Source organism: Synechococcus sp. W60.3, from assembly GCF_047502615.1.
GTDB lineage: Bacteria > Cyanobacteriota > Cyanobacteriia > Thermostichales > Thermostichaceae > Thermostichus.
Map to the genome: position 1 here is coordinate 5,381 of NZ_JANSHJ010000018.1, position 48,844 is coordinate 54,224.

The following is a 48,844-nucleotide window of genomic DNA, read 5'->3' on the forward strand; positions in this document are numbered from 1 at the left end:
ATGCACCTGATGGCGGCGCTGTTGGGTGAACCGTGTGGGCACGGCAACCGGTCGGGGCGGCGGCGCAGCAGGCACTGGAGTGGGAGGGGACACCTGCCGAGTTGGAGCAGGGGGCTGAGGGGTAGAGGACACTGCCTCTGGAGTTGCCGCTGGCCTGGGTGTGGGCTCGCTTGCGGACTCACCGATTCCCAGATCTGGGGCGGGATCATCCTCAAACACCGGTTTGCCCTCCGGATCCCGTAGCAGCCAGTCCAGCAGGGGTTCAGGAGTGGCTGAGGGATCCCGCTCGGAGCCGCCGACGCGATGGGTATCAGGTCGTTCGGGGGCAGCAGGCGGTCTTTCGCTGCCTGGGCCCGGATCCAACAGCAGACGCAGGCCCCAGAAGGTGCTCCCCGCAATGGCCACAAAAAGGGCTATCCCAGCCCAGAGGGGAAACGGCTTGGCCTCGGGCTCTGCCTGGGTACTGAGCAGGTGTGTGCCCGACTGCCCTGCATCCACCGCCGCCAGGGTGCGCTCGGAGAAGATGGGTGCGGCTGGGGGGGGCGCGAGGGAAGAGCTGGCAGCGCTCTGGGAGTGCAGGGATCCCTCCAATTGGGCGCTGAGAACCTTCATATCTTGGGGCCGCTGGCCGGGATCTTTAGCCAGACAAGCAAGCACCACTTCCTCCAGCGCCGGCGGGATCTCATGGGGCAACTGGGAGCGGTCGAAGGGCCGAGGCTGTTGGTAATTGTGGGCCTCGTACCAACCGGGAAAAGAATCGGTCTTCGGTTTTAGGGGGTGTTGACCGGTCAGCATGCGGTAGAGCACCACGCCGAACGAGTAGATATCGGAGCGGGGATCCAGTTCCTCGCCGCGCACCTGTTCGGGAGAGGCGTAGCGCACTGTGCCCAAAAAGCCGGTGGTTTGGGTGCCGAGGGCCAGGGAAACATCGCTGAGCAGCTTGGCAATGCCGAAATCCAGGATCTTGACCGTCTCCCCCAGGGTCTCATCTTTCAAGACAAAGAGATTGCTGGGCTTGATGTCGCGATGGATCACCCCCTTGATGAGGTGGCCATCTTGCTCGGTCTCCAAGTTGTGGGCGTAGTAGAGGCCAGCACACACCTGGCGGGCGATCTTCACCACCTGTTGCGGCGGCAGCAGCGGCTGCTTGAGCAGCAGTTCTCCCAAGCTGCGCCCCGTCAGGTATTCCATCACCAGATAGGGTTGGTTGTTCTCCAGGCCGTAATCCAGCACCTTGACAATGGCCGGGTGCTCCCCCAGCAGCGTGCTGATGCGAATTTCCTGCTGAAAGCGCTTGAGCAAGTGACGACGGGTGTTTTCATCGCCTGCCAAGTTCTGGTGCAACAGCTTCACCGCCACTGGGCGATTGAACAGGCGGGTATCCACAGCCTTGAACACCTGCCCCATGCCCCCTGCCGCAATGCTCTGAACCAGTTGATAGCGCTGACCGATCACTTTTCCAGGAGCAAGCTGGTTCATAAGCGGCCCAAGAGCATGTACCCTCCGATTTTAATGGGTGTCTCTCGAAAGTTTCTCTCGCCTCTTTGCGGGCGCCACCGCCAGGCTGTCTTCATTCCCAGCGTGTTTTTGATGTATTTTGAATGCTTGTTAAACGTCCTGTCGGAGATTGAAGACTGGACGAAGGCTGCGAGCGATGGGGAGCTATCTGGATCTGGATGAATCTGATAGACTCAGGCGGGCGCTTTGCCGAGTCTCTGCGTTGGTGTCTGTCGGGTATTTATGCGAGCTAGCTGGCTGCAAATCTCAGGGATCCCTCTGGCCACGCTCGGCCCGGTGAAAAACCCGGTGCTGGTGTTCCTGATCATCCTGACGATCATGCTGGTGGCGCCGCTGCTGTTTGAGCGGCTGCGCCTGCCGGGGATCATCGGCCTGATCTTGGCCGGCTTGGTGGTGGGGCCCTACGGCTTGGGCATCCTGCAGCGGGACGAGACCATCGTCTTATTGGGCACCGTGGGGCTGCTGTTTCTCATGTTCATGGCCGGGCTGGAGACCAGCCTGGAGGATCTGAAGCTAAATGCCTGGAAGGCCAGCATCTTTGGGGCGCTCACCTTTCTGTTGCCAATGGTGATCGGCACGGCGGCCATGCTGGCTTTGGGGTATGGCTTTTTGGCGGCGGTGCTGGTGGCCTCGTGTTTTGCCTCCCATACCCTCATCGCCCTGCCGATCGTCTCCAAGTTGGGCCTGATGCGCTTGCAGACGGTGACGGCCACCTTGGGGGCGACGCTAATTACCAATGTCTTGGCGTTGTTGGTGCTGGCGGTGGTGGTGCGCGCCCACCAAGGCGAGCTGACGCTGCAATTTTGGCTGACGCTGATCCCCTCGATTGCCCTCTACACCTTGGCCACCCTCTGGGGGGTGCCCAAGCTGGGCGGTTGGTTTTTCCGGCGCTTTGGCCACGACGAGGGGGCAGAGTTTACCTTTGTGATTGCCACCTTGTTCGTGGTGGCCTACGGAGCGGGGTTGATCGGCATTGAGCCGGTGGTGGGCGCCTTTTTGGCCGGGACGGCCATTACCCCCATCATCCCCCAGCTCAGCCCCCTCATGAACCGCATTCAGTTTATCGGCAACACGTTGTTTGTGCCGTTTTTCTTGATCTCGGTGGGGATGCTGATCAATCCCGGCATTCTCTTGGGAGAGCCGCGCACGCTGCTGGTGGGCGGAGTGATGATTGCAACGGAGGTGGTGAGCAAGTTTCTGGCCGCTTGGATCCCGGCCCAACTGTTTGGCTGGCGCTTTGCCAGCACGATGATCATGTTCGGTTTGTCGGTAGCGCAGGCGGCGGCTACCCTGGCGGCGATCACGGTGGCCTTTCAGGTGGAGTTGGTGGATGAGCTGACGGTGAACGGCACCATTGCCATGATCCTGGTGACCTGTGTTGCCTCGCCTTGGATTGTGGCCCGCTGGGGAGAGCAAATGCAGCCAGCCGAAGTGGCGGCAGAGTCCACCGAATTGCCCAAGCCGGATTGGGGAGCTCGCGTCTTGGTGCCGGTGGCCAACCCGGATACTGAGAGGAACCTGTTACAGTTGGCTTTGATTTTGGCCAAAAAAGATGGGGGAACGCTGCTGCCGCTGCATGTTTTGTCTGACCGCGCCGGGATCTCGCCGGCAGCCCTGGCCCGGCAGGAGCAGTTGCTGACTTTCGCAGAAGCTCTGGCCCACAGCGCCGTGACCCGAGTGGAGCCGATTCGGCGGGTGGATGACTCGGTGGAAAAAGGGATCATTCGCTCGGCGGCGGAACGGCAGGCAACCTTGGTGATCCTGGGCTGGAAGGGCTACTCCACCTATACAGAGAACTTTTTCGGCAGCATCATTGACGCGGTGGTGCGGCAGGTGGGGATCCCAGTCTTGATTACGCGGTTTCCGGTACCCATCGAGACGGCGCGCCGCATCCTCTTGGTTGCACCGGAGCTGGAGGTCTCTCCCGGATCCCTACAGCAGACCATTGGGCTGGCGCAAACGCTGGCCGGCGAATTGAAAGCAGGTTTGCAGATCCTGCTGGTGCAAACCCGACCTGGGCGGAAAAGCTCCCCAGCCTTGCCGGCAGAAAGCTATGCCCACTTGCCGGTTCAGCGGGTGCAGGGGGGGGTGGTGGCGGAAGCCTTCAAAGCGCTGCAGCCAGGAGATGTGTTGGTATTGGTTCCCAGCGAAACCGGCAACCGGTCGCGTCTGGGCCGAGAGCCGGAGACCATCGCCCGCAACCGACCCAGCCTTCCCATCATCGTGGTGCATTTGCCACGGGATTCAGCTCATCCCTTGCGCCAAGGAGAGGGGGTTCTGGCGGCCGCAGAGCCCACTTGACAGGGATGGCATTGGGGTGTTGTCTGGCGGACTGGAGCTCTTGTCTCAACGACGCCCCGGCTCCCCTGGTAAACTGGGATACCCCAGGTTCGGAGCAGTCGTGAGCCAGAAGGGAGGCCCAGAGCCATAGACTATGTTGATTGAGGAAGTGGGGATGGTACCCTACGGAGCACAGGAGCATGACTCTAGTCAATAATAAGCTCAACTATACTGAAAATGATGTATAATATGTTCAGTGCGGATTACTACCAGTTGATCTTTCTGTTTACTTGCGAGTCTGCCAACATGGTAGCCAAAGCAAAGCAGAAAATTGGTAGTAAGACGACACGGAAACTGCGCTTTGGGTATTCTACTCAAAGCTTTGCGGGATACCGCCATTCTGTTTGGACTCCGTCCCGCTAACGCGAATGGAAACAAACAGAATGCTATCGCTGCATAGTTGAACAGTGATGTTCAGCAGTGTTCAGCGTAAATGTATCAGTATGGTTGCCTATTTGCTGGAAGTCGGCTGTGAGGAACTCCCGGCCAGTTTTGTGGATTCGGCCCTAGAGCAGTGGCGAACCGGGATCCCGGCCTCTTTGGCGGAGGCTCATCTGCAAGCGGAGCAGATGCAGCTTTTCGGTACGCCGCGCCGCCTGGCGGTTCTGTTGCAGGGGTTGCCCACCCAGCAGCCGGATCGCACCCTAGAGGTGAAGGGGCCACCGGTTCAGGTCGCCTACCAAGATGGCCAGCTCACTCCTGCCGGGGAAAAATTTGCCCAAAAACAAGGGGTGGATCCCGGCAGCCTGGAAATCCGGCAAGTGGGCAAGGGATCCTTTGTGTTTGCGGTGCAGCGGGTGCGGGGCCGACCGACGGCGGCGGTGCTCCAGGAATTGGCGCCCACCTGGATCACCAGCCTGAGCGGCGAACGGCTGATGCGCTGGGGCTATGGAGACCTGAAGTTTCCCCGTCCCATCCGCTGGCTGGTTTCCCTTTGGGAGGATCAGGTGTTGCCTTTGCTCTGGCCTACCTCCGAGGGAAATTCTTTGCCGGGCCTGGTGGCGGGGCGGGTGAGCCGGGGGCACCGCGTTTTGGGATCCCAGCAGGTTGTCCTGGAGCGGGCCGAGAGCTACGTTCAGCAAATGCAAGCGGCCGGGGTCAGCCCCGATCCGGCGGCGCGGGCAGCGCACATCCAGGCGGAGGTGGCCAAGCTGGCCAGGCAGGTGAACGGGCAAGCGCAGATCCCTTCCTCTCTGCTGCGGGAGGTGGTGCAGTTGGTGGAGTGGCCGACGGCGGTTCTGGGGCGCTTTGAGCCGGAGTTTTTGCGATTGCCCGTGGCGGTGATCGAGACGGTGATGATCACCCACCAGCGCTACTTCCCAGTGCGGGATGGCCGGGATCCCCAGAAACTGCTGCCCTACTTCATCACCATCTCCAACGGCGACCCCCGGCAAGCGGAGCGGATTGCAGCAGGCAACAGCCGGGTGGTGCGGGCACGCCTGGCCGATGCTCGCTTTTTCTACGAGGAGGATCGGCGGATCCCGTTGGCCCAGCGGGTGGAACGCCTGCAGGCAGTTACCTTTGCCGAAGGGCTGGGATCCATGCGCGACAAGGTGGAGCGCATCCGCCAAATTAGCCGTCTCATCGCCGCTGCCTTGAAGTTGGATCCGCAGGAGCAGGCGCTGGTGGATCGCACCGCTTACCTGTGCAAGGCGGATCTGGTGACCCAGATGGTGTACGAGTTTCCCGAGCTGCAGGGGATCATGGGCGCCGAGTACGCCCGGCAGGATGGGGAACCGGAGGCGGTGGCGGAGGGGATCGAACAACACTACTGGCCCCTGGGGGCAGGGGAGGCCTTGCCCGCCTCTTTAACCGGACGGGTGGTGGGCTGGGCGGATCGCCTCGATACCCTGGTGGGCATGTTTCGCTTGGGGCAGATCCCTACTGGTTCTTCGGATCGCTTTGCCCTGCGGCGGGCCGCCAACAGCCTGGTGTTGATTGCCTGGGATGCCGGCTGGACCTTTGACTTCAACTCCCTGTTGCAGAGGGTGGTGCAGGACTACGCGGCAGGCGACGAGAAGACCTTGAAGGCTTTGCAGGAGTTTTTGCTGCAGCGGCTGCAAATCCTTCTGCAGGAGGAAAAGCGGATTGATTACGACCTGGTCAGGGCAGTGGTTGGGGATCCAGAAGCGCTGCAAGAGGGGGAGCCAGCAAAGTCCGACCTCCCTCGGCGAGCCTTAGCCAACCTGCCCCTCACCCTGCTGCGGGCTGAGTACCTGCAACACCTGCGAGCCACCGGGGAATTGGCGGATCTCTACCCCACCCTCAATCGCTGTGCCCGCCTGGCCGCCCAGGGAGACTTGGACAGCGCCGTGCTGGATCCGGCAGCGGCTGTGGATGCCGACCTGTTGCAGGAGGCGGCAGAACGGGAGCTGTACGAGGCTTGCCAGAGGGTTTACCGCCTGGGGGTGGAGCCAGCCCTCCAAGGAGACTTTACCCCACTGGTGGAGGGCCTGCAGGCAGCAGCCCCCGCAGTGGATCGTTTTTTCGAGGCGGTTTTGGTCATGGATCCGGATCCCAGGCTGCGGGCCAACCGGCTGAACCTGTTGGGGGTATTGCGCAACCAGTCCCGTTTGCTGGGAGATATGGGAGCTGTGGTCATGGCAGGAGAGGCTGCGCCAGCAAAGAGCCACTAAGGAACCAGTAACTGGGCGCAATCATCCTTGGGGGCGGGAGATTCATCCAAGAAAGCTTAAGCATTGCTGCAAGGCCCGCTGCACTGAGCCCAGGTAGCCCTCTCCAAACAAGTTGAGATGGTTGAGCCAGTGGTAGAGCTGGTAGAGGGGCTTGCGCTGGCAATACCCCTCGTCCAGGGGATAGGCCTCTTGATAAGCCCGGTAGAACTCTGCCGGGAAGCCGCCAAAAAGCTCGGTCATCGCTAAATCCGTCTCCCGATCCCCGTAGTAGGTGGCTGGGTCAAAAATCACCGGCGAGCCGTCGGGCAAGGCGCCGTAGTTGCCGCCCCAGAGATCCCCGTGCAGCAGAGACGGGACGGGTCGGTAGTCCAGAAAGAAAGTCTCTAGCTCCGCCATTACCCGCTCGGCTTGCGCCACCCACGCGCCGCGGTAACCCCGCTGACAAGCCAGCTTGACCTGGTAGAGCAGTCGCTGTTCCCGGTAGAAGTCCAGCCAGTTCTGTCGCCAACTGTTGATCTGCGGCGTCGAGCCGATGGTGTTGTTGCGATCCCAGCCGTAGTGGCCGTTGGGGGAGAGCGTGCGGTGTAACTGGGCCAACTGGGATCCCAGCAGACTCCCCGTTTGGGGGCGGGGCGAGGTCAGCTCCAGATATTCCAACACCAGGTAGGCTTGCCCACCGACGGATCCCCAGGCCATCGGCTGCGGCACCCGCACAGCCTTGGCTGCCGCCAAAGTTTGCAGGCCTGCCGCTTCCGCCGCAAACATCTCCAGCGCTCCCTCTCCTCCCCGTGCCACTTTAACAAAGTAGTCCCTAGTTTCCTGGGCAGAAAAAGCTTGGAGCGCACAGGAGAGCCGGTAGGCAGCGTTGATGCTGCCCCCGCCCACAGGACGGTAGTGTAGAGGACGCAAGGGATCCCCTGTGATTTCAGAAAGGTGCTGAGCGACGGCCTGCCAAAAGTTCTGCATCAGTACCCTATTTTCCTTCCGTGGGCGTCGCTGCCTCAGGATCTAAAACAGCTCCTGCCCCGTAGGAGTCGATGTCAACCGCTTGGGATCCCCCCACCGCCAACAGCTCCATCAGGGATCCCAGCCGCCACCAGATCAATCCTGCTGTGCTGAAGACAAGGATCCCGCCCACCAGAGCAGCCAAGCCCAAAGATAGGCCAAACACGTTCAAACAGGCAGCCACAAAGCCGAAGGTAAACACACAGCAGAGAGTATAGGTGAGGATCACCCCCGGCGTGCGGTAGCGAATCTGCCCCTGGCTCTCTCGGTTCTGCTGCCAAAGAGCTACCTGGTACTCCAACTTGTCTTTAAAGATGATGCCGAAAATAACCGCGAAGAAGCTGAGCAGGGCAATGGCCGAGTAGATAGGGGGGTTGACAAAGCTACGGGAAAACTCGCCGCCAGCGTAAAGAGACTCCATGAAGCTTACCTAATCCCAGTCCTCCTTAGCTTAACATTTCTTAGCATCTTCTGCTGCGGAGTCAGCATCTAAGAGAAATCGGAGCAGGTCGAGCCGTCTCAGCTACCCCCTCTCAGACAACCACCTGGGGCATCAGTTGCTCAACCAATAGGAGCAGCGTGTTGGCCACAGAGGCCGGCTCTTGGGCATTTAGGGTCGTGTGGGGAATCGATTGGTTGTTCAAGATCAGCAAAATATCTTCTGGATCCCAGGCATTGGGGTGATCGACATGGGTGATCCCAATAATCGAGGGAACATCTGTCCTCGCCTTCATGAAAGCTTGAATAGCCTGAGCGTTGCGAAACTGACCGGGCAGGTGGGCGGGCACCAAAAGGATGTACCCATGGGCGCGCCGGATCAAAATATCCCACATAAAGCTGAAGCGGGCCTGGCCGGGGGTGCCGTAGAGATGCAGCCACATCTCTTCTTCCTCTTCTCCGATCCTCAGGCGGCCAAAGTCCATGCTGACCGTTGTGCTCTGCTTCAGCTCTGCCACCTCATCGGTGGCCTTGCGATCTGTATCGACCACTTCGATCTCACTAATGGTGCGGATAAAAGTGGACTTTCCAGCCCCCACCGGCCCGGTTACGACGATGCGGAGAATGTTGTCCATAGTCAGCCCCTGCCCTAAACCCCTAGCCTAAATCTGCCCCTAGAGCCCTTGCCGAATTAAGAAGCTAAGTTGCTGGCGCCGGTGGCAATAAGACGCTTAAACAACGCCTCGCTCATGCCCGTTTCCTGCTGCACAGCGTTGTAAGCCACCTCCAGATAGGCTTGCTCGATAAAGGAGAGATCGATCATGCAGACCTTGCTCAGGCTCATCCGCAGTTGCTCGGGCTTGCCCTCTTTGACCAGCCGGCGGCTCACCTCCTGCACAACCGTGGCCATGGCCGGCACCACGTGTTGAGGGCCAATGCCAACGCGCACATGAACTAGGCCAATTTTCCAGCGGCGCTCGGCGTACTGGGGGCCCCAGTTGTCCATGCCTGTAAACATTTCCTTAAACCAGTCCGTAAAAGTCTGGCCCAGCCGTTGCCGGTTGTGCTTAGCAATAACAGCTGCCATCTCAGCATCGCGATCCAAATAGCCGTAAAAGGCATCCGACATTTCTGTGGCGATGCTGCTGCCCCAGTCGGCACTTTGCTGCAAAATCTTCCTGTCTTCGTCTGTAAATTCGGTGCGCGAGATCAAGACTTGCAGCAGCTCCAAAGGTTTGATAGTCATAGTTCCCTCAAAATCAAGCGAAAATCAAAACCCAGCTTCCCTGCTTAGCTTGCCTACTTCATCGCTTCTGCAATGCTTGCGGCCACTCGCTTCATTTCCAAAAAGAGCAAGCCTTGCTTAACTTCATGGCTGGCTAGCGTCAGCAAAACGGCGTCAGGTCCGCAACTGGTTAAAACGCCGTACCCTTTTTCTCCCTGCACAAAAATTCTCTCTATGGCTCCGCGGCTCAGCTCTTTCCCAATTCGTTCCCCCAGAGAAAGCATAGCCGCCGACATGGCCGATGCCCTTTCTTCGTCCATGCCTGCCGGCAATGCAGAGGCCAGAGGCAAGCCATCTGGCGTGACCACTGCTGCTCCTTGAACTTCCGGCGTGCTGGAAACGTAATTCTGGAGAATTGCTTGCAAAGAGGATAAATTAGCCATCCTTTCTCTCCCTGCTTTCAAGACTTTTTGTCATTTTTTCTCGTATCTATTTGCTGATACTTCTATCTGCTGTAGAAATAGTACTGCAAAGATCTGCCAGAAGATCTCCTCGCTCAAAAATCTCTCACTTATCCCGAACCCCCCTCAGCAAAGTAGCCAGCCGCGAGACGAGGGAGGGCTTAACCCGGTCGCTTCCCTGTGAGAAAGAGGGTAGTTTGGTGCTCGGCTTTTCCTTCGCAGCTTCCAAGCTTTCTGCCACCGCCGTCAACTTGTCCGAAACCAGCAAAGAGGGAACAATGGCCGTTGGGCCATCACAGGGGCTGATGAGCCCCAGCTTGGCCAGGCGGGCGCAGGCATAGCGCACTTCCAGAAGATCTGCCCCCAACGCCCGGGCCAACTCAGCCAGGTTGCGAGAGGGGGAAACTCCCTCCAAGACTCCCCACTCCAAAGGCGAAAGCCTGTACAAGGGCAGCTCGCTGCTGGTGCGCCAGAAGTAGCTGTCCGGCTGCGGCAGACTTTCTTCAGGACGCTGGTCCAGCTTGAGCTGCTGCAGCGCTTCCAAAACCACGGCACTGGCACCCTTGCTCAGGCCGGTCATCTCGCGATAGGGCAGGCGCACACTAGGCAAGAAGCTGAACTGGCCCGCTTCCAGGGCAAACAAGCTGTAGAGACCTACCTGCAGTTGGTGGCGAAAGAGCTTGGCCAAAGCCACAGGCGAAATTAACCCCTGCCGCTGCAGACACCGCCCCAGCGGCTCTTCCGGGCCACAGAAAGAGGCCAGCTTTTCCACCACCCGCTCGCTAACCAGGCCGGAGCGGGCCAGCAAACCCTCCAAGCGATGTTCCTCTTCGGGGGGCAGAGCTGCAATCACCCGACCTTGGTAAAACCAGATTTTGTAGATGCCGTTTGGGGCCCAGACGGAAAGTTGACCTGTTTTGCTGCCTTTTTCGATGAGCTGCAACAGATCGGGAAGGGAAAATTCTTGGAGGTCTCCAACGATAGCCATGGCAATTCTTTAGCCTCCATTAAGTTGAATATTGGCGCTTTCAGGGATCCTCACGGACACCACCATTCTCATTCCCTGATTCCCTGTCAACAACCGTGTAGCGACGGCAAAGCCATCTTCGCTCAAGTACTCAACCTGGCAGCAATTCTACTGATGAACGATCTTTTTGGAGAGATAAAGTCTAAGCGTTGAGCTGCGTAAGATTTTGGCATCAATTCCTATTACTTTTGTGTTGCTTTGGTCCAGATCTGTTACAGCCATCCAGTTCATCTTTACCTAAATTAACTTCGTAAAGCCGGCGTAGGAGCATGCAATAGAATTTTACTCTACCGGCTTATTTTTCGCGCATGGTTTTGAGGAGAGTAGATAGGCGGCTGACCAAGGAAGGCTTGACCGGCTCCTTCTCTTCCCGAAGGTTGGGGAGAAGCTTAGAAGCCGCCGCAAGCGCAGGCTGGGGTGAAGCGGCCGAGCTGTCGCAGGGGCTGAGCAACCCCAGCTTGGCCAGGCGGGCGCAGGCATAGCGGACTTCTAAGAGATCTGCCTTTAGGGCTTGGGCCAACTCAACCAGGTTGCGAGCGGGCGAAACCTGCTCCAAGATTGCCCACTCCAGGGGCGAGAGTTTGTACAAGGGCAACTCGGTGCTGGTACGCCAGAAGTAGCTGTCCGGCTGGGGCAGATTTTCTTCCGGGCGCTGATCCAACCGAAGCTGCTGCAGCGCTTCCAAAGCCACGGCACTGGCTCCTTTGCTCAGGCCGGTCATCTCGCGGTAGGGCAGGGGCACGTTGGGCAAGAAGCTAAACTGTCCCGCTTCCAGGGCAAAGAGGCTGTAAAGCCCCACCTGCAGTTGATAGCGAAAGAGCTTGGCCAAAGCTGCAGGGGAAATAAACCCCTGCCGCTGCAAGCAGAGGCCCAGAGGCTCCTGCAAGCTGCAGAGGGAGGCCAAATCTGCCACGACTTGCTGGCTGACCAGGTTTAAGCGCACCAGCAAGCGCTCCAACTGATGCTCTTCTTGGGGAGACAAGGCCGCCACCACTCGCCCCTGATACAGCCAAACTCGATAAATGCCATTGGGCCCCCAAATGGAGAGTTGGCCTGTTTTCTTTCCTTTTTCCATCAAATGCAACAGCTCGGCTAGGGAAAATTCCTGAAGATCTCCAAGCATTGCCATGTCTCTGCCCTCTCTCCAACTTTCGGATCTGACTTTTTCAGTGTTTTCACGGTTTTTCCCTTGCTACGCAAGGTACAAAACGAGGCAGCTTTGGGCCAGCGCAAGCCTCATTATTACATTTGGCTTTTCAAAAGTCAAAGCTAATTAATTTCCTTGATTGAACTTAATCGAGATCGCTGCTTCCTACTAGGCCTGAGCAGGGCAAAAGTTGTGGCAGAAGTCAGTAAAACTTCGGAAATAGAAACAGATAGTAGGCGGAATATTGGTTGTCTTTAACACTTTTTAATTTTGCTCGTCAGGGGATCCACCACTTATAAAAGTTCTCCTGAGAAGGAGTGAATTGAAGATTACACTGAGGGAGCTGAAGGCCATGAGGCCGCCGGCCAGGGCGGGGCTGAGGCCGATGCCGAAGCTGGGCAGGAGCGCACCGGCAGCCACCGGGATCCCGACCCAGTTGTAGGCGAAGGCCCAGAGGAGGTTTTGCTGGATCTTGCGGAAGGTGGCGCGGCTGAGACGGATGGCTTCCACGACGTCCCAGAGGCGGTTGCGCATGAGGATGATATCGGCAGTCTCGAGGGCGGCAGCGGTGGCAGAGTGCAGAGCCATGCCCACGTCAGCTTGGGCCAGGGCGGGGGTGTCGTTGATGCCATCACCCACCATGGCGACTCTTTGACCCTGGGCCTGCAGATCTCGGATAACCTGAGCTTTGTCTGCCGGCTGCACCTCGGCGATGACGCGGATCCCTGGCACCTGCAAGGCCTGGGCCACCTGCTGGGCCACCTCGGTTCGGTCGCCGGTTAGCAGGACTACCTGCAGGCCCATTTGCCGAAGCCGTTGCAGCGTTGCCCGGGCGTCGGGCCGCAAGGGATCCTGGGCCGCCAACAGCCCCACCAGGGATCCCGCCACGGCCACCCCCACCACCGTTTTGCCAGCTTGTAGCAGCGCCTGGGCTTGGGCCTGCGCTTGCGGGGAAATCGGGATCCCTAGGGCGGCCAGCCCCTCTAAGGAGGCCAAGATGACCTCTTGCCCTTCCACCCGCGCCGAGGCCCCCAGGCCTGGCTGAGTGTAAAACTCGTCGGCAGAGAGCAGGGGTAGTCCTCGCTCGCGGAGGGCCCCCAAAATGGCCTGGGCCAGGGGATGGCGGGTGCCGCTTTCCACCGTGGCCGCCAGTTGCAGCAGCCGAGCCGGATCCAGAGAGGGGTCGAGGGCCAGGCAATCTGTTAGGTGCGGATCCCCCTGGGTGAGGGTGCCGGTTTTGTCGAAGACAACCGTTTGCAGGCGGTGGGTTTTCTCCAGGACATCGCCGCCGCGGATGAGCAGCCCCCGCTCCGCGCCCAGGCCGGTGCCCACCAGAATGGCCGTCGGCGTCGCCAATCCGAGGGCACAGGGGCAGGCCACCACCAGCACCGAGATGGCCAGCTTAAGGCTGAGGAGCAGAGGGGTGGGGTGGGGCGGGTGATCCGCCAGGTGCAGAGGGGAGTGAAGGCCGACCCCCCTCAGGAGCTCGCTGCCCCACAAGGGGATCCCAACCCAGTACCAGAAGGCGAAGGTGAGAAGGGCCAGCACCACCACCCCGTAGGTGAAGTAGCCGGCCACCCGGTCGGCCAGGCCCTGGATGGGGGCCTTGCGGGCCTGGGCTTCTTCCACCAAGCGGATGATCTGGGCCAGGGTGGTGTCTTTGCCGGTGCGCGTAGCTTGGCACAGCAGCAGCCCCGATTGGTTGACCGTCCCGGCCACGACCGGATCCCCTGGCTGTTTGAGCACGGGTAGGGATTCCCCGGTGAGCATGCCCTCGTCCACCGTGGCCTGGCCGGCAATTACTTCCCCATCCACCGGGATCTGCTCGCCAGCCCGCACCTGCAGCCAGTCTCCCACCTGCACCTGTTCCACGGGGCACTGCTCTGCCGCCAGCTCGCCTTTGCTCAGGTCTTCGGCTGGGGATCCTGACCGTTGAGAGGGTCGGACTCGCCAAGCAACGCTGGGGCGCAGGTTGAGCAGCGATTGCAAACTGCTGGCCGCCCGCAGACGGCTCTGCTGTTCCAGGGCCCGCCCCAGCAGGATGAAGCTGAGCAGCATCACCGGCTCTTCAAAGAAGCACTCCCAGCCCACCTGCGGGGCCAGCAACCCCACCAGACTGGCCAGGTAGGCGGATCCGGATCCCAGGGTGACTAGCGTGTTCATGTTGGGGGCCAGCCGCCGCGCCGCCCGCCAGCCGTCCAGGACAAGGCCGCGGGCCGGGCCGACAAAGGTCAGCGTCGCCAACCCCCAGTGCAGCCAGACGTCGTTGAGGACGGGCAGGCCCAGGCGGGCAAAAAGATCCAGGTGTCCAGCGGCAGAAATGAGCAGCAAAAAAACGGCGGTGAGGGCCTGGCGAAGGTGGTCTTGGGCTTGCCGCCGTTGCCGCGCGAGGGGATCCGCAGGCGCGTCCAGGGCATTGTCCCATCCGTCGGGGGAAGGAGCCTGAGCTTGGGGAAAATCGCCCCTGCCGGCGGCGCAAGAGCTGGGAAACCCTGCATCCGTCAAGATCCGGGCCAAATGCTCGGGATCAGGCTGGATCCCAGGGGCAAGTTCCACAAGAGCTGATTCGGTAACCAGGTTAACGCTGGCTTTGACCACCCCCGGCTGATTCAGCAGGGTCTGCTCGACGACCCGAACACAGCCGGCGCAGCTCATGCCCCCAACATGGAGCAGCAGGGATCCCTTTCCAGGCTCTTCCTGAGAGGACGGCTGAGCTATCCGCTCGGGGAACTTCGCATCCGCAGTAGCCATCTCCAATGCCTAGCGGGTCAACACAACTTTTCCCTCACCCCCAGCTCCCTCCCCCAGGGAGAGGGGGGAGCAGCTCCGCGGCAATTGGCAGCGAGCTTGGAGATAAGGAGATACCCCCTATCCTAGCCTTGGCACCCCAGGCCTCTACGAATCTCTTATCCTCGTTGAACCCGCCGCTCAAACTCCTCGCGGGTGGCATCCACCAGTTGCACTGCCTCTGGATAGAGCTGCGGATGGTTTTGCTTGAGCCAACTCAGGAGGCGCGCCAACTGGGCTGTGCAGAGATCCAGATCGGCCTGAAAAATCACCGCCGCCGCCATGTGCTGGGCATACTCAGGCGGGTGGCCTCTTTGGGTTAGCTCTGCAGTCAGGGCAGCCAGAGCCTGCTGACGAATCGAGGGCAAGGGGCCTTCGGGGGTGGACATGGGCAAGATCCCCTAGTCGGCGGAATAGCGGCGCAGGGCCAGGGTCACGTTGTGCCCCCCAAATCCGAAGGCGTTGACCAAGGCCACGTCAACAGCCATCTGCCGCGCCTTATGGGGTACAAAGTCCAGCCCTTCGCACTCGGGGTCGGGGTTATCCAAGTTGAGGGTGGGGGGAACCCAGCCGTGGTAGATGGCTAGGGCCGTCGCTACGGTGGCAATGCCGCCTGCTCCCCCCAACAGGTGGCCGGTCATGGACTTGGTGGCGCTGATGGCTAGGCGAGGGGCATGCTCACCAAAAACTGCCCTGATGGCCTGCACCTCGGCAACATCCCCCACAGGCGTGCCGGTGGCATGGGCGTTGATGTGCTGCACCTGGTCAGGCTGGATCCCGGCATCTTTAAGGGCTAGCCGCATCGCGCGGGCAGCACCTTCGCCCGCGGGGGCGGGATTGGTGATGTGGTGGGCGTCGCAGGTGAGGCCGTAGCCGACGATCTCGGCATAGATCTTGGCGCCGCGAGATCGGGCGTGTTCCAACTCCTCCAGCAGCAGGATCCCCGCCCCTTCCCCCATGACAAAGCCATCCCGATCCCGGTCAAAGGGCCGACAGGCCTGTTCGGGGGCGTCGTTGCGGGTGGAAAGAGCCTTCATGGCGCTGAACCCCGCCACCGAGAGGGGAGTCACTGCCGCTTCTGTGCCCCCCGTAATGGCCACCTGCACTTCCCCCCGCTGGATGAGCCGGAAGGCATCGCCGATGGCGTTGGAGCCAGAAGCACAGGCCGTCACCGTACAGGAGTTAGGCCCCTTGGCGCCAAAGCGAATGGCCACGTGGCCTGCTGCCATGTTGGCGATCATCATCGGCACCATGAAGGGGCTACAGCGATCCGGCCCCTTTTGCAGGTAGATGGTCTGCTGCTCTTCCAAAACCCGGATGCCGCCGATGCCGGTGCCCAAGATCACCCCCACCTGCTCAGCGTTGAGATCGGTAATGCGAAATTGGGCATCCTCCAGCGCCTGTTGGGTGGCGGCCAGGGCCAGATGGACAAAGCGATCGGTGCGCTTGACGTCCTTGCGATCCAGGTAGTCGAGGGGATCAAACCCCTTCACCTCCCCGGCAATGCGGCACTCGTGGCGAGAGGCATCGAAGTGGGTAATTGGCCCAATGCCAGAGCGCCCTGCCAGCAAGCTCTGCCAGAACTCGCCAGGAGAATTGCCAAGGGGGGTTATCGCCCCTAGCCCCGTGATGACAACACGGCGATGGAAGTTGGATGGGATGGACATAGGAGCGGCGGCAGGATCCACGACAACCATGAGCAGTTTCGACCCGGTACCCTCCGGTTAGAAGGAAGGCAAGCCGGCAGAATTGCCCTCTCCCAGGCTAGGCAGCTTTCTTAGAGAGGATGTAGTTGACGGCATCCTGCACAGTGGCAATGCCCTCCGCATCTTCATCGGGGATTTCCAGATCGAACTCCTCCTCGAAGGCCATGACCAGCTCCACCGTATCGAGGCTGTCGGCTCCTAGGTCGTTCTGGAAATTAGCTTCCAGGGTTACTTTGTCGTCCTCTACGCCTAGTTGATCGGACACGATCTTGCGAACACGGCTGTAAACTTCATCTGCGCTCATGCTTGGAACCCTAGATATCGATCGACTGAGAGTGTCTTGGCTAAGCCAACCGGCAGCTATCGAAGTATCCCCTATTGTATCGGACAACGGATCCCCTCTTGTGAAGAGGCTTGCTTTTGTCGCTGCAGAGGGGTGGAGAATTGAGCTGTGGCCCTTTTCGATTGTCGCAAAGAGAAGCTAGGATAGCCTACTGCACCTTTTGATTTGGATTCCCAAGGAGAACTGGCTTCCATGCCCCGCGCCTATGAGACAATGCTGATCGTGCGCCCCGACCTCTCGGACGAACCCTTGCAACAACTCCTCACCGAGCAGGAATCGCTCCTACGAGAAAACGGGGCAACTGGCCTGGAAATTACCAACAGAGGCAAGCGCCGCTTTGCCGGGTTTGAGATGAAGAAGTTCAAGGAAGGCCTCTACATCCAGTTCAACTACGAGGCCGAGCCAAGGACAGTGGCCACCTGGGAGAAAAATCTGCGCATCAACGAGAGCATCCTGCGCTACATGACTCTGCGCGTGAACTAGGTTGACGGGATCCGGGTCTGGAGGCATGGTAAAGGTAGTTGAGCTGCCTTCTTTTAACGCCCCAATAGACTTTACAGTGGCTCTGTCATGAACTCGATTGTCTTGATGGGGGAAGTGGCCAGCGAGCCGGAGCTGCGCTACACTCCCGACAACCTGGCCGTTACCTCACTGGTGCTGCGCTTTCCCAGCTTGCGCCCGGAGGAGCCACCGTACCAAGTGCGGGTTGCCTTTTTTGGAGAGCTGGCCCAGCGGGTGGTGGACACCTGCCGCGTGGGGGATCAGATCACGGTGGAGGGCCAACTGCACATGAATGTGGTGGAGCGGGATGGGCGTAAGGAAAAGTTGGCCGAGATCACCGCGCGTCGCGTCCACCAACTGGGATCGGCGCGGGTTCTCTCTCTGACGGGGATGGGTGAGTCTGCAACTGTGGACTCCTCTGAAGGAGGGGGGGCTTCCCCAGCGGAGCCGGACGATATTCCGTTCTAGCGGTGCAAGTTTTGCTGGGATCCCCTATGTTGCCAAGACTGGGCGCCGGTGAGCCCTTGGCATCTCTGCAAGTGATCGGCCACTCGGTGCAGGGGCGTCCCATTTACCTTTGGCAGCTCACCCAGGGGATCCGCCCCTTGCTGCTGGTCGGCGGCGTACATGGCGATGAGGTGGAAGGCTATGCCCTGATCGAGCGCTACGTGGCTTCTGGGAAATGGAGATCCTTGGAGGGCAGGGCTGCGCTTTGGGCGATCCCATGCCTGAACCCGGATGGCTGTGCCCTAGGGCAACGGCTCAACGCCAACGGCGTGGATCTCAACCGCAATCTGCCCACGCAAGATTGGATCGCGGCTTCTTTGGAAGCTCGCTATCCGCCGGGAGCGGCCCCAGGCTCCGAGCCGGAGACACAAGCGTTGTTGGCGAGTTTGGCCCAGATTCGACCCCGATTTGTCCTTTCTACCCACTCCTGCCAGAACGATCCCTACGTGAACTACAATGGCCCTGCCCTTGAGCTGGCTCAGGTGATGGCTGCTCGCAACGGCCTGCCGGTAACCGACGACATCGGCTATCCCACCCCTGGCTCTTTGGGCACCTGGGCGGGGCAGGAACGGCGGATCCCCACCCTGACGCTGGAACTGCTGCGCAGGCGGTGTTAGAGTGGACAGCCCAGGAGGATGAGTTCTGACCTGTGTCAAGATCTCTGAACTTTCATTGCCAATCCGACAGGTCATCCGAGATGCCCGCGGTTTTCTCGCCCAGTTCTTTTACAACACAGATAGATGAGGGCAAAGAAAAAAGGAACTTGGAGTCGAAACCGAAGTCAAGCCTTGTCTTTTGCCCATCTGTTAGCCATTTGGAGGAAGTCGGTATGTTCAGCAGGATTTTGGTGGCGGTGGATCGGTCGGAGCTGAGCCAGGGAGTGTTTCAAAAGGCCGTCCAACTGGCCAAGGCCATGCAGGCCGAGATGATGATCCTCCATGTTTTGTCCCAGGAAGAGCCCGGTGCCCCAGAGCCGCCCATGATCTTGGGGGTGGATTACAGCTCCACCATCAGCGCTGAGCTGTGGCAGTCTTATCGGGAGCAGTGTGCCATCTTCGAGCAAAACCAGATGGACTACCTGCGCTCGCTGGTGGAGAAAGCCGCTGAGCAGGGAGTTCGCGCCGAGTACCGCCTCAACTACGGCAACCCCGGTCGGGTCATCTGCGACTTGGCCCGCTCTTGGAAGGCGGACTTGATTGTGGTGGGCCGCCGCGGCCACTCCGGCCTGAGCGAGCTGTTTTTGGGCAGCGTCAGCAACTACGTGCTCCACCGGGCCCCCTGCTCGGTGTTGACGATCCAGGGCGAGGCTCTGAAAAAAGCAGCCTCAGCCAAAGAAGAGACAACCACCGCCTCTGCCAGCTAAGAAAAGCCCGCCGGCCACCGCTAGGAGCCTGAGGAAGACCCTCCCCGTTGGTCCCTTGTCTCCTCCGCTTTGCCCTCCAGCAAGCGGTTCACTTCGGTTTCCACGCTGTTGAAGGTGCTGAGGTCGATGACGGCAATATCCGGCTGATAGCTGCTTTGTACATAGGCACGCAGGCCGGCAGACGTCAAGCTCAACCTCAAGGGATCCCGACCGTCCTCGCCCTTGGCCTCAAAGGTCAGCTTCAGATCTGGCTCGGCCAAGGCTTTTTGGGCGTCTGGATCCGTCTCCGGCAGGAACTCCTTGGCGCGGGCGGCATTGAGGCTGGAGAAGAGGGAGCTGAGGTTGACCGGCTGGCCCGGTTGCTCCGGATTTTCCCAGCGCAGATCCAGGGATCCCTTCTCCTGGGGCAGAGGATTGAGGGTAACCCGCTCCCCTTGGGATTCCAGGGTAACTGGGCCCACCTGGTTGGGGTTGAGGCGGGCGATGCGGTGATCCCGCAGCTCCTCGAAGTCGGAGCGGAGAATGTCGGCGGTGCTGGTGAGGAGGGTGGCCACCGCCGGGTGCTCGGAGGTGATGACGTACACCTGGCCCTCTTTTTCCGCTCCCAAGGCCACAGTCAGGGTCTTGCCATCCTTGAGCTCAACGGTTAGCTGGGCAGAAGGCTTCTCCAGACCATAAGGAGCCAGCTCCGCTTTGGTTTCAGCCGGAAACTCCACCGCTTGCAGGCGAGACAACGTATTGAGCAGACGGTCGACGTTCAGGTCATCGGCAGGCAGCTCGCGGGGCTCGACGATCTGCCACGTATTTTCTTGTCGCTCCAAGCGAACGACCTCTGGCTCTGCCTCGGCCAACTGCACCTGCAGAGACTTCACCGCCGCTGTGTCAAAGCGCAGCAGAGTTTTGTCCCGCAAAGCCAGCAGAGAAGGCAAGAGGGATCCCTTCTGGGTGCTGGCCAAGAGCACCACCTCTCCCCCTTCTGGCCTGGCGTAGAAGCCGGAGCCGTCGAAGTTGTCGTTGCCAATGTCCAGGCGGTAGGGATCCCCCTCTTGGGGGAAGAGGGCGATCTGGTGGCGCGGCTTATCTAGGCCGAAGGCCGCCAAATCCTCAGCCCCTTCCAGCGTGATTTGAGGCGTGAGGCGGGAGAAGCTGTTGAGCAACTGCTCCACCGGGAAGTCCAGCGCCGCCGACTGGATGGGACGGATAATGCGCCAACGGGATCCCTCTTCTGCCTCAGGAGTGCGCTCCAAAAGGATTTCCTCCGGTTCCCCCTCTTGCTGCTGGCGAATCTCAATGTGGGCAATGGTGTCGGGGGCAAAGTGGAAAAGCCGCGCCCGCTCCGCTTGCTGCTGCTGGCGCAGTTGCTGGAAGTTGTCAAAGAGGAAATACCCCAGCAGAGCAGCCACTGCCAAGCCCAAGAGAATCCAGGTGCTGCGCTTGAACATGCTCGTCCTCCTTGGCCCTATCGTCTTTGCCACCAGAGCACGGCCCCCGATCCCAACGCCACCAGCGGCAGGAGCACCGTCGATCCCAGCACCAGCCAGCGGAAGTTCTGGCCGGTCACGGCAAGACGGCGGTCGGTGATGGATTTGGGGCGAATGGAGATCTGTTCGGTTCGCTCAGTGAGCCAGTTGAGGGTGTTGAGGAAGAGATCGCGGTTCCCCTGCTGCCTCAGGTTGCCGTCGAGGGCGAAGTTGACGTTGCCGATCACCACCAGCCGAGCCTCGGTCGGCCCCTCCTGGGATTCTGAGGTCTTCTGATCGCCTTTCACCTGGCGGGTCAGGGCTACGCCCAGGGTCAGGGGGCCGGGCTTGTCTTGATCCGGGTCAAATTGCAGCGGGCCGGCCTCTAGGTTGGGGCTGGTCTCTCCCCAGCTCTGCGGGCTGGTGCGCAGCAGAGGCGTGGCCTGGATCCCTTCGCGGACCTCAGTGTCTACAGAACGGGCCAGGGGGAAGAGGGTCATCAGCCGCTGTTCTGCCAGGGGAGCGGTGATGGGGTGATCCCCGTAGGTGGTAACCAGGGCCACCGCCGGCCCCGTGCCCAAAAGCTGGCTGACGCTGCTCACCTCAATGATGAAGTCATCCCCCAAAACCACGCCCCACTCCTCCAGCAAGGGATCCAGGCCGGCATCCACCCGTGGCCCAATCAAGAGCAGCAGCCGCCCCCCTTTGGCCAGGTAGTCCTGCAGCTTCTCCACCTCGCCGGGGAAGAGAGCCCGCTGCGGCCCTGCCAAGACCAACACATCCGCCTCCTCTGGGATCTGCGACTGCACCAGGTTCAGCGGCTCCACCCGGTAGCCCTCCTGGCCGAGGGCTGCCACCGCCTGGGCCAGGGTTGGGGTGCCCTCGCGAGCTTCCAGGCTCACCTCCCCATGCCCCTGTACAAAATAGGCCACCACTTCGCCGCGGTTAACCACCTTGGCCAGCACAGGGGTGAGCTTACTCTCCAGCTCAGGGGCGGGCGGCTGGGGCAGTTGTTGGCGGTTATTGCCCGATTCGACCACCAGGGTGTTATTTTGGGTAACCTGCAGCCGCTGGACAGTGAGGGGATCGCGGTTGGGATCCACAAACTCAAACTGGAAGCGCTCGGGGTTGAGGCGGCGGTAGCGCTCCAGCTGTTCCCGCAGGTTGGGATCGGGGGCGGTGGTGACCACCCAGACTTTCATTGGCTGGGCCAGCCCTTGCACCAATTGCCGCGTCTGGGGGGAGAGGGTAAACAGCCCCTCTTCCGTGAGATCCAGGCGCAGGTCGTAGCGCGCCGCCACCACATTCACCAGCACCAGAATGACGGCCATAGCCGTCACCGCCACCAGGATGTTGGCGTTGGTTTGAGTAGAGCGCAGGCCCAGGAAGACGCCGACTTCCCGTTGGTGGGTGAGGCCCCACACCACCACTAGGGCCAGGCCTGCTGCCAGCAGGCTCAGCGGCACAGCCGTCCAGCCGGTGAGGGCAGCTCCCACCAGCAGGCCGATGGCCACGACGCCAAGGCCGACGATCCCCGTCCAATCTGCCAATGCCTGCCAAGCTTTCATCACCGCACTCCTCCCAACGCAACCCTAGCTCTGCTGCCAGCGCAGGCTTTCCACCGATTGCACCGTGGCAAACAGCCCCAGCACGATGATGCTGAGGAAAAGGACAACACTGCTGCTGCTGAGGATCCCTTGCACCCAGTTGCTGTACTGCTGCAGCAGCGAGACATGCCTCAGAGTGGCGGCAATCCAGTTGCTCTCCTGGCCGGCTGCCGCGTCGATGACCCAGAGCAGCAGGATCAGCCCAAAGGTAGCCACCGCCGCAATAAGGGTGCTGTCGGTCAGGGAAGAGATGAACAACCCCAGGGCCATGACGCTGCCGGCCAGCAGAGCAAGCCCCACATAGCCCATCAGGGTCAGGCGGTAGTCCACTGCTGGGTTGGCGCTACTCAGCACCAGCACGTGGTAGACCAGCGGCGGCAGCAGCAGCGTGATGAAAAACACCCAGACCGCCAGCCACTTGCCCAGGGCCACCTCTAGGTTGGTGATGGGGGAAGTGGCTAAGAGCTCCATGGTGCCCCGCCGCCGCTCCTCGGCGTAGGAGCTCATGGTAAAGATGGGCAATAAAAATAAGGAAAGCGTGCCCAGCAGATTGAGAAACTGCTGCGACAGGATGGTGGCGGCATCAAAAGGGTTCTCTTGGCCAAACTGGGCAAAGAGATCCACCTGCTGCGAGAAGTTGATCACCCGCACCAAGATGTTGACGAAGAAAAACCCCGCCAGTCCCCAGAACACCGCCGCCACCACGTAGGCAATGGGGGAGGTGAAGTAGCCGCGCAGCTCTTTGCGAAAAATGGCAACCACGCCGTTCATGCCGCTTCCTCCAACGCGCCTTCGGATCCCTCTTGGGTAGTGAGCTGCAGGAAAATCTCCTCCAAAGAAGCCTGGGGACGGCCGATCTCGTAGAGGTCGATCCCCGCCTGTACCAGGGCCCTGGCCACCTCCGGGATCCAGCCTTCTGCAGAAACATGGCTCTTCAGGTGCACCTGCCAGCGAGGGGGATCGGATCCCAGGGCCTGCAAGCTCACCACCTCCACCTGGGGCAGGTTCTGCAGGGCCGCTCGGATGGCCGTTTCCTCAGGAGCGCCCACCACCAGCTTCGCCTGCTGCCGATCCTGAAGCTGGGCCGTCAGCTCGGCGGGCGTGCCAATGGCCGCCACCTGGCCGCGGTTGATGATCACCACCCGGTCGCAGGTCATGCTCACCTCCGGCAGGATGTGGGTGGAGAGGATGATGGTGTGCTCTCCTGCCAGGCTCTTGATGAGGTTGCGCACCTCGATAATTTGCTTGGGATCCAGCCCAATCGTGGGCTCGTCCAGGATGATCACCGGCGGGTCGTGCACCAGGGCCTGGGCCAGGCCCACCCGCTGCTTGTACCCCTTGGAGAGCTTGCGGATCAAGGTGTGGCGCTTGTCTTCCAGGCTGCAGCGGCGGATCACCTCGTCCACCCGTCGCGGCCGATCCCCGGCGCTGACCCGTTTGATCTGGGCGACAAAGTCCAGGTAGCTCTCCACCGTCATGTCCGGGTAGAGGGGCGGGTTTTCTGGCAGGTAGCCGATGCGCTGCCGCACCGCCATAGGGTTTTCATGCACATCGAACCCGGCCACCCGCGCCGTCCCCTCGCTGGCAGGCAAATAGCCAGCCAAAATGCGCATAGAAGTGGTTTTGCCGGCGCCGTTGGGCCCCAGAAACCCCATGATCTCGCCGGCGTTGACCTGGAAAGAGATGTCGCGGATGGCCGTAAAGCTGCCGTAGGTTTTGCTCAGATGTTCCACTTCGATGGCAGCCTTGGTTGCAGGAGCAGTGGATAAACCTGTCATCGGCGGCTCCTAACCTAGAGGGTCAGCGGGAGTTGGCCAACAGCTCAAGTCCGGAGATGGGAAAGCGCGCAGCCCTTCTCTTGTGAAATAGGCGGAGGTTGAGAGCAACAGAGGCAGCAGCGCCGAGGCCATCAGCAAACTTAGCACAGCAGCGGCAGGGATCCGCAAACACAGCCAGCTCCTTCCCCCCTTTGGTGGGGACTCAAGGTACCAAGGATCCCCACTCCTCCAGCCCCAAGACCCGGCTCTCCCCTAGGCGGGCCGGCACCACCTCGCCAATGGGAAAGGCTTCGGGGAGCAGGGATCTCAGCCGATTTTCCGCCTCAGGAGGGATCACCAGCACATAGCCTACCCCCAGGTTGAAGGTGTTGAACATCTCCAAGGTCTCCACTTGGCCTTGCTCCTGCAGCCAGAGAAACTCCGGTGGGATGGGCCAACTGTGGGGCTCTAGCCGCGCCGCCTGCTCCGGAGCCAAACAGCGGGGCAAGTTTTCTGGGATGCCGCCGCCGGTGATGTGGGCCATGCCGTGGAGGGGGATCCCTGCTGCCTGCAGCCGCTGCACTGCCTGGACATAGATGCGGGTGGGAGTGAGAAAGACCTCCGCCAAAGGCCGATCCCAGCCAGGGGGTTGGTGATCCCAAGGCCAGCCCCGCTCGGCCACAATGCGCCGCACCAGGCTAAAGCCGTTGCTGTGCAACCCGCTGCTGGGCAAGGCCCACAACCGATCCCCAAGCTGCACCCGCGAGCTGTCGAGAACGTCTGCCCTCTCGACGATCCCGACGCAAAAACCCGCCAGGTCGTACTTGCCGGGCGGGTAAAACCCCGGCATCTCTGCCGTCTCCCCCCCCAGGAGTTGGCAGCCGGCCTCCTGGCAGCCCTCCAAGATGCCGTCGATCACCTGCCAAAGCGCTTCCGGCTCCAGCTTGCCGGTGGCAATGTAGTCCAGGAAAAACAGCGGCCTGGCCCCCACCGTCAGCACATCGTTGACACACATGGCCACCAGGTCGATGCCCACGCCGCGGTGCTGCCCCCACTGCTGGGCGATCTCCAGCTTGGTGCCCACTCCATCAGTGCCGGCAACCAGAACCGGGGCCCGGTAGCCCGCCGGTAGCTCCAACAAGCCGGCAAAGCCGCCAATGCCGCCCAAGGTTCCTGAAGAACCTGAAGACTGAGCTTGAGAGCCTTCAACGCGCTCCCGGATCCCCTTGACAAAAGCGCGTCCGAGTTCAATGTCAACCCCTGCTGAGCGGTAGTCCAAGATGCCGAAAATCCTTATGCTGACGGGACTTGGGCTTTTGCCCTTGGCCGGGCAAGCTTGTCAACTTCGAAACCTATGGTACATTAACTTCTGTTTTACTGTCGCATTGGACGTTGTACAGGAGTTTCGAGAGGAGCGCGGCCTCATGCGAAATTGGAAGCGGCTTGGACAGGGACTGGCTCCCGCCCGCCAAGTGGGCTTGGTCGGCTGTCTCTGTGTTACGGCCTTCAGCTTGCCGGCAGGTATGTTGGGCAGCCCAACCTCGCGGGCGCAAGCCTCAACTCGCAGCGGCTCCCCTAGTGCCAGAGCAACCCAGCTATCCCCCAAAACCCACTCCCTCTCCCCGGCAACTGACCTTGTCTCTCCCCCCCCCCCCCCCCCCGCAGCCAAACTCGGCACCTTGAACCCCCAACACTCGCAGTCTCTTTCCCTGGCTCGCCGGGCAATCCCTTCTCGGCCAATGGAAGAGCCCATCCTCAAGATCGGCGAACAGCAGCAGTCGTCCAGCCAGCCTGTCTCCACCCTCTACGACTACCAGATGGACGGGCGGCAGGTGGTCACCGTCTACGTTCGGGATCTCCCCGTTGTCAGCTTTGTCGAGCAGCCCGGGTTGGAGTCGCCGCTGCTGCGGGCCAGCTCCCTCGTGGCCCGGCTCAACCAAATGGCCCAGGGATCCCTGAAGGACACGACCATTACTCTGGCTTGGGCAGAGCCCCAATCCGGGGATCCCCTCTACGCGGTTCGGGTAAACGACGAGGAATTGCTGCGCATCGACGAAGGAGTGCTGCTGCTGGATAACCAACGCCCGGTGGATACAGCGGTTTTGGCTGCCAATCGTCTGCGCCGTCTGCTGCTGGATGCCCCTCCTCTTGCCCCTTCGGCCCTGCCCCAGCCGGCCACCCTGACTGCCGCCAAAGCCACCGCTGCCCGCCGATCAGAAACTCAGGCCCAGGCGCAACCGGACTCTGTCCGAGTGGTCGGGCCTGTGCAAGAAGGGATCGCCTCCTGGTATGACCTGCACCCCACCCGCCACGAGATGACAGCTGCCCATCCCACCCTCCCCTTCGGCACCGAGGTGCGGGTAACCAACCTGGACAACGGGCGCCAGGCTGTCGTGCGCATCAACGATCGCGGCCCCTTCATCCCCGGTCGGATCATCGACCTTTCCCTGCGGGCGGCGGAGGCCCTGGGGATGGTGCGCTCGGGGCTGGCGCCGGTGCGCCTGGAAGTCGTGCAGCGCTAGCTAAGGCACGGGCGAAAAGCGCTTGGAATCGGGCGAGTAGTGCCAAGCAATGCCGTCCGGATCCCGGCTGCGGCTCCACTCGGGAAACCCACTCTTGAACTTCCAGTAGGTGATGGCGGAGACCACCACCCCCAGCCGCTCTGCCAACTGAGTTTGGTTGAGGGGGCGCAGCGTCGCCCGCGGCACTGTAATCGCCTCCTCGGCAGCGGCAGGGCTGGGCGGCGGGGCAGGACAGGCCGCCGCTGCGGGGGGCTCGGAGAGGGTAGCCGTAGCTGTGGCTGGCGGCTTCTCCCCTTCTAGCAGGCGACTCCGGCTGGGCTCCTGGGCCCGCAACAAGCTAAACTGGCTCAGCAGGCCGACATTTTCCAGGTTTAGCAAATCTTCCAGGTTAGAAGTCTGATGAATCAGTTCCAGCTCGCGGTGAAACTCTTCCTCCAGCACCCGTAGGTAGTGCTGCCGCTTCTGCTCCGACTCTGCCTCCTTGAGCAATCCTAGGGCAAACTTGAGGTTCGAGAGGGGCTCACTCAGATCTTGCAAGAACTTCTTGAACAAAGTGCCCTTGACCTCTGCAAACTGCTGCAACTGCTGCAGCTTCTGTCGCAGCTCCTCCAGCCTTTTCTCCTCCAGCCTGCGGCTTTCTAGGCTCTGCCGGTGGTTGTGCAAGGCAATTTCGATGGCGGTGTAGAGCTCCCGCTCTTTGAAAGGTTTGATGATGTAGCCAAAAGGCTGTGTCTCCTTAACGCGAGAGAGAGTGTCCTCATCAGCGTAGGCCGTCAGGTGCACCACCGGAATGTTGAAGCGCTCGGCGATCCGCTTGGCGGCTTCAATACCGTCGAGATCCCCTTTCAAAACGATGTCCATCAAGACCAAGTCCACCGACATTTCCTCCAGCCATCGGATCGCTTCTTCGCCAGAGGACGCGATGGCCGGCACCGCATAGCCAAATTTTTTCAGGACGTTGGCGATATCCTTGGCGATGATCTTCTCGTCTTCGACAACCAGAATGCTGCCTTTGGCAAGCATGGGAACTTTCTTCAAGGCTGGCTCCTCGGAAAGGTAATGATGAAAGTGGTACCCGACTTGTTTCTCAATTCTATCTTGCCCTGGAGCTGATCGGTGAGAGTTGCAACCAGTTGTAAACCCAAAGATTGAGTTTCCTTGAAATCGAAGTTGCTGGGCAGGCCAATGCCGTTGTCAGAGACGCGCAACTGAGTATAAGTACGGGTTTGCTTAAAGTGGACGTCGATCTGGCCGCTGCGGCCTTTGGGAAAGGCGTATTTGAGGCTGTTGGTGACCAGCTCGTTGATGATCAGGCCACACAAAACTGCCTCATCGAGGTTGAGGCGGATCCCTTCGGCGCGGATGCTGGCGCGAATGATCTCGGGGTTCACGCCGTAGGAGTGGAAAAGATTAGAAATTAAATTGTGGAGGTACTGCCTCAAATCCACAGCAGCCAGGTTGTTGGACTGGTACAGGCCCTCGTGGATCAAAGACATCGCCTGAATGCGGCTGCCGGCGTCCTTAAAAACGCGGGCATACTTGTGGCTTTTGATTTGATCCGCCTGGAGCCGCAGCAGGCTGGAGATGATCTGCAGGTTATTTTTGACGCGGTGGTGGATCTCCCGCAGCAGAATCTCTTTTTCCTGCAGGGCCGCCTGAATCTGCAGCTCCGCCCGTTTTTCTTCGGTAATGTCTTCAGAGATGCCGATGATGAAGAGGTTTTTGCCTTCGGGATCCCGCACTGCTGAGACTGCCAGGCGACACCAAACCACCTTGCCGCTGCGGTGGATATAGCGTTTTTCCAGGTGGTAGCGATCCCGTTGGCCGTTCAAAACTTCCTGGAAGAGTCGCCAATCTTCCTCGAGGTCGTCCGGGTGGGTGAGGTCGCAGAAGCTCTTGTTGACCAATTCGGCGCCGCTGTAGCCAAGGATCTCTTCCAGGGCGGGGTTCACCTTGAGGTAACGGCCCTGCCTATCGACGATGGAAATGCCCAGGGCCGACTGCTCAAAGATGCCCCGCAAACTCAGCTCGCTTTGGCGAAGGGCTGCCTCGGCTTGCTTGCGCTCGGTAATGTCCAAAATTTGGCTGAGAAAGTAGCTGGGATCCCCTTGGGCGGTGCGCACCAGGGTGATGCGGAGAAGGGCATAGACAATTTGCCCGTTCTTGTGAATGTAGCGTTGCTCCTGTTCGCAGTGGTGCACCTCGCCGGCCAGCAGGCGGTTGGTGCTCTCCAAGGTGACGGCGATGTCGTCGGGATGGGTGATGTCGAGGACGGTTTTCCCCTCGAGATCTTCTAGGGTGTAGCCCAGGGTTTCGGTAAAGGCGGCGTTGATTTGAAAATAGGTGCCATCCAGGTGGGTCATGGCCTTGGCGATGGGGGACCACTCAAAGGATTGGCGGAAGCGTTCTTCGCTTTCTTTGAGGGCCACTTCTGCCTCGACGCGGGCGCTGATGTCGATCACCTGGTTGAGAAACTGGGTGGGCTGGCCGGCTCCATCGGTAAGCAGGGCGGCCTGGAACAGCACATGGACAACTTGGCCGGAACGGTGGATGTAGCGAATCTGCCGCTGGCTGATGGAGACTTTGCGTGTCAAGAGAGCCTCGTTAGCCGCCAGCAGTTGGTTGACATCGTCGGGGTGGAGGATGTCCAGTTGTTGCCGACGCTGCAACTCTTCGGGGGTGTAGCCGACGATCTGGGCAAAGGCCTCGTTGACCTGGATAAATCGCCCCTGCAGATCCACCAGAGCAATGCCGTTGGGAGCCAGCTCAAAGATCTGCCGGAAATGATTGGCGCTCTGTTGCCAGGCTTGCTCTATACGACGACGTTCGGCTTCCAGTTGCTTGGACTCGGTGATGTCTTCGGCGATCCCTGCCACCCGGTAGACCTTGCCCTCTTTGTCGAGGATGGGAAAGGTGCGTTCTCGCAGCCAGAGGAGGCGGCCATCGGGGCGGCAGAGGCGAAAAACCACATCGGTGGGTTGGCCCTGAAGTTGGGCTTGAAAAATGGCGGGGAACAGCCAGCGATCGTCAGGGTGAATGCGGCGCATCCAGGCCTGGGGATTGGCGTAGGCCTCTGCAGGGGAAAGGCCCCAAATGGCTTCACAGGCGGGGCTGACGTAAATCAGCTCTTTGCCGCAGAGCGTTGAAATCCAAAACAGTTGCTGGCTGTTCTCAGCCAGTTGCAAAAAACGATGTTCGCTCTCTCTGCGGGCTTCTTCCAGTTGCTGTTGCCGTTCTTTAAGCTGGCGGGAGGCTGTAATATCGGTAACAAACCCTTCAAAATAGAGGGGCTCCCCCTGCTCGTTGTACAGGGCGCGGGCGTTTAAAGAAATCCAGATTTTTTTGCCGTCCTTGCGGCAGACCTGCTGCTCCGCGTGCACGACCTGGCCTTCCTTCAGCATGCGCTGTACGAACTCAGATCGCTGCTCTGGATCGCCGTAGATCTGAGTGCCGATATCGGAGACGTGGCGCATCAAATCTTCCGGGGATTCGTAGCCGAAAATATGGGCCAGAGCCGGGTTGGCCACCAGATATTTCCCTTCTGGAGTGGTTTGAAAAATCCCTTCGACGGCGTTCTCGAAGATCGGCTGGTAGCGGGCGGCGGTGCTGCGGCTGTGCTGCAGTTGCGTCTGGAGCTGCTCGAGGGCTTGTCGCTGCTCCTGGGCCTGGAGCAGGATGTGTCGCAGGCTAAGGGCGATGAGGTCGATCTGTCCCCGTTCGGGGAGGCTCAGTTGGCGGGGGCGCTCCCCCAGCAGGTAAAGTGTTGCCAGCCGCCTCCCTCCCTCATCCAGCAGGGGAAAGGCTTCCTGAAAGGGCCAAGATCCGCCGATGGGGTTGGGCGGCTCGTTGCCGGGGATCTGCTGGGGGTTGGGGTAGAGGATCCCTTTTGCAGGCGAGTCGGAATGGGATCCCGGCTGGACCAGTTCTAGATAGACCCAGGGTACGTTCAGCAGTTGCCCCAGCAATTGCAACAGCGGGTACAGCGCCGCAGCGGACTCTGTCTTCAGTTCAGTTGGAAGGGACAGCTCTTCCCTGGCGGCGGCCTGCCCGGCAACACAACCGTTCACAACGGATCTTGGTGACCTAGAAATGGGAGGCGACATGGGAAAAACTCGGCTGGGAAGCTAGCTCTACCCAGTCCATCAGGATAGATGGGGGGTACCTGTTGAGTTGGTCTTCACAGGGCAAAAAGCAAGGGATCCCCTCCAGGTACGCCCGTTCTGCACCCCCTATCTATACTTTAGCGATGCTCTGGAGAAACTTTAGTGAAACATGCTGCTGACGGAGCTGTCTTCGTGAATGCGCCAGATCGCTTCTCCCAGCACGCTCGCCACCGAGAGGACGGTTAAGCCTGGAAAATGCCGCTCTGGAGGGATGGGGATGGTGTTGGTGACGATCACCTCTTCAAACAGCCCGCCCTGCAGGCGTTCGATGGCGGGATCGGAAAAGACCGGGTGAATGGCGCAAGCGTAAACCGCCTTGGCTCCCGACTTGCGCAGCAACTTTGCCCCTTCGGAAATGGTGCCCGCCGTATCGATCATGTCATCCACAAGGATGGCGATTTTACCGCGCACATCGCCAATGAGGTTCATGACTTCCACGTCGTTGTGGGCCTGGCGGCGCTTGTCGATAATCGCCAGCGGGGCTTCCTTGAGTTTTTTGGCAAAGGCGCGAGCCCGCGCTACTCCCCCTACATCGGGAGAGACGACCACAATATCCTCGTCGAGCAGGCCTTTTTCTTTGAGGTAGGCCTGCAGAACCGGCTGGGCATAGACGTGGTCGAGGGGGATGTCGAAGTAGCCCTGGATCTGGGCCGAGTGGAGATCCATGGCCAGCACCCGGTGGGCTCCCGCCTGGGTGATCATGTTGGCCACCAGCTTGGCGGTGATGGCTTCCCGTCCGGCGGTTTTGCGGTCGGCGCGGGCGTAGCCGTAGTAGGGCAAGACGGCGGTGATCTGGCGGGCCGAGGCGCGGCGGCAGGCGTCGATGATCACCAACAGCTCCATCAGGTGATCGTTGACCGGGCGGCAGGTGGGCTGCACCAAGTAGACATCGGCACCCCGGATCGACTCCTGGATTTGGATGTACAGTTCCCCATCGGCAAAGCGCTTGCGCAGTATCGGGCCCAGATCCAAGCCCAAATATCGAGCTACCTCCTGGGCCAGGGCGGGATTGGCACTGCCGGAAAATATCTTAAGCCGGTTGCTCTCAGAAACAGGCGGCAGGGGGGAGGGGCGAAGAAAAGGGGCAGAGCGAACCACAGATCGGTATTGAACTCGTCCGTAGCTAGCGCCCAAAGGCACGCTCCGTTATCGTAGCATTAGCTTTTCCCACCTCAGCAACTGGGTTTTCAGAGTTTTATTTCTTCATACTAATCCCCAGGGAATGCAGCGATGGGCTCCCAAGATACCGTTTCGGGATCCCGGCAGCAGGTCTTGCGGGGGTTGCAAGCCTGGCTGGAGCTGGGTTTGCTGACGCCAGAGCAATTTCGCCATCTGGTGGAGCAGTATCGGCTGGAGCGCCAAGCGGAGGAGGAAGAGCGGAAGGCAGCAGCAGTCTCTCCCGGCAACGGGATCCCGGCCAGCCTGGGCTCGGCCTACGTGCTCTGGATCTTGGGTTTGTTCGGCCTTTGCGGCCTGCACCGTTTTTACCTGCGCCGCTGGCGCACAGGGCTGCTCTGGCTGCTGACTTTTGGGCTGTTGGGGATCGGTCAGCTCTTGACTTGATTTGGATCCCGCAGATGGTGCGGGAAAGAAACGCTCGCTTGGCCGGCTCTGGGGTTGTCGCGCCGGGAGAAGAGCCCCAACCTGTTCGCGCTGGCGGGACGGAGTCCTTGACCGGCGATCCCTCCTCTCCCCCGGAGATGGCTGTATTGTTGCGCAACTTGCTGTCTGAGCTGAGCGTGGCTTGGCTGCTGCTTTTGGGCCTGTTTTTGGTGGTGGTGTCTTCGGGGGTGCTGGCGGCCAGCCTCTGGGAAGAGTTTTCCCCGACAGCTCAGTACGGGGTGCTCTTGGCCTATACGGCGGCGTTTGGGGTGGGGGCGGGGCGGCAGGAAGGGCTGCGTCTGACAGGCCAAACCCTGGAGGCTATTGCCCTGCTGCTGCTGCCGATCAACATGTGGGCGCTGGACGGGCTGGGGATCCCGTGGGGGATCCGGGTTGTTGCCTTGGGGTTACTCATAGGGATCCCCTTGGCGGTTTGGCGACGGGCTCGCTTGCTGGGGGTGGGTTCCGCTTTCTACGAGACATTGGCCCATTTTTTGGCTCTCTCCAGCCTGCACCTCTTCTGGAGCCTGGGGCCGTCGGAGTTTCGTCCTACTGTTGTTCTCGGGATCCTCTATCTGGGGGTTGTCGGCGCGGTGGCCTACACCTGGAGCCGCCGCTTGCTGCAATGGCGGGGAGCGAGGCTGTGGCCAATCGGGGCGGCTGGATCCCTGTTGATCTGGCGGGGGTTGCTCTCGGGGCAGGTGCAGGTGTCGCAGTTGGGGTTGGGCGGATCCCTCTTGCTTTTGAGCTTTCCCCATCCGGCAATTCGCTTTTGGCATTTGCTGTTGAGTACTGGCATCCTGGCCTGGTGGCTACAGCAGAAGTCCGGGGTTGGCAATGGGTGGGTGTTCCTGACCCATGCCTACTGGCTGGGGGCGCTTCTGGCCGGGATCCTCTGGCTTGGGCCTGACTCAAGCCTGTCTGCTTGGGGGGGTATCCTGCTGCTGCTGGGCTTGCTGCAATGGGCGGGACGGGTGGCGCTGGGCGGGCGGTTGTCGGCACCGGCAGGACAGAGATTGCGGCTGTGGCAGCAGAGTGCCGTTCGCGGTAGCGGGACGGAGTCCTTTGGCATGGGGCTGGTGCTGCTGGGATCCAGCTACCTCGTGTTTTTGGCGCAGGGCGCGGAGTCCATTGGCTGGCTGTGGCTGGCGGTGCCCTTGGTTTTGAACCCACGGGCAACTGTGGGCAGGGTTTTGGCTGGTGGGGCTGGGCTTGGCTTTGGGAGTACTGGGTCTGGCGCTGCGGGTGCGGGCCTACCTGTGGGCGGGCACCCTAGGCTTTGGCCTGGGCGTCTTGCGGCAGGGATGGCTGTTGATAACGACTTACCCGCTGCTGCTGTGGGGCATGGGCATCCTGCTGGGCCTGCTTCTGATTTGGACGGCAGCCAATTTTGAGCGGCGCCGAGAACAGGTGGGATCCCGGCCCTCTGCCTGGATAGAGCAACTGCAGAGCTGGGAATAGAGATAAACTGGTGCCGGCGTCGCTCCATCAGATATGGCCCTCTTCCTGCACAGCGCCGATCCAAAAGTGCCCCCCCAGTCAAGGTGGAAACGGCTCCTGCAGCAGATCTTGTCGCTTTGGCGGGAGTTCGACGGCATCTTGCTGGCCACGGTGCTGGCCTTGACGGGCATCGGCATTGTTGCCATCCGCAGCGCTGTCTGGGAGCGCCCCATCAGCCACTACTGGCTGCAGCAGTTGATCATGGCCGGGATCAGCCTGGTGTTTTTGGCGATGGTGGCGCGGATCCCCTATGAGCGGCTGCTGCGCTGGCACTGGTTTACCTATGGCCTGACCTTGGCGGGCTTGGTTGCAGTGCTCTTTTTCGGCACGGCAGGAGGGGGGGCGGAGCGGTGGATCTCCATTGCCGGCGTCCAGGTGCAGCCTTCCGAGTTTGCCAAGTTGGGGGTCATTATTACCCTGGCGGCCATTTTGCACCACTGGCCGATCAAATACTTCAGCCAAATTTGGGTGGCCGTTGCTGTCATCGCCCCTCCTTGGGTTTTGATCTTCCTACAGCCCAACTTGGGCACGGCCCTGGTGTTTGTGGCCATCTTGCTGGCCATGCTCTACTGGGCCGGGGCCAAGGGCAGTTGGATCCTTTTGCTGCTGTCGCCGGGGGTGGGGGCCATCCTCTACGGCCTGCACACCCGCCCCGAGCTGAGCTGGATGCTCTGGGTCTGGCTGATCTGGTGCTTGGGCATGGCGAGCCTGGCGGCTTGGCGGCTGCCTTGGCGGTGGACAGGAGCGATGACCTTTGGAGTGCTCAACCTGCTCTCCGGGCATCTGGGCCAGGTGGCCTGGCACATCCTCAAGCCCTACCAGCGGCGGCGGCTGGAGATCTTCATCGATCCCATGCAAGAGCCCTGGGGATCTGGCTACCACCTGATTCAGTCCCGCATCGCCATCGGGGCCGGCGGGCTCTGGGGCCGTGGCATCCAGCAGGGCACCCAAACCCAACTGGACTTCATCCCCGAGCAGCACACCGACTTCATTTTCTCGGCCATTGGGGAAGAGATGGGCTTTGTCGGCACCCTGACGGTGCTGATTCTGTTTTGGATTCTCTGTGCACGGCTCATCTGGATTGCCCAGGGGGCCAAGGACAATTTTGGCTCCCTAATTGCCATCGGGGTGCTGGCGATGATCCTCTTTCAGGCAGTTGTCAATATCGGCATGACCATCGGCCTGGCCCCCATCACCGGCCTGCCCCTGCCTTTTTTGAGCTATGGCCGCTCGGCTCTGCTGACCAACTTTCTGGCCATTGGCCTGGTGGAATCGGTGGTCATGCACCGCCAACGCACCACCTTATTCAGGTAATTTCAAGAGTTTTCTTCTCCCTCCTTTTCTGGCGACGCTGGCTCAGGTCGGTAGCCATGCCGCTCCGCAGCGCTCTCCTATCCGCGCGCAACGCTGCTGACGAGCCAGGGATCGACCCCTGCTTCTACTCCCTCCTAGTCTTTTCGTCCTCTCTCCTGGAGGGCCCTGGCGCGGTTGAGATCTCGATGCACCTACCCCACTTGCCTATGCGGTGGGGTAGTCAGACGCTGCCCAAAACCCCCTCCCGCCTAAAGAGCTGGCACGACTGCAACGCCTGCGGCAAGGGGTGTAAATTGCCAACGCGCCAGCACTAAGATGGGGACATCGAGTCCTGGGTTGTCAAGCTCCCATGTCGCCTCTCGATCCCGCGCTTTACTTTGACCACAGCGCCACCACTCCGCCTCGGCCGGAGGTGATCGAGGCCATGCGGCTGGCGATGCAGGAAAGTTGGGGCAACCCCTCCAGCTTGCACGCTTGGGGCGAACGGGCGGCCATGGCCATGGAACGGGCGCGGCAGCAGGTGGCCGAGCTGCTCAACTGTGAGCCGGAGACGCTGCTGTTTACCTCCGGCGGGACGGAGTCCAACAACCTGGCCCTGTTTGGGGTGGCGCAGCGCTACTCCACTCCCCAGCACCTGATCATCTCCAGCGTCGAGCACGCCTCGGTGGAGAATGCCGCCCGCCGCTTGCAGGCCCAAGGCTGGAAGGTAACCCGCCTGCCGGTGAACGCCGCCGGCCAGGTGGATCCCCAAACCCTGCTCCGGGCGCTGCAGCCCACCACCGTGCTGGTCTCCATCGTCCACGGCCAGAATGAGGTGGGATCCCTGCAGCCCATTGCCGAGCTGGGCCGCCTCTGTCGCCAGGCGGGAGTTCTCTTCCACACCGACGCGGTGCAGACGGTGGGGCGGATCCCCTTGGATCTGGCGCAACTGCCGGTGGACCTGCTCTCCCTGTCTGGGCATAAGCTTTACGGGCCGCAGGGGGTGGGGGCGCTCTACGTACGCCCGGGGGTGGAGCTGCAACCGCTGCTGCGGGGGGGCGGGCAAGAACGGCGGCTGCGAGCTGGCACCCAGGGGATCCCTGCCATTGTCGGTCTAGGGGTGGCAGCGGCCTTGGCAGCCCAAGAGCTGCAGCAGGAGACGGCCCGCCTGCGGCAGTTGCAACGGCAGCTGGCCCAGTTGCTGGCCTCTGTGCCAGGTTTGCGGCTAACTGGCCCCTCGGATCTGGAGCAACGCCTGCCCCACCACCTCAGCTACTGCACTGCCGCCATGCCGGGGAATGTGCTGGTGAGGGAGATGAGCCGCCAGGGGATCGCCATCAGCGCCGGCTCTGCCTGTAGCAGCGGCCAACGGATCCCCAGCCGCATCCTTTTGGCCATGGGCTATTCCGAGGCCGAGGCCCTGGGATCCATCCGCCTCAGCCTGGGCAAGGCCACCACCCAAGCCGCAGTTGAACAGGTGGCGCAGTCGCTGCGGGCTCTTCTCCTCTCGGCTGCGGGCGCTGGATCCCTTGAGGAGAAGGCAACCCAACCCCTGCCAGCGGCTCCTGCCGCTGAATTGGCGGCTGGGCTAAGGTGATAGAGAGTTACAGGGCTGGTCGTTATGGCTGAGATGAGTCCCTATCAAGTGTTGGGAGTCAGCGAAGAAGCCTCCTTTGAGGAGATCCAATCGGCGCGGGCACGGCTCCTGGCCAGCTTGGGTGCGGATGAACAGCAGCAGGAGCGGGTGGAACAAGCCTACGACGCCATCCTGATGCAGCGCCTGCGCCTGCGCAAGGAGGGCAAGATCGCCGTCCCCGACCGCATTCGCTACGCTGAACAGCGGGCTGCCCGTCCAGAGACAGAACCGAGTTTGCCCCGTCCCGCTGCCCAAAATCCCCCCTGGATCAGCCGCTGGCTGGATAGCCCCTCTGCCCCGGATATGCTCTGGCCCGCCGTGTTGCTGGGAGGACTGGTGGGTTGGGTTGTCTTGGCTCCCGATGAGTATCCCTCCCTGCAACTGGCGCTGGGGCTGATGGCCTGTATCTATTTCCTGTACCGCAAAGAGCGCCGCTTCCTTCGCGCTTTTCTCTTGGCGCTGGCAGGACTGAGCCTGGGACTGATGTTGGCCTACGCCATTGCCCTTCCCCTCACCGGCGGCGATGCCCCCGGCGCCCTGTTGGTGGGGATCACGTTTGCGGTGATGTGGCTGGTCACCAGCTTTCTGCGCTAGCTGGGGGGCTTCAGGTACACATTCCTACAACATATGTGCTGCCTGTCCATCTAAGTCGTTCCCTAACTCCCCTCTCCCTGAGGGAGAGGGGTTGGGGGTGAGGGCAGGAGCGCTTGGGTCGGCCCCTAGTTGGATTTGACCAGGCGGGGATCCGTCAAGGTCTTATCTGCCGAAGCGCCGCTGCCGCGACTGATAGCTGAGCAGGGCTTGGTGAAAGGCGGCGCGGTCGAAATCCGGCCAGAGGATGGGGGTGAAGTACTGCTCGGTGTAGGCCATCTGCCAGAGCAGGAAGTTGCTGATGCGCATCTCGCCGCTGGTGCGGATCAACAGGTCGGGATCCGACAAGCCAGTGGTGTAGAGAAATTGGGAAAAGAGGGCCTCGTCGATCTGATCCGGTTGCAAAAGCCCCTGCTGCACCAGGGTGGCAATCGAGCGGCAAGCCTGCACGATCTCCTGTCTGCCGCCGTAGTTGAGGGCCACCGTCAGGCAAATGCCCTCGTTGTGCTGGGTGCGTTCCACCGCATGCAGGATCGTGTCCTGCAAAGATCGGGGCAGGGCCGACAACTGGCCGGCAAACTGGATGCGCACCCCCTGCTGCACCATTTCCGCCAGTTCCTGCCACAGCACCTGCTCGAACAAGGTCATGAGGAAATCCACCTCCTCGCGGGCGCGGCCCCAGTTCTCCGTGGAGAAGGCGTAGGCGGTGAGGAGGGGGATCCCCCAATCGTGACAGCAGCGGAGCAACTCCTTCAAAGCCGCTACCCCGCGCTGATGCCCGACACTGCGGGGCAAGCCTCGTTTTTGCGCCCACCGCCCGTTACCATCCATGACCACTGCCACATGGCGGGGCAATAACTGCGGATCTAGGTCGGCAGGCAACTGCAGAAGATGGACAGGAGAAAGGGTCATGCGGATCAGTCTTTAGGAAGGGTTTTCTCAGGTTTGCGAAGGAGTTTGGCTAGATCTGGCAGGGATCCCCACCAGCGCAACAGCCCATTGTGAATCCACGGGTGGGCCCACAATCCCTGCAGAGGAGCATCCCGTTTTTTGGCTTCGCGCGGATGGCGCAACCGCTGCACCAGCAGTTCGTGGAGCTTGGCACTGGTCAGAGGTCGCTCGAGGCGTCCGCCTTCTGCCAGTGAGATGGATCCCGTCTCCTCTGAGACCACAATACACAAGCAATTGGCCTGTTCTGTGATCCCCATCGCCGCCCGGTGCCTCGTGCCCAGTTGGCGAGAGGCAGTTCGCTCCGAAACCGGCAGGATCACCCCTGCCGCGCGAATCCGATCCCGATGGATAATTACAGCCCCATCGTGCAGGAGCGTCGAGGTCTGGAAGATCGTCTGTAAGAGCTCCCGGGACACCCGCGCCTGGAGAGGAACCCCTTTATCGGTGAACACCCGCGAGTCAATGGGCTGATCTGGCTCGATGACAATCAGCGCCCCTGTCCGATTTTGGGAGAGTTCTCGCACCGCCTGCACCACCTCCTCCACCAAATCCTCCTTAGGGTCATCCTCGTCATCGTCTGTGCTGTTCGGCCACTCAACGCAGATGGCCCTCGCCAGTTGCTCCAGGAGCCGCCGAAACTCCGGCTGAAAGAGTACCCCCATCGCCACAGCCGCGGCCAGGAGCAAGCGATCCAAAATCAGGTGCACCAGCGGCAGCGAGGCGGTGGCCAGATACAGGACCAGCAGCACCATAAACCCCCGCACCAGCACCCCGGCCCGGCTCTCGCGGGTGTAATAGAGGGCCAAAGCCAATAGCAAGACGGCCAGAGCCCAGTCCAACAGGCTGAGAACATTAAATTGCTGTAGCCAAGCCCATAAGGCCGCCAGCATGCCGAAAAACCCCGTTCACGCTCCCCTCGTTGCGGACCCTTTGCCTACGCCATCCTGCGCCCCAGAACCTTTTGGCTCCGGAACCCCTGTTGGACTGCGGCCCCCTGACCAGCCTACCACTCACCTCCTACCTGTCTTCCAGTCTTTCCTGCCCCAGAGCCAGCGGGGTCGCCGCTGCAGAGAAAGCCGGGCCCCGCCCTCAACGGCAACGGTTACAGGCAGCCGTCTCTGCCCTTCACCGCTGCAACCGCTCCGGTAAGATGTCCTGACGGATCAGATCTGCATAAGTTTCCCGCCGCAGGATCAACTGGGCCTTCCCTTGGTTGACCAGCACTGCCGCGGGCCGAGGGAAGCGGTTGTAATTGGAGGCCATGCTGTAGTTGTAGGCCCCGCTGGTCAACACAACTAGGACTTCGCCGGGCGCTGGGTTGGGCAAAAGCACATCTTTCAAGAGCACATCCCCCGACTCGCAGTGTTTGCCGGCCACTGTCACCCGCTGGGTGGCCTCGGCCTCAGGGCGGTTGGCCAGAAGGGCGGTGTAGCGGGCTCCGTAGGTGATAGGGCGGGGGTTATCGGACATGCCGCCGTCAATGGTGACGTAGAGACGCCCTTCGGGAAGGTCTTCGCTGGGCGGGATCCACTTCTTGCCCCCCAAAGTGTAGGCGGTTACAGCCGCTGGCCCAACCACAGACCGTCCAGGCTCGCAGAGCACCTTGGGCAGCGGGATCCCGGCGGCGGTGAAGCTCTGCTGCACTGCAGTGGCCACGGCTTCCACCCACTCCGGAATGGAGGGGGGATCGTCGGATTCGACATAGCGGATCCCTAGTCCGCCGCCCACATTCAGCTCCTGCAAGGGCAGCCCCTTCTCCAGCCCTTGGCGCCAGACCTGGGCCAGTACCCCTGCCAGATCCCGGTGGCCTTGTAGGTCGAAGATCTGGGATCCGATGTGGGCGTGGAGCCCGACGCATTGCAATTGGGGATGGGCTGCCAAAAAATCAAATACCTCCGGCAGTTGCCACTGGCCGATGCCAAATTTGCTGTCGGTTTGGCCAGTGCGGATGTACTCGTGGGTGTGGACGTCAATGCCGGGGTTGACCCGCACCAACAAGCGGGCCGGTCGTGCAGGGGTAGCCAGAGCGGCCAGTTGCTGTAGCTCGTAGAGGCTATCGGCCACCAGGGTGCAGCCCACCTCCAGGGCCATGGCCAGCTCCTCCGCCGACTTGGCGTTGCCGTGCAGGTAGAGCTCCTCACCCCTGGCTCCTGCTTGAATAGCGGTATAGAGCTCCCCGCCGGAGGCCACGTCCAGCCCCAGCCCTTCTTGTAAGGCCAAAGCGCAGATGGCCAAGCAGTTCCAGGCTTTCGTAGCATACAAGACCTGGGATCCCCCAGGGTAGCAGCGGGCCCAGGTGTCGCGGTAGAGCCGGCAGGCGTGTCGCAACGTCCACTCGTCCAGGATGTAGAGGGGAGAGCCAAACTGGCGCACCAGCTCTACCACGTCGCAGCCGCCGATTTCCAGGTGGCCCTGGCTGTTGGTGCGGCTGGTCAGGGGCAATAGCGACTGGTTGGGAGAAACTTGTTCGACGGAGGTGGAAGTGCCGAGGGTTGAAACCATAGGGACAAGTGAAGGGACTGTCCTCCACCCTATCAAGTTTTCTCTCCAGTTTGGCCAAATGCCCTCAAGCCCCTTGTTGCCAGCAGCCCCCGCAAGGTAGGGCATGATGTCTTGCCGGGAACTCCCTCCCTGTTTAGCTCCCGTCCCCAAGACAGCTCTTCTCGCCTGGATTCGATCTTGGGCAGCACTTTCTGCTAATATAGGAAGCCAGTGTCCAAGGGTCGATGCCCGAGTGGTTAAAGGGGGCGGACTGTAAATCCGCTGGCTTATGCCTACGTTGGTTCGAATCCAACTCGGCCCACCATGCCGCCCACGTAGCTCAGTGGCAGAGCACCCCCTTGGTAAGGGGGAGGTCACGAGTTCAATCCTCGTCGTGGGCTTACGTGCAGGCTCCAAGTTCCGCCGCTTGAGGTTTCTCTTCCCCTGGCTTGACGATCTCGCCGCTGAGGGAAAAGGCCCGTGTGGCAGTGATACGCACTGGCACCAGGGATCCCTGCAATTGCTCGGGATCGCCGTCGAAGAAGACGATGCGATTACCGCGGGTGCGCCCCATGGCCTGGCGGGGGTTTTTGGGATTGGGGCCTTCCACCAGCACCTCCTGCACCTGGCCCAGCAGCCGGGCGCTGCGGGCGGCAGCCACCTCCGCGACCAAGCGGTTGAGCCGTTGCAGGCGGTCGCTTTTTTCCTCTTCCGGCACCTGGTCAGGCCACTCGGCTGCCGGCGTGCCAGGGCGGGGAGAGTAGGCGGCAGTATTGAGGAAATCAAAGCCGATATCCTGAACCAGTTGCAGGGTTTCCTGAAACTGGGCTTCCGTTTCGCCGGGGAAGCCGACGATGGCATCGGCGCTGATGGTGGCCTCGGGCATGTACTGGCGGATGAGCTGGATGAGCTGGCGGTAGCGCTCCTGGGTGTAGCCCCGCCGCATCCGCTTGAGGACGGCGTCGCTGCCCGCCTGGAAGGGGATGTGGAAGTGCTCGCACACCTTGGGCAGCTCGGCACAGGTGGCGATCAGCTCTTCAGTAAAGTAGCGCGGGTGGCTGGTGGCAAAGCGAATCCGCTCGATCCCTTCCACCGAGTGGACAAAGCGCAGCAGGCTGGCCAGGTTGGTCTTGGGATCCAGATCCCGCCCGTAGGCGTCGATGTTTTGCCCTAGCAAGGTGACCTCGCGGTAGCCGGCCCGGGCCACGTCCTCAATCTCGGCGCGGATGGCCTGCGGCTGGCGCGACTGCTCCCGTCCCCGCACCAACGGCACAATGCAGTAGGTGCAGCGCTCGTTACAGCCGTAGATGACGTTGATCCAGGCTGTCACCCGGCTATCCCGGCGGGGCTTGGTGATGTCTTCCGGGATCTCGACAGGCTCGGTGGCCACCACCTGGTTGCCCGCCTCCACCTGGGCCAGCAGATCCCCAAGGCGGTTGACGTACTGGGGGCCCATGACCAGATCCAACTCGGGGACGCGGCGCAGCAACCTTTCCCCCTCCTGCTGGGCCACGCAGCCGGCCACGATGAGCTTGATGGCTGGGTTTTTCCGCTTGCGCTGCGCCTGGATGCCCAGGTAGGAATACACCTTTTGCTCAGCGTTATCGCGGATGGTGCAGGTATTGAAGAGAACTAAGTCTGCCTGCAGCTCGTCTTCGGCGGGCACATACCCCAGCGACTCGAGGATCCCGGCCATGCGCTCGCTATCGGCCCGGTTCATTTGACAGCCGAAGGTGATGGTGTAATAGGTGGGAGCAGCCATGGCAAGACCAGAAGACAGGGTCAGCAATCTCTACCTTTTTTGAGCTTAGCGGATCCTTATGGGGCGGTAGCGGCAACGTAAGGGTTGGGGGGCAGATCCCTCTCCCTTGGCTCCCTCTGCGCGGCCCAGGCTGGTTTGCTAAGCAGTGTCCCTCAGCAGAGTAGCCACTGAGCTAGGGCGCGTCAGTCGGGCATGAGGGCGTGAACTTGCTTGCGGCCGTTGGGGTAGAGCAAGGCGCGCTTGGGGCCGTGGATGGGATCCTCCACGATAATGGTTTGGTCGCGGCTGGCTCCCAGGGAGACGATGGCAATCGGCACCTGCATCAACTGGGCCAAAAACTTCAGGTAGTCGTAGGCTTCGGGAGGCAAGTCCTCAAGGGAGCGGCAGTCTTTGGTGGAGCACTTCCAGCCGGGCAGGGTTTCATAAATGGGCTTGCACTGGGCAAAGACGCGGGCATCGCTGGGAAAGTGACGGATCTCGCGCCCCTGGTACTCATAGGCCACGCACACCTTGATCTCGTCTAGGCCGTCCAGCACATCCAACTTGGTGATGGCCAAGCAATCCAGGCCGTTGATCCGCACGGCGTAGCGCCCGATTACGCCGTCGAACCAGCCGCAGCGCCGCTGCCGCCCGGTGGTGGTGCCAAATTCGGCTCCCGCCGCCCCCAGGTAAGCGCCAATCTCGTCCTTGAGCTCGGTGGGGAAGGGGCCTTCGCCGACGCGGGTGGTGTAGGCCTTGGCTACCCCAATCACCCGGTCAATGCTGGTGGGGCCGATCCCGGCCCCCACGCAGGCGCCGCCGGCGATGGGATGGGAGGAAGTGACGTAAGGGTAGGTGCCGTAGTCGAGATCCAACAGCGTGCCCTGGGCCCCCTCAAAGAGGATGTTCTGCCGCTCCTCGATGGCCTGGGTGAGGAGTAGGGCAGCGTCGGTGACGTAGGGGCGCAGCCGCTCCGCGTAGGCCAGGTATTGCTCGATGATCGGCTCGGGATCCAGAGGGGGTAGGTTGTAGATTTTTTCCAGCAAAACGTTCTTGTAGGGAATGGCCCAACTGAGGCGCTCCCGCAGTTGGTCGGGGTACATCAAGTCCACGACGCGGATGCCCATGCGCTCGGCCTTGTCGGCGTAGGTAGGGCCAATGCCTCGCCCGGTGGTGCCCAGCCGGTAGATGCCGCGTCGCTCTTCCTCGGCCACGTCGATGACGCGGTGGTAGGGCAAGGTTACGTGGGCTGTCTCGGCGATGTAGAGGTTGTGGGTGGAGATCCCCAGTTGGTGCAGTTGGTCGATCTCGGCCAGCAACACCTCAGGGTCGATCACCGTGCCGCTGGCGATGATGCAGCGCTTGTCGGGGTAGAGGATGCCGGAGGGGATCAGGTGCAGCTTAAAGATTTGGCCCCCCACCACCACGGTATGTCCTGCGTTAACCCCGCCTTGGTAGCGGACGACCACATGCGCCTTTTCACTGAGGAGGTCGGTGATCTTACCTTTTCCTTCGTCGCCCCACTGGGCACCGACAACCACAACGTTTGCCAAGGGCTTCTCCTACAGTCTCTGAACGGCACAAAAAATCCCCTTTGCGGGGTCGCTGCACTAATTTACCGCATTGCTCCAGGCAGTGTTGAGGGCTTCGGACAAAAACGTTAACAATCGATTAATTTCGACCCCTCGCTAGGGCAGCAGCCCGCTCCCTTTAGCTCCCCGGCTTGAACAGGCCAATGGCGGTGACCTGGTTGGATCCCGCCGCAAAGGCAAAGGACAGGCCAAGGGCGTCGTAGTTGACATAGTAGCGATCGTCGCGCAGATATTCTCGGCTCCCCTTGGGGTAGGGCACCACCTCGTTGTAGCCGTTCTCGCCAGGCCCGCCGTAAATGGCGATCACTTCCGAGTAGGTGGAGCCGATACGGATCCCTTCGCCAGTCATGGCTTCGGGTTGGGTGGTGTAGATGCGGTCGGCAAAAAAGCTATTGAGAACGCCCGGACGGCGGTAGGCAAAGAGGATGTAGTCCTGCAAGTAGAAGATCTTCAGGTCGCTGTTGGGCTGAAATACATTTGCCCGCGATTCGGCCGGGATCAAATCCACGTTGCCCAAGAGGTGGGTATCGACGTTGCGGGTATCCATGCCCAGGACAAAGCGACCAACACGGCCCTCTTGCACCAGGACGGTGGGGCGGGGGGGAGGGCTGGGGCGGCGGGGCAGGGCCAGCGCTTCTAGGGCGGCCTTTAGCCAGGCGTTCTCATCCCCCTCCACCTTTTGCAGGGGCACCAAACCCTGGGCTAGGGAGCGTCCATCGCCTGTCTTCCAGGTGGCCACGGCCAGTTCCACCGCCGCGCCAGAAGGAAGGGCAAAGAAGCGGGTCTGGCGTTCGCTGCCTTGAGTGGGTTGCCCTACTATAACGGTGCTGCCGCTGGCTCCCAACTGGGCCGCCAGGAGGGTGGCCCCCTGGCGGGTGTTGCTGTCGACAAGGACGACCAAGGGGATCCCAGCAGCCAGTGGCAGGTTTTCGCTGTTCCAGGGGGTAGGCTGGCCAAAGCGGTCTTCGGTAACCAGCAGCGGTTGCACGGAGCGAGGCAAAAATAGGCGCGCCACATCCGCTATCACTTGCGGGTCATAGCCCACCGACCCGCGCAGGTCGAGGACAATGCCTTGGCTGTAATCCTGAGTGTAGAGGGCTTGGCGGATCTGCTGGGCAGTGGCAGGGGTGAGCTCCGGCACTGCCAGGTAAACCTGGCGCGGCCCAATCTGACGCGCCTGCAGGGGTGGACGAGGGCGGTTGAGCAAGTCCCTGAAGCTTTGGGGATCCCAGAAGCGATCGGCGGGATCCCCGTATTCGCGCAGAACCTCTCGAATCAGCTCGTACTCGACTTCGATGGGCGGACGGGGATCGCTGTAGGTGCGGGCCAACAGGCGGGTGTAGAGGTCGTTGTAGTTAACCGCAGCGGCTTGCTTGCCCGCCTGCCAAGACTCGTTGATGAACAACTCCACCAGATAGCGCAAATCCTGGCCCATTGCTGGCAAAGGAGGAGCTGCCGGGATGCCCAGATCGGGCGACGCACCCTGGAAGGGAGAAATCGGATTCGCAATCGGATCCTCAACTGAGGGCATGACCGGCACAGGGGGCAAGGCCGCTTGCCCCATCACTCTGCCAGAAAGGACTCCGCTGAGCGCCCCGACTGTGCCCCACACCTGAACTGCCCGCGCAAATCCCTTCATGGTGGCCTGCCCTTGTTTGCAGATGCTGTGAATAGGATAAACTCTGGGCAATCTCCTCTACCACTGTCGGCAGGGCCAAATACTTGTTTTTTAAATCATGAGACACTACTGGTTGTCTTGCCCTCTTGCCTCTGTCTGGGCGTTTCCCGGTTCGGATCCCGAAGCAGCGCGGGTGTGCCCTAGCTCTCGGCAGACCAGATTGTGCGGATAGGCAGGGTGAAGCCGGGCAGCACGTCTTCTCCCGACAAGGTTTCTGGGTCTTCCAACAGTTCCGGCGCCTGTCCTGCTCGGTAGATCATCACCCGCTTGGCCTTGGCATCCAAAAGCCACCCCAAGCGGCAGCCGTTGTCCAAGTACTCCTGCATCTTGGCCTGGGCTTGAACCCAAGAATCGGTGGGCGAGAGGATCTCCACCACAAAGTCAGGACACAGGGGCAAGAATCCCCGGCGGGTCTGGGGATCCAGAGCCTCCCACTTTTCCAGCGGGATCCAGGCCAGGTCAGGAGAGCGGTCGCTGCCTGAAGGCAGAGAAAACCCCGTGGAAGAATCAAAGGCTTTGCCTCGACCTGATTGGCGGTTCCAGACATAGACTGCCCCCGCAATTTCAAAGTTGAGGTTGCCAATTTCACCTCCGGTTGGAGACATAATCACCAGCTCTCCCTGGGCGGTGCGCTCCAGCTTTAGCTCAGGATTGGCCGCACACAGCCGGACAAAATCCTCTCGCGTCAGAGTCATCAAAGGGCTAAGATTGAGCGTCAAGGCCGTCATGGCAGGAACTGGAGCATGCAAAACCGGATTGCTAGAATGACCCCACTGCTGAAGTGCGACAGGAAGAAATTGCGATCCCTGGTCTTAGTTTAAGAGTCTCAATCTAGTTTACTTTTGATTCAATGTTTTCCAGGGCTTGAGGATGGATCCCTGCTGCGATGGCTTGCTGCAATACGTGACGACGCACCTCTTCAGTGTGCCTGTCAAGCACCATTTTCAGAGCATAAAACCGGTTGATGGCAAGCTCGTTGAAATGGGCCAGCGCCGCTGCGGCAAAGGATCCCTCTGCACCCCGATAGAGGTATCGCACCAAGGTATCGGCGGCTTCTATGGCCAGTTCCCCTTCCAGAGAATGCAGAGCTTCTAGATTCTTTTCCACTTCTGCCAGGGAGTTGCCACAGGATACCCGTGTCAGACCCATCGATACCCAGCCCACCAATGGCTGCCGAATCTTGAGCCAGCCGTTGAGTACTTCCATGACCCGCACTTCGGTTCCATTGGGCAGTTGACTGATAACATTGCCTGCGGCTACAGCGGGTGTCGACCGTACATTAGTCGGCGGATTGGGATCCTCTATCTGAGTAATGCAGGGCAGGGGGACATCTGTGTACAAGGTGTCGTCGATCTCAACCTCCTTGCCGGCACTGCGAAGTGTATCAATTAGCCGACTGACAACATCTTTGGGCACATCTAGCACTGTCGAGAGCCAACTTGGATTAATGCTTAGCCCTGGCTCCCAGCCCGCCTGAGCCACCACTACCCACTGACCACTGTGTTTTTTAAGCAAATAGCAGCCATCAATTACCGGAAGGTCGCCAACTCCGGCAGAGACTTCAACCAGAGCATAGTTTTCGGCAATGGCGATTGCTCCGGTTTCCAGAGGATGAACCGGCACACCGGGAGATCGAGCTGCTGCTTGTCGGAGATACTCGTTGATCAATGGGTCGGTGAGCACAGCTTGCCTTATGGCAGTGCGATCACCAGAGCTGCCGGGGTTCGGCAAGGTTTGCGCGACCCAAGTTCTCGCTGTGGCAGCTGGCAAAGCCGACAAAACTTGAAGGGAAGCTGTAGGAGCTTCTGCCTTGGATCCACCCTTGTCCAGGAATTGCGCTGTTGGAGAAAAGACATTGCCGCCCAAAAGTAGTAGCGTTGGTGCTATCGACAATGCTGATGGGATTTTCCTCAAGCTCAATATCGATCGGCAGCTTTGGGATAGAAGAGCTTGCATTTTCATCAACATCTGCTGAAATGGTTTGCCCTGCGGAGTTTTTGGAATCTACGCTCTTCTCTAGATAGCAAGCGAGATGGGATCCCGCCGCGATTGCCGCCTGCTGGGTGCTTTAGCCGACGTGAGCGGTGGGGTTGACTAGGCCGATCACTTGAGTGTAGGCGCCGCGAGCTTGGGTCACTCCAATGGTGCGCTCCGCTTTTTCAAGCATGGGACGGCGCAGGCTGACCACCAAGAATTGCGCCTGGCGGGATTGCTGCCAGATCATGTCGGCCAATTTTTCTACATTGGCCCCATCCAAAAACATGTCCACCTCGTCAAAGGCATAAAAGCTAGAGGGGCGATAGCGCTGCAACGCAAAAATAAAGCTGAGGGCCGTCAAGGATTTTTCTCCGCCCGACATGGCGCTGAGACGACGCACTGGCTTGCCTTTGGGGCGGGCCACCAGGGTCAAACCCCCGGCCAACGGATCCTCTGGGTTCTCCAATTCTAAATAGCCCTCTCCCTCGGAAAGCTGGGCAAAGATGGTCTGGAAATGGCCGTTGATGGCATGGAAGGCATCCAAAAACGCTTGGCGGCGCAGGGTGGAAAAGTTCTCGATGCGCAGCAACAATTCGGTGCGCTCTTGGTGCAGGGTTTCCAGTTTGGCGCTGAGATCCCGCAGGCGAGCTTGGGTCTGTTCGTATTCGGCAATGGCCAGCATGTTTACCGGCTCCAGGGATCGCAATTGCTCTTCGATTTTGCGTTTTTGCCGCTGCAGCTCGTCTAAGGTCAGGGTGGCGGGCAAGTCGGGCAGCGGATCCGGCAGCTCTTGAACCACCGCTTGCAGTTGGGTTTGCAGTTGGGCCAGCAGAGCCTCTTTTTCCTGTTGTTGGGTGAGGGCGTTGTAGCGTTCCCACTCCAGGCGTTGGATTTGCTGTTGTTGGGCCCGCAATTGGAATTCTTGCCGATCCCGCTCTTGGCGCAGGTGGGAAAGTCGGGCCTCGATCTGGCTCATCTGTTGCCGTTGCTCGGCAAGGTGTTGCTGGATTTGGCCAAGGGTGGCTTGGGCTTGGACGATTTGCTCCTGCAGATAGGCTTGGCGCTGTTTGCTCTCCTGCAGGCGCTCCTGGTGGTGCTGGATTTGGGCCTGTTTCAGGTGTTGTTGGCCGGAGTTCTCCTGCTGTTGCCGCTCCAGTTGGGTCAGTTGCTGCTGCAGCTCTGCCAAGCGACTTTCTTGCTGCTGCACCGCCTGCTGCAGTTGCTGCCAATGCTGGTTCACCGGGGATCCCTCCAGTTGGCTGAGCTCGAGGGCGAGATTGGCTAGGCGC

The 48,844-nt window shown here is 60.7% G+C and carries 40 protein-coding genes, 2 tRNA genes and 1 pseudogene; 14 read left to right on the plus strand and 29 right to left on the minus strand.

Features of this window, described 5'->3' with window-relative positions:
* Positions 1–1,479: serine/threonine protein kinase (locus tag NW846_RS07745; RefSeq protein ID WP_414515697.1), on the minus strand; the 1,479-nt coding region annotated here is incomplete at its 3' end.
* Between the two features lie 261 nt (positions 1,480–1,740).
* Between NW846_RS07745 and NW846_RS07750 the strand changes: the two genes are divergently transcribed.
* Together NW846_RS07750 and glyS are read left to right on the plus strand one after the other, a co-directional pair.
* Positions 1,741–3,819, plus strand: coding sequence for a cation:proton antiporter (locus NW846_RS07750; RefSeq protein WP_414515699.1), 2,079 nt, complete (start codon positions 1,741–1,743; stop codon positions 3,817–3,819).
* Between the two features lie 476 nt (positions 3,820–4,295).
* Positions 4,296–6,494, plus strand: coding sequence for a glycine--tRNA ligase subunit beta (gene glyS / locus NW846_RS07755; protein ID WP_414346937.1), 2,199 nt, complete (start codon positions 4,296–4,298; stop codon positions 6,492–6,494).
* Between the two features lie 42 nt (positions 6,495–6,536).
* Here glyS and NW846_RS07760 read toward each other — a convergent pair whose 3' ends face one another.
* The 11 genes from NW846_RS07760 to NW846_RS07810 form a co-directional block, all read right to left on the minus strand.
* Entirely contained in the window at positions 6,537–7,460 is a 924-nt protein-coding gene (locus NW846_RS07760) for a fructosamine kinase family protein (protein WP_011431633.1), read from the minus strand.
* Between the two features lie 7 nt (positions 7,461–7,467).
* Positions 7,468–7,920 carry a hypothetical protein gene (locus tag NW846_RS07765; RefSeq protein ID WP_011431634.1) on the minus strand — a complete coding sequence of 151 codons (453 nt, stop codon included), beginning with the start codon at positions 7,918–7,920 and terminating at the stop codon, positions 7,468–7,470.
* Positions 7,921–8,032: 112 nt separating this feature from the next.
* On the minus strand, positions 8,033–8,572 hold the full coding sequence (locus tag NW846_RS07770) for a GTP-binding protein (protein WP_414346936.1): 540 nt from the start codon (positions 8,570–8,572) through the stop codon (positions 8,033–8,035).
* Between the two features lie 56 nt (positions 8,573–8,628).
* Positions 8,629–9,183 (minus strand): protoglobin domain-containing protein, encoded by a 555-nt coding sequence (locus NW846_RS07775; protein WP_011431636.1) that lies wholly within the window; start codon positions 9,181–9,183, stop codon positions 8,629–8,631.
* Positions 9,184–9,236: 53 nt separating this feature from the next.
* Positions 9,237–9,605: a roadblock/LC7 domain-containing protein gene (locus NW846_RS07780; RefSeq protein WP_011431637.1), complete on the minus strand. Its 369-nt coding sequence runs from the start codon at positions 9,603–9,605 to the stop codon at positions 9,237–9,239.
* Positions 9,606–9,729: 124 nt separating this feature from the next.
* Positions 9,730–10,611, minus strand: a complete 882-nt coding sequence (locus NW846_RS07785) for a DUF4388 domain-containing protein (RefSeq protein ID WP_011431638.1) — start codon at positions 10,609–10,611, stop codon at positions 9,730–9,732.
* 334 nt (positions 10,612–10,945) lie between these two features.
* Positions 10,946–11,779 (minus strand): DUF4388 domain-containing protein, encoded by an 834-nt coding sequence (locus NW846_RS07790; RefSeq protein ID WP_099812672.1) that lies wholly within the window; start codon positions 11,777–11,779, stop codon positions 10,946–10,948.
* Between the two features lie 282 nt (positions 11,780–12,061).
* A complete protein-coding gene (locus NW846_RS07795) occupies positions 12,062–14,548 on the minus strand; it encodes a heavy metal translocating P-type ATPase (RefSeq protein ID WP_414346935.1) in 2,487 nt (828 codons plus the stop codon).
* 155 nt (positions 14,549–14,703) lie between these two features.
* The gene (locus NW846_RS07800) at positions 14,704–14,973 is read right to left on the minus strand and encodes a hypothetical protein (protein WP_414346934.1); all 270 of its coding nucleotides are present in this window, start codon (positions 14,971–14,973) and stop codon (positions 14,704–14,706) included.
* Between the two features lie 12 nt (positions 14,974–14,985).
* A complete protein-coding gene (gene fabF, locus NW846_RS07805; RefSeq protein ID WP_414515702.1) occupies positions 14,986–16,251 on the minus strand; it encodes a beta-ketoacyl-ACP synthase II in 1,266 nt (421 codons plus the stop codon).
* 97 nt (positions 16,252–16,348) lie between these two features.
* The gene (locus tag NW846_RS07810; RefSeq protein WP_011431644.1) at positions 16,349–16,594 is read right to left on the minus strand and encodes an acyl carrier protein; all 246 of its coding nucleotides are present in this window, start codon (positions 16,592–16,594) and stop codon (positions 16,349–16,351) included.
* A gap of 231 nt (positions 16,595–16,825) precedes the next feature.
* On the opposite strand from NW846_RS07810, the gene rpsF reads away from it, so the two are divergent.
* The 4 genes from rpsF (at position 16,826) to NW846_RS07830 (ending at position 19,004) form a co-directional block, all read left to right on the plus strand.
* Positions 16,826–17,116: a 30S ribosomal protein S6 gene (rpsF, locus tag NW846_RS07815; protein WP_011431645.1), complete on the plus strand. Its 291-nt coding sequence runs from the start codon at positions 16,826–16,828 to the stop codon at positions 17,114–17,116.
* Between the two features lie 87 nt (positions 17,117–17,203).
* Positions 17,204–17,602 (plus strand): single-stranded DNA-binding protein, encoded by a 399-nt coding sequence (locus NW846_RS07820; RefSeq protein ID WP_099812668.1) that lies wholly within the window; start codon positions 17,204–17,206, stop codon positions 17,600–17,602.
* A gap of 26 nt (positions 17,603–17,628) precedes the next feature.
* The gene (locus NW846_RS07825) at positions 17,629–18,258 is read left to right on the plus strand and encodes a M14 family zinc carboxypeptidase (protein WP_011431647.1); all 630 of its coding nucleotides are present in this window, start codon (positions 17,629–17,631) and stop codon (positions 18,256–18,258) included.
* 212 nt (positions 18,259–18,470) lie between these two features.
* Complete coding sequence (locus NW846_RS07830) at positions 18,471–19,004, plus strand: universal stress protein (protein WP_041438695.1); 534 nt, start codon at positions 18,471–18,473, stop codon at positions 19,002–19,004.
* Positions 19,005–19,024: 20 nt separating this feature from the next.
* Here the strand turns inward: NW846_RS07830 and NW846_RS07835 are convergent, their stop codons facing one another.
* From NW846_RS07835 to purM, 5 genes are all read right to left on the minus strand, one after another.
* Positions 19,025–20,446, minus strand: a complete 1,422-nt coding sequence (locus tag NW846_RS07835) for a DUF4340 domain-containing protein (protein ID WP_414346932.1) — start codon at positions 20,444–20,446, stop codon at positions 19,025–19,027.
* A 17-nt stretch (positions 20,447–20,463) separates the two neighbouring features.
* On the minus strand, positions 20,464–22,032 hold the full coding sequence (locus tag NW846_RS07840; protein WP_414515711.1) for a GldG family protein: 1,569 nt from the start codon (positions 22,030–22,032) through the stop codon (positions 20,464–20,466).
* 24 nt (positions 22,033–22,056) lie between these two features.
* Positions 22,057–22,842: an ABC transporter permease gene (locus NW846_RS07845; RefSeq protein WP_011431651.1), complete on the minus strand. Its 786-nt coding sequence runs from the start codon at positions 22,840–22,842 to the stop codon at positions 22,057–22,059.
* Complete coding sequence (locus tag NW846_RS07850) at positions 22,839–23,849, minus strand: ABC transporter ATP-binding protein (protein ID WP_099812663.1); 1,011 nt, start codon at positions 23,847–23,849, stop codon at positions 22,839–22,841. The genes NW846_RS07845 and NW846_RS07850 overlap by 4 nt, the downstream gene beginning before the upstream one ends.
* Positions 23,850–24,051: 202 nt before the next feature.
* Complete coding sequence (gene purM, locus NW846_RS07855; RefSeq protein WP_414346061.1) at positions 24,052–25,107, minus strand: phosphoribosylformylglycinamidine cyclo-ligase; 1,056 nt, start codon at positions 25,105–25,107, stop codon at positions 24,052–24,054.
* A 145-nt stretch (positions 25,108–25,252) separates the two neighbouring features.
* Between purM and NW846_RS07860 the strand changes: the two genes are divergently transcribed.
* Positions 25,253–26,350: a septal ring lytic transglycosylase RlpA family protein gene (locus NW846_RS07860; RefSeq protein ID WP_414515705.1), complete on the plus strand. Its 1,098-nt coding sequence runs from the start codon at positions 25,253–25,255 to the stop codon at positions 26,348–26,350.
* On the opposite strand, the gene NW846_RS07865 is transcribed toward NW846_RS07860, so the two are convergent.
* The 3 genes from NW846_RS07865 to NW846_RS07875 form a co-directional block, all read right to left on the minus strand.
* A complete protein-coding gene (locus NW846_RS07865; RefSeq protein WP_011431655.1) occupies positions 26,351–27,373 on the minus strand; it encodes a response regulator in 1,023 nt (340 codons plus the stop codon).
* 11 nt (positions 27,374–27,384) lie between these two features.
* The gene (locus NW846_RS07870; protein WP_240527771.1) at positions 27,385–30,417 is read right to left on the minus strand and encodes a PAS domain S-box protein; all 3,033 of its coding nucleotides are present in this window, start codon (positions 30,415–30,417) and stop codon (positions 27,385–27,387) included.
* 195 nt (positions 30,418–30,612) lie between these two features.
* On the minus strand, positions 30,613–31,611 hold the full coding sequence (locus NW846_RS07875) for a ribose-phosphate pyrophosphokinase (protein WP_099884625.1): 999 nt from the start codon (positions 31,609–31,611) through the stop codon (positions 30,613–30,615).
* A 132-nt stretch (positions 31,612–31,743) separates the two neighbouring features.
* On the opposite strand from NW846_RS07875, the gene NW846_RS07880 reads away from it, so the two are divergent.
* From NW846_RS07880 to NW846_RS07900, 5 genes are all read left to right on the plus strand, one after another.
* Positions 31,744–32,076 (plus strand): NINE protein, encoded by a 333-nt coding sequence (locus NW846_RS07880; protein WP_240531036.1) that lies wholly within the window; start codon positions 31,744–31,746, stop codon positions 32,074–32,076.
* Between the two features lie 14 nt (positions 32,077–32,090).
* Positions 32,091–33,509, plus strand: a complete 1,419-nt coding sequence (locus tag NW846_RS07885) for a hypothetical protein (protein ID WP_414346056.1) — start codon at positions 32,091–32,093, stop codon at positions 33,507–33,509.
* Positions 33,510–33,609: 100 nt separating this feature from the next.
* On the plus strand, positions 33,610–34,929 hold the full coding sequence (rodA, locus tag NW846_RS07890) for a rod shape-determining protein RodA (protein WP_414346054.1): 1,320 nt from the start codon (positions 33,610–33,612) through the stop codon (positions 34,927–34,929).
* Positions 34,930–35,278: 349 nt separating this feature from the next.
* The gene (locus NW846_RS07895) at positions 35,279–36,505 is read left to right on the plus strand and encodes a cysteine desulfurase family protein (RefSeq protein WP_011431661.1); all 1,227 of its coding nucleotides are present in this window, start codon (positions 35,279–35,281) and stop codon (positions 36,503–36,505) included.
* Between the two features lie 33 nt (positions 36,506–36,538).
* Positions 36,539–37,138 carry a CPP1-like family protein gene (locus NW846_RS07900; RefSeq protein ID WP_099813293.1) on the plus strand — a complete coding sequence of 200 codons (600 nt, stop codon included), beginning with the start codon at positions 36,539–36,541 and terminating at the stop codon, positions 37,136–37,138.
* 162 nt (positions 37,139–37,300) lie between these two features.
* On the opposite strand, the gene NW846_RS07905 is transcribed toward NW846_RS07900, so the two are convergent.
* The 3 genes from NW846_RS07905 to lysA form a co-directional block, all read right to left on the minus strand.
* Positions 37,301–38,047: an isoprenyl transferase gene (locus tag NW846_RS07905; protein ID WP_011431663.1), complete on the minus strand. Its 747-nt coding sequence runs from the start codon at positions 38,045–38,047 to the stop codon at positions 37,301–37,303.
* 5 nt (positions 38,048–38,052) lie between these two features.
* Entirely contained in the window at positions 38,053–38,976 is a 924-nt protein-coding gene (gene cdaA / locus NW846_RS07910; protein ID WP_011431664.1) for a diadenylate cyclase CdaA, read from the minus strand.
* Between the two features lie 235 nt (positions 38,977–39,211).
* Positions 39,212–40,588 carry a diaminopimelate decarboxylase gene (lysA, locus tag NW846_RS07915; protein WP_011431665.1) on the minus strand — a complete coding sequence of 459 codons (1,377 nt, stop codon included), beginning with the start codon at positions 40,586–40,588 and terminating at the stop codon, positions 39,212–39,214.
* Between the two features lie 218 nt (positions 40,589–40,806).
* Here lysA and NW846_RS07920 point away from each other — a divergent pair.
* Together NW846_RS07920 and NW846_RS07925 are read left to right on the plus strand one after the other, a co-directional pair.
* A tRNA-Tyr gene (locus NW846_RS07920) sits at positions 40,807–40,892 on the plus strand.
* 4 nt (positions 40,893–40,896) lie between these two features.
* A tRNA-Thr gene (locus NW846_RS07925) sits at positions 40,897–40,968 on the plus strand.
* Here the strand turns inward: NW846_RS07925 and miaB are convergent.
* The 6 genes and pseudogenes from miaB to NW846_RS07955 form a co-directional block, all read right to left on the minus strand.
* Positions 40,968–42,329: a tRNA (N6-isopentenyl adenosine(37)-C2)-methylthiotransferase MiaB gene (miaB, locus tag NW846_RS07930; RefSeq protein WP_011431666.1), complete on the minus strand. Its 1,362-nt coding sequence runs from the start codon at positions 42,327–42,329 to the stop codon at positions 40,968–40,970. The genes NW846_RS07925 and miaB overlap by 1 nt on opposite strands.
* Positions 42,330–42,511: 182 nt before the next feature.
* Entirely contained in the window at positions 42,512–43,861 is a 1,350-nt protein-coding gene (locus NW846_RS07935; protein ID WP_011431667.1) for an adenylosuccinate synthase, read from the minus strand.
* A gap of 157 nt (positions 43,862–44,018) precedes the next feature.
* Positions 44,019–45,539 carry a S41 family peptidase gene (locus NW846_RS07940; RefSeq protein WP_414346051.1) on the minus strand — a complete coding sequence of 507 codons (1,521 nt, stop codon included), beginning with the start codon at positions 45,537–45,539 and terminating at the stop codon, positions 44,019–44,021.
* A gap of 179 nt (positions 45,540–45,718) precedes the next feature.
* Complete coding sequence (locus NW846_RS07945) at positions 45,719–46,306, minus strand: Uma2 family endonuclease (RefSeq protein ID WP_414346050.1); 588 nt, start codon at positions 46,304–46,306, stop codon at positions 45,719–45,721.
* 103 nt (positions 46,307–46,409) lie between these two features.
* Positions 46,410–47,540 carry an SH3 domain-containing protein gene (locus NW846_RS07950; RefSeq protein WP_414515708.1) on the minus strand — a complete coding sequence of 377 codons (1,131 nt, stop codon included), beginning with the start codon at positions 47,538–47,540 and terminating at the stop codon, positions 46,410–46,412.
* A 106-nt stretch (positions 47,541–47,646) separates the two neighbouring features.
* A pseudogene (locus NW846_RS07955) lies at positions 47,647–48,844 on the minus strand (chromosome segregation protein SMC); the annotation flags it as partial.

Coding starts and splice junctions, on each gene's coding strand:
- NW846_RS07750 (WP_414515699.1), top strand. CDS start 1,741: ATGCGAGCTAGCTGGCTGCAAATCTCAGGGATCCCTCTGGCCACGCTC.
- NW846_RS07760 (WP_011431633.1), bottom strand. CDS start 7,460: ATGCAGAACTTTTGGCAGGCCGTCGCTCAGCACCTTTCTGAAATCACA.
- NW846_RS07765 (WP_011431634.1), bottom strand. CDS start 7,920: ATGGAGTCTCTTTACGCTGGCGGCGAGTTTTCCCGTAGCTTTGTCAAC.
- NW846_RS07770 (WP_414346936.1), bottom strand. CDS start 8,572: ATGGACAACATTCTCCGCATCGTCGTAACCGGGCCGGTGGGGGCTGGA.
- NW846_RS07775 (WP_011431636.1), bottom strand. CDS start 9,183: ATGACTATCAAACCTTTGGAGCTGCTGCAAGTCTTGATCTCGCGCACC.
- NW846_RS07780 (WP_011431637.1), bottom strand. CDS start 9,605: ATGGCTAATTTATCCTCTTTGCAAGCAATTCTCCAGAATTACGTTTCC.
- NW846_RS07785 (WP_011431638.1), bottom strand. CDS start 10,611: ATGGCTATCGTTGGAGACCTCCAAGAATTTTCCCTTCCCGATCTGTTG.
- NW846_RS07790 (WP_099812672.1), bottom strand. CDS start 11,779: ATGGCAATGCTTGGAGATCTTCAGGAATTTTCCCTAGCCGAGCTGTTG.
- NW846_RS07795 (WP_414346935.1), bottom strand. CDS start 14,548: ATGGCTACTGCGGATGCGAAGTTCCCCGAGCGGATAGCTCAGCCGTCC.
- NW846_RS07800 (WP_414346934.1), bottom strand. CDS start 14,973: ATGTCCACCCCCGAAGGCCCCTTGCCCTCGATTCGTCAGCAGGCTCTG.
- fabF (WP_414515702.1), bottom strand. CDS start 16,251: ATGTCCATCCCATCCAACTTCCATCGCCGTGTTGTCATCACGGGGCTA.
- NW846_RS07810 (WP_011431644.1), bottom strand. CDS start 16,594: ATGAGCGCAGATGAAGTTTACAGCCGTGTTCGCAAGATCGTGTCCGAT.
- rpsF (WP_011431645.1), top strand. CDS start 16,826: ATGCCCCGCGCCTATGAGACAATGCTGATCGTGCGCCCCGACCTCTCG.
- NW846_RS07820 (WP_099812668.1), top strand. CDS start 17,204: ATGAACTCGATTGTCTTGATGGGGGAAGTGGCCAGCGAGCCGGAGCTG.
- NW846_RS07825 (WP_011431647.1), top strand. CDS start 17,629: ATGTTGCCAAGACTGGGCGCCGGTGAGCCCTTGGCATCTCTGCAAGTG.
- NW846_RS07830 (WP_041438695.1), top strand. CDS start 18,471: ATGTTCAGCAGGATTTTGGTGGCGGTGGATCGGTCGGAGCTGAGCCAG.
- NW846_RS07835 (WP_414346932.1), bottom strand. CDS start 20,446: ATGTTCAAGCGCAGCACCTGGATTCTCTTGGGCTTGGCAGTGGCTGCT.
- NW846_RS07840 (WP_414515711.1), bottom strand. CDS start 22,032: ATGAAAGCTTGGCAGGCATTGGCAGATTGGACGGGGATCGTCGGCCTT.
- NW846_RS07845 (WP_011431651.1), bottom strand. CDS start 22,842: ATGAACGGCGTGGTTGCCATTTTTCGCAAAGAGCTGCGCGGCTACTTC.
- NW846_RS07850 (WP_099812663.1), bottom strand. CDS start 23,849: ATGACAGGTTTATCCACTGCTCCTGCAACCAAGGCTGCCATCGAAGTG.
- NW846_RS07860 (WP_414515705.1), top strand. CDS start 25,253: ATGCGAAATTGGAAGCGGCTTGGACAGGGACTGGCTCCCGCCCGCCAA.
- NW846_RS07865 (WP_011431655.1), bottom strand. CDS start 27,373: ATGCTTGCCAAAGGCAGCATTCTGGTTGTCGAAGACGAGAAGATCATC.
- NW846_RS07880 (WP_240531036.1), top strand. CDS start 31,744: ATGGGCTCCCAAGATACCGTTTCGGGATCCCGGCAGCAGGTCTTGCGG.
- NW846_RS07885 (WP_414346056.1), top strand. CDS start 32,091: ATGGTGCGGGAAAGAAACGCTCGCTTGGCCGGCTCTGGGGTTGTCGCG.
- rodA (WP_414346054.1), top strand. CDS start 33,610: ATGGCCCTCTTCCTGCACAGCGCCGATCCAAAAGTGCCCCCCCAGTCA.
- NW846_RS07895 (WP_011431661.1), top strand. CDS start 35,279: ATGTCGCCTCTCGATCCCGCGCTTTACTTTGACCACAGCGCCACCACT.
- NW846_RS07900 (WP_099813293.1), top strand. CDS start 36,539: ATGAGTCCCTATCAAGTGTTGGGAGTCAGCGAAGAAGCCTCCTTTGAG.
- NW846_RS07905 (WP_011431663.1), bottom strand. CDS start 38,047: ATGACCCTTTCTCCTGTCCATCTTCTGCAGTTGCCTGCCGACCTAGAT.
- cdaA (WP_011431664.1), bottom strand. CDS start 38,976: ATGCTGGCGGCCTTATGGGCTTGGCTACAGCAATTTAATGTTCTCAGC.
- lysA (WP_011431665.1), bottom strand. CDS start 40,588: ATGGTTTCAACCCTCGGCACTTCCACCTCCGTCGAACAAGTTTCTCCC.
- miaB (WP_011431666.1), bottom strand. CDS start 42,329: ATGGCTGCTCCCACCTATTACACCATCACCTTCGGCTGTCAAATGAAC.
- NW846_RS07940 (WP_414346051.1), bottom strand. CDS start 45,539: ATGAAGGGATTTGCGCGGGCAGTTCAGGTGTGGGGCACAGTCGGGGCG.
- NW846_RS07945 (WP_414346050.1), bottom strand. CDS start 46,306: ATGACGGCCTTGACGCTCAATCTTAGCCCTTTGATGACTCTGACGCGA.
- NW846_RS07950 (WP_414515708.1), bottom strand. CDS start 47,540: ATGAAAATGCAAGCTCTTCTATCCCAAAGCTGCCGATCGATATTGAGC.